The following is a 57671-nucleotide window of genomic DNA, read 5'->3' as shown; positions in this document are numbered from 1 at the left end:
TTCAAGTAGAATTGATGTTACATATGAGGGAGTCCCCGTATGGATTGAGAGCTGTGATGAGCAGAAGGGGAGTGCTCAAGTGTATGACGTATCCAACCCAGGAGAGAGCGTTCACGTGGATGTGGTGGCTTTAGAAGAGATGTAATAGAAAAGACGCTTCTAATTGTAGAAGCGTCTTTTTGTGTTATTCCATCATACTTGCAACTTTTTTAGAGCAGAGAAGAAGTACAATTCCTAAGACGATAACGATAATACCGATACTTACAAATACTTCAAGATAGCCTAATGATTGTGTAAAGGAAGCGAGTTTACCTGCTAACCAGTTAGCCATACCCGTACCAGCTAACCATACACCCATTAATAATGATGCTAATTTTACAGGAGCAATTGCACTTACCATTGATAGACCGATTGGTGATAAGAATAACTCACCAATTGTATGGAAGAGATAAGTGATAACGATGAATAATAAGTTTGCTTTTACAGTTATATCAGCTTCATTACTTCCAGTTTTTAGAACTGCTAATGTTAAAACAAGATAGCCTATACCTAATAAAATCATACCAAATGCCATTTTTGTTGGCACTTTTAAATCACCGCGTTTTGTTTTAGAAAGTTTTAACCATAACATAGATACGAATGGTGCAAGTAGTACGATAAATGCTGGGTTAACTGATTGGAACCAAGATGTTGGAACTTCCCAACCGAAAATTGTACGATCAACAAATTTATTTGTATAAAGTGTTAGAGAACTACCAGCTTGTTCAAATCCTGCCCAGAAGAATACTACGAAACAAGTTAAAATTACAATTGCCCAAGTGCGATTTTTCTCTTGTTTTGTTAAAGGTTTCTTTTCGATTGCAGGTTGATTTTTTGATTTTTTACCGACAACTGTCGTTCCTGCTTTACCAAGGTAGCGAGGAGCTAATAAGTTGAAAACAATTTGTCCAATAATCATACCGATACAAGCTGCTAAGAATCCGTATTTATATCCCATAACAATAACACCATCAGCGCTTGTTTTAAAGAAATCTTCTGCTAAAAATCCACAAATAAGTGGAGCGAAGAAAGCACCTACGTTAATACCCATATAGAAGATAGTAAATGCACTGTCACGACGTGAATCATTTTCGCCATACAATTCACCTAACAGTGTAGAAATATTTGGTTTGAAGAATCCATTACCAATAACTAATAGTATTAATCCAAGGAATAGCCCTGTTTTTGTATTCATTGAGAAGAGTACAAAGTTACCGATTGCCATAATAATTCCGCCGAGAGTAATGGCATGACGTCTTGTAATATAATGATCAGTTAGCCATCCGCCTATAATTGGCATGAAATATACTGCCGCTGTAAAAGTACCATATAATTGCACTGCGACTGCCTTATCAAATCCTAACCCGCCACTAACGGCAGCAGTTGTTAAATAAAGAACTAAAAGGCCACGCATTCCATAATAACTAAATCTTTCCCACATTTCTGTTAAGAACAACAAATATAATCCTGGTGGATGTTTTTTTGGTGATTGTTGTTCTCCAGCTTTGTCTAATTTTAAAGCTGTATCCATTTTTGTTTCCCCCTAATCCTGTATAACGGATATTTATGTAATTATTTTAATTCACAAAATATTTAGAAGTCAATAGAATTATATGGAAATAGCAAGAAAATTTCTGGAAAAATCTATTTTTCTTCAACCATTATTGTATTTTTCCCTGAAAACAAGATAATAAGCGTTTTCAAATGTAGTAATTGAATTCTAAAAGAAAGTAAAATAGTGATAAATCAGAAAATTTTGATTAGAATATTTATTCTGATATAGAGAAAATAAACTATATTTACTTTTATAATATAACATATCGGGAATAAAAATACAAAATGAAATAATGTGACACTTCAGTGAAATGAAAAAACCAGCTCCATAAAAGAGGGAGCTGGTTAGAATGAAATTATTTAACAAAGCGTTTTTCAATGTCGTCTAGCTGTATTCCAATAAAAATCATCAACTTTTTAATACCTTCTTTTGTCGTTCTTTCATTGCTATTTCACCTTCCATAGGCACTTAGAAGAAGGGGGAAATACAAATACTGTAAACGATTCCTTTTGCATGAGCTTTATCCCGCTATTTGTGGGAGTCGGGCTGTCCATAAACGCCTAACTGATTAAAGTTTTTCCTGTATTATGTCATGCCCTCCACGTTGAGGATATTTGTTCAATTGAGAGTGTGATAGTAAAGCCTTAAAGGTTAATTTATAATAGGAACAATTGAAAGTAATTCTCATTATCATTATCATTGACAATGAGAATTAAGTTGAAATACACTAAAAACGTATCGTTATATTGAAAGAAAAGTGCTACATATTATAAAAAATGAAGCAAAATGGATTGGTTTATTTTTTGAATCATTGCAGTTTTTATTTGTATTTTGTAAGTGTTATTTTCGTGTATATTAATATGAATTGAAAATAAGCTTTAGATGTATTTTTTTATTTTAATGAACAGATTATTATTCACAAGGTGCGTCTGCTAAGGCGTTAATTGTGGATGTAGATTGGGTACTTGCCGTATACATTCTTTACTCTACTCCAAATTCCAGCAGGGGTATTTACATCAACAATTGATGCACCTTATTTTATAAAAGTCGGAATTCATAAAGGGAGATGAATATGCAAAAAGCATTGGAGACGAAACGCCTGACGCTTTCTTATGGTGAAACAATTATTATTGATGAGCTGAATTTAGAAATTCCAAAAGGGGAAATTACAATCTTCATCGGTTCTAACGGTTGTGGGAAATCAACTTTATTACGTTCACTAGCTAGATTATTAAAGCCAACAACCGGTGACATTTTGTTAGATAATCAAGCGATTCAAAGTATGCAAACGAAGCAAATTGCTCGTCAAATGGCGATTTTACCGCAAGGGCCACAAGCACCGGAAGGACTTACAGTATTGCAACTTGTTAAGCAAGGTCGTTATCCATATCAAACATGGCTGAAGCAATGGTCAGAAAAAGATGAGGAAATGGTACAAAAAGCGCTTGCGGCAACGGGTATGACAGAATTTGCTGAGCGTGATGTTCATGCTCTTTCAGGTGGACAACGTCAACGTGCTTGGATTGCAATGACTCTTGCACAAGATACCGATATTATTTTACTGGATGAGCCAACTACATATTTAGATATGACTCACCAAATTGAAGTGTTAGATTTATTATTCGAATTAAATGAAACAGAGAAAAGAACGATTGTTATGGTATTGCACGATTTGAATTTGGCATGTCGTTATGCAGACAACATTGTAGCTATTCAAGATAAACAAATATATGCGCAAGGTAAACCAGAAGAAGTTGTTGATCAGAAGTTAGTTCGTGATGTATTCCGTATGGAGTGTCAAATAAGCGCTGATCCGTTATTTGGAACACCGCTTTGTATTCCACATGGAAGAGGAAGACGTATACGTAAAGAAGCTGTTCAGGCGATGAGATAACGAAAAAAAACGATGAGTAATTCATCGTTTTTTTTATTTTTTGCAAGAAAATAGTAGAAAGAGGGGAATACGTAAGCGACGTTCATATTCTTCTTCACTCTGAAAACAGTTTCGATTTGGTGAAGCTTCTTTTAAGTTTGTAATGGTAAATCCGGCTTGTTGTAATAATGTAAAATATTCTTCCGTTGTCCGATGATATTTAATAACTTCTTGATCAATCCACGGCTCAACTCGTTTTCCCGTTTTGAAATAATCATCGACGAACCAACTAGTTCTTTTACCACTTGTTTGTAAGCTTTCAAACGAAGAGGTAATAACGGGATGTTGAACGCTAAAGGTAAAGGTTCCGTTTGTTTTTAAAGTTTGAAACACATTTTGAAAAATGATATCAAGATGTTCAATATAATGTAAGGCGAGTCTAGATGTAACTAAATCAAAAGTAGAAGGAGGATAGGTATAGTCTTTGAGGTTTAGAAAATGAACAGATCCATTTTTATTTTCTAGGTGCTTACTAGCTTTTTCATACATGAGCTCGGAGCCTTCAATGCCAGTGTAAGAGTGGCATCCATTTTCTAATAATTCCTCGCCAAATTTAGCATCACCACAGCCTAAATCGAGAATTTGCTTTCCTTGCACATTACCAATGAGCTGAAAGAATGCTGGTTTTTCAAGTACTTCGTTTGGGCTATTTTCTCGATATCTTCGCTTCATATATTGTTCTAAAAACGATTCGTTATTATATACATCAGATTCAGTAAATGCCATTCTTAAAGCCCCCTAAATATTTTTTTTATTCTATCAAATATGAAAAGTAAATAATAGATTTCTTGTAATGAATCGTATATAATCTAGAATTGTAAGCGATTTCTTTAAACTATTTTTCTATAATAAATTCTGAAAACGTGTTAAGCTAGTAGAGGGATTATTAGAACTATTAAGACAATAATTCGCTTACATGAACGATGGGAGGCTTCACTATGTCTAGTAAAACACTTGCAAACTTTTTGGAAGAAAATTTAGAGGATTTAAAATCAAAGGGGCTTTATAACGTAATTGATCCGCTTGAAAGTCCAAATGGACCGATTATTACAATTGGCGGAAAAGAATATATTAACTTATCTTCAAACAACTATCTTGGATTAGCGACTGATAATCGCTTACAAGAAGCGGCAATTGGTGCAATTCACAAGTACGGCGTTGGAGCAGGAGCTGTTCGTACAATTAACGGTACTTTAGATTTGCATATTAAATTAGAAGAAACAATTGCAAAGTTTAAACATACAGAAGCAGCAATTGCTTATCAATCAGGATTTAACTGTAATATGGCAGCGATTTCAGCTGTTATGGATAAAAATGATGCGATTCTTTCAGATGAATTAAACCACGCATCTATTATTGATGGTAGTCGTCTATCAAGAGCGAAAATCATCGTTTATAAGCATTCTGATATGGAAGATTTACGTAAAAAAGCAATCGAGGCAAAAGAATCAGGTCTTTATAATAAATTAATGGTTATTACAGACGGTGTTTTCTCAATGGATGGAGATATTGCAAAATTACCAGAGATTGTTGAAATTGCAGAAGAGCTGGATTTAATGACATATGTAGATGATGCACACGGTTCAGGTGTACTTGGCAAAGGTGCAGGTACTGTAAAACATTTCGGCCTTTCAGATAAAGTTGATTTCCAAATTGGTACATTATCAAAAGCAATTGGGGTAATTGGTGGATATGTAGCTGGGAAACAAAACTTAATCGATTGGTTAAAAGTGCGTTCACGTCCATTCTTATTCTCAACAGCTTTAACACCAGCTGATGCAGCTGCTTGTATGAGATCAATTGAAATTTTAATGGAAAGCACAGAGTTACACGATCGTTTATGGGACAATGGTCGCTATTTAAAACAAGGGTTAAAAGAACTTGGCTTTAACATTGGAGAAAGTGAAACGCCAATTACACCTTGTATTATTGGTGATGAAGTATTAACACAAGAATTTAGTAAACGTCTAAATGAAGAAGGCGTATACGCAAAATCTATCGTGTTCCCAACTGTAGCAAAAGGAATGGGTCGCGTTCGTAATATGCCTACAGCAGCTCATACGAAAGAAATGTTAGATGAAGCAATTCGTAAGTATGAAAAAGTAGGGAAAGAAATGGGTATCATTTAATTAACGACATCTTTTGAAAAGCTTGCAAATGAGGAGTGGGGAAAATGAAAAAAATTCTAGTAACCGGTTCGTTAGGGCAAATTGGTTCTGAACTTGTAATGAAACTTCGTGATGTATACGGTGCATCAAACGTTATTGCAACAGATATTCGTGAAACAGATAGTGAAGTAGTAAAGTCTGGTCCATTTGAAACATTAGATGTAACGGATGGACAAAAACTACATGATATTGCGAAGCGTAATGAAGTGGATACAATTATTCATTTAGCAGCTTTACTTTCAGCAACTGCAGAAAAAAATCCGTTATTTGCTTGGAATTTAAATATGGGCGGACTTGTAAATGCATTAGAAGCAGCACGTGAATTAAACTGTAAGTTTTTCACGCCAAGTTCTATCGGTGCATTTGGTCCATCAACACCAAAAGATAATACACCGCAAGATACAATTCAACGTCCTACTACGATGTATGGGGTAAACAAAGTAGCAGGAGAATTACTATGTGATTATTATCATCAAAAGTTTGGCGTTGATACGCGCGGTGTACGTTTCCCAGGCTTAATTTCTTACGTAGCTCCTCCAGGAGGCGGAACAACTGACTATGCAGTTGAAATTTATTATGAGGCGATTAAAAAAGGCGCATACACCTCATACATTGCAGAAGGAACATACATGGATATGATGTATATGCCTGATGCTTTACAAGCGATCATCTCATTAATGGAAGCTGATCCAAGTAAACTCGTGCATAGAAATGCGTTTAACATTACAGCAATGAGCTTTGAGCCAGAGCAAATTGCAGCATCAATTCGTAAACACATCCCGGCGTTTACGATGGATTACGCTGTAGATCCAGCTCGTCAAACAATCGCTGATAGCTGGCCAAACTCTATTGATGCAACAGCAGCAATGAAAGAGTGGGGCTTTAAAGCAGAATACGATTTAGACAAAATGACAACTGACATGCTTGCTAAGTTAAAAAAAAAGCTTGCAGCTGAGTTAGTAATGAATTAATAGGAAGAGCCGATTCTTAGGAATTGGCTCTTTTATTTTGACTTTAAAGAATATACGAATAATTACAAATGTGATAAAATGAGTTAATTTGTGCATAAAGTGAAACTTTAATCAGTGGGGGTTTTGTTCATTCCCCACTGATTATTAGTTGAACCAATCGGGCGTTTACGGGCAGTTGATCTCCCACCTAACTTCTTTGCTCCCGCTGAATTTTGAGGTGGGAGTTTTACTGCCCGTTAATGCGGGATAAAGGGGAGAGATACAATGAAGAAATGGGAGTTAGCAAAGGAAATTTACAATACGTCGCGTTTAACGGGAACATTTAAGCTTCGCTCAGGACAAGTATCAAATCAATACTTTGATAAGTACTTATTCGAATCGAATCCAGTACTATTATTAGGAATTGTCAAACAACTGAAAGAGCTCATTCCTCCTGAAACAGAAGTGTTAGCAGGTTTAGAAATGGGAGGTGTTCCAGTAGCAACAGCATTATCTTTACAAACAGGGATTCCAGTTGTATTTGTAAGAAAAGAAGCGAAGAAGTACGGTACGTGTAAGTTAGCAGAAGGCGTTGATATTACTGGGAAAAATGTTTGTGTTGTTGAAGATGTTATCACGACAGGCGGTCAAATATTATTAAGTACGAAAGATTTGAGAGAATTAGGTGCGAAAGTCAATCATGTTTTAGGTGTAATTGAACGTACAAAAGAAGGCAGAGAAAACTTATTACAAGATGGATTACAATTACATTCTTTATTTACAATGGATGAGTTAATTGAAGGAGAAAAGCAACATGCAAAGAGTTGATGTTGTCTATGCACTAATATACGATAGCGAAAAAGATAAAATATTAATGGTACATAATGTAGAACAAAACGTTTGGTCACTACCGGGCGGGGCTGTTGAAAAAGGTGAAATATTAGAGGAAGCACTAGTAAGAGAAGTGAAAGAAGAGACAGGATTAACAGCTGAGCCGGGAGGACTTGTTGCGATCAATGAAAAATTCTTTGAAGAATCAGGGAATCATGCGCTATTTTTTACATTCCGAGCAAATGTAGTAACAGGTGAACTTGGTGCAGAAGATGAAGGAGAAATTTCCGCGACCGAGTGGGTAGATAGGAAAATCGCGAATGAGCGATTCCCATTCTATGACCGAGGATTCGAATCATTGTTAGAAGTAGCCATTCCATACAAGTTTCAACCAGAAACAAAATGAGTGAACGAAAAAACAGGAGCCACAAGGCCCCTGTTTTTTATTCAATCGTCTTCAGTAATAGTTTCTTCAACAATGGTTTAATCTTCAGGCGTAAATCTTCAGCGTGATTTGCAACTAAGAAGTGATGGTTATAAATGTTTTTCATTAGTTGATAAGTCGCTTCTTTCGCTTCGCCTTCTTCGATAAAGATGCCGATTACTTCCATACCACTTTTACGAGCAAGTTTGACTGCTTCGTGCGTATCTAAAATTCCGTCTTGTTGATAGTCTAGTGCAGAAGGTTCACCGTCTGTAAAGACAAGTAAGAATTTATGTTTTTCTGGTCTTTTCGCAAGCTTTTCGGAAACGATACGAATAATATACCCGTCGCGGTTATCTTCTTCTTCGCGAAGTTGCATAATTTCTGGACCGACGTTTGGTAACGTTGAGTTTTTATACGTAACAACTTCATGGATAACATTCGGTTTATCTTCAGGTTTAGCACTAGAAGCATCTTCCCAAAATCCGCTAATAGCGTGCGGGATTTTTAAAGATTTTAAAGCTTCATGGAATAGAACCACACTCTTCTTCGTTTCTTCCATTTTGTTATACATAGAACCAGAGCAGTCCACTAATAGTTGGAATGCAACGTCTAATTCTTGAGATTCTTGTCCTTTTTTATAAAACATACGCGGCTGCTTTTCAGTATAAATACGAAGGAATTTCTTACGAAGTCTTCCGTAATATTTATCACTGTTTGCATTCGTTTTATTTTCAATTGTTTTTTCGATAATTTTCTTTAATTCCTTTACATCTTTATTAACGACTGATTTGATAGCTTGGTAATCTTTTTTCTCATCAGGATTTGATTTGCGAGCTTCTTTAAATGTATGAGAAGCTCCCACATTATACTTGCCGTATGCACCGTCGTTTTGGCTAGAAGCATGAGACGCTCTTGCTTCCTCTGTATCAGCACCATCAAAGTTAGATTGTGTACTTTTTTGGGAAGTACCTTGTACAGAACCAAGTGCTTGGTCACCATCTTCTGATTCACGAGCAGTATCACCCATCATATTTGTTTTTGTTCCGCTTTCTAATTCAAAGCGTAAAAAGTTCTCGTTTTCATTGTTTTTATTTTCACGGTGCCATGTCGAGAAGCTTTCATCCATTTTGTTTTTGTTATCATCGTCATCTATGAGTTGCGTATCATCATTTGCTAATTTTTCAGCGCGACTGTCTTTCTCATCTGCAATAACAGATAAATAAAGCGGGGCATGTCCGAAATAATTATTAAGCATATCACTTTCAAGAAGTCCTTCTAAGCGATAGCGAATTTTCTCAACAATATACATAATATCTTCCGTATTACGAGCTTGGAATGTTTCATGCAAAATTGCTTCAATTTGCTCGAAATATTCATTATTAAACATTTCATATTTATCACTGGTTAATGAAAGATAGCATAGACAAAATAGACGGTCACCGTGATAGTTACGAACACGATTTATTTCATTTTGTGAGCCAAAGTAATTGCGATACATTTCTTTTCGGCGTTTAAAAATATGCTTTGTGCCAGGTCGTAAATTTTTGACGATTTCCTCAACACGTAAATCTTCTAATAGAACAAATAATTGTGTTAAAAACTTTTTTAGAGGCGATTCTTGTAATTCAATCGCATAAGAACGAATTAAAGTCATGTCCGAGTAATGTTTATTACCAAGTGCTTTTAAAAACACTTCGCTTTTTAATCCGATTACTGTATCCTCTTCTTTTCGATCATCCCAAAAGTGACTAATGACAACCTTTTTTTCAATTTCGTCGTAGTATGCTTTATAGCCATACTCAAGATAGGCATCGTCTTCTTTTAGAAGAGCATACATTAAGTTTTCCATTTGTAGAAACAGCGACGCATCAATTTTTTTGTCACTAAAAATTTGTCTCATGAATTATCCCTCAAAGAAATAACTTTCTGCTAATTCACGGACAGTCATTTGTTCTGTTTCATCGTTTAATTTTGCGATAATACTACGTTCAATTGCACGCATAACAGGAATATATACACCTAAATCACATGCATCGATAATGCCACGAATACTAGCCGCTTCTTCACTTACGCGTCCATCACGAGCTAAAGGCATAAGATCGCTTGCGAATGCAACGAACTTTTCAATTGTTGCAACATCATTTAATTTTGATTCAGATAGTAATAGCTCTTTTAATGTATCACCTTGAATGTAAGGAACTTCAATAATAACGAAACGGTTTTTTAACGCTTCGTTTAGTTCACTTGTCCCAACATAACCTTCGTTAATCGCAGCAATTACGCGATATTCGTCATCACCGTATACAACTTCTTGTGTAAATGGATTTGTAATCATTTTACGATAATCTAACGCACCATGAAGAAGTGGTAATGTTTCAGGTTTTGCCATATTGATTTCATCAATATATAAGAAGTGACCGTTCTTCATTGCCTTCATAAGAGGACCGTTAACGAATGTAACTTCAGATGCACCCTCTTTTGTTTGTAATGTGTTGTATCCTAAAATACCTTCTACATCTAAGTCGACAGAACAGTTAATGCTATGCATTGGTTTTTGGAATAAAGAAGAAAGAGTTTCCGCTAGTACTGTTTTACCACTACCAGTTGGCCCTTTTAATAGAATGTTTTTACCAAGTAAAAGTGCTGTAATGGCATCTTCAATGATGCTATTATCAGATGCTTTATATATTTTCTTTCCAATCAAATGTGCATTTTCGCCAGCTTCTTGTTTATTCTTTTCGTGAATGGCTGAGAGCTGTTGTTTTAAATCAGCATGTATATGAAATTGTTCTAACATGTATTTCCCACCTAACATTATTTTCATAAAGTAATACATCTTATGATAACTTGTTTTAATATGGTATGCAAAGAAAAGGAGAGAGGGGAAATGTAAAAGAAAAAGCAATCAATATTATATTGATTGCTTATAGCAAAGGAGAAATGAGTCGCATGAAAGACTCTAATATTCGTTTTTTGATACTTCTTTTTTGGAACGAGTTCCATTTAATTTCAGTGGAATGCTTAAAGTCTTCTTCAAAATCATGTTTAATATCATGAACGGTTTCTGATTCATAAAGTACACTAATAATTTCATAATTTAATTCAAAGCTACGTACATCCATATTTGCTGTTCCAATTGTTGCGATTTTATCATCAACGAGTACGATTTTCGCATGCATAAAACCATCTTTATAACTGTAAATGGAAGCACCAGCTTTTAAAAGTGGAGTAAAATAGGATTGAGATGCTTGATCACTAATAATACTATCACTTTTACCTGGATATAAAATACGTACATCTATGCCAGATATTGCACTTAAGCGTAATAATGTTAAAGTTTCTTGATCTGGAATAAAGTATGGTGTAGCGATCCAAATAGATTTTTTGGCAGAGCTCATAACAGCTAGTAACGTATTACGAATACTTTTATCATCTGAGCTTGGTCCACTTGCTACAATTTGAACAGCACCTTCTGCATTCGAAACCTCTTTACCAGGGAAGTATTGTACATTCATAAATTGATCCCAAGAGTAGTTACTTAAACCGCTAGAGGCATAGAGCCAATCTTCTAGAAAGATTGCTTGTAATTTATATAATGCTTTTCCTTCTATTTTTAAATGACTATCACGCCAAACGGGAAATTTCTTTGAACGGCCGAGATATTCGTCACCGACGTTGAGTCCTCCAGTAAACCCAATTTCTCCATCTACAATAACAATTTTACGATGGTTACGATAATTGACTGTTTCAAGTAACCAAGCTGAAAAAATAGGATCAAATTCCACAATTTCAATTCCAGCTTCTTTCATAGGCTGTAAAAATCGTCTTCTTAACGTGTTACTTCCGAGTCCATCATAAAGGAAGCGTACAATAACCCCCGATTTTGCCTTTTTTATTAAAGCATCCCGAACTTTTGTACCAATCTCATCGGCTTTATAAATATAGTATTGAATATGTATATGATGTTTTGCATGCTCGATAGCTTGCAGAATTTCTGAGAATGTTTGATCTCCGTTTGTTAAAAGTTTTGTAGTCGTTCTATCTGCGGCAGGACCGCCTCCAAATTTTTGTACTACTTCTGTTAAATGTATAGAACGCTCATGTAATGGAACTGTAAGAGACAGTTCTAGTCGTCTTCCTTCTAATATTTCACGGAATAATTTTCTTTGTTCTTCTGAACGATGAAGATGTTTTTTTCTTCTCCAACGGCTACGCCCGAAAATAGAGTATAAAAGCACACCTACAACAGGAAGAAGTGCTAATACTAAAAACCACGCTAAGGTGCTTTGGGGTGATCTATTTTCGATAAAAATAACGAATGAAATTCCTACGATTGTGATGGACCATAGAGCACCAACAAACGTATATAACGAAATAACCGATGTATTTAATAGGAAAAGAACGATAGATACGATTGTAAATATTAATAATAATTGAACGATAGGTTTCTTCATTTCTATAAAATTCCTCTAATCTTTCTTAAATATAGACTTCTTATATAAAAGGTGTAATCTGACATTCTTATTATAAAGTGTTTTGTTTTTTTTACAAAATATAGACATTTTCCCCATACTTTCCGCATTTGTCCTACATACAGTATATTATTACATTTTTATATAGAAAAGGGGATGAATAAAATGTACGGTCGTCCAGTTGGAGGCTTCGGACATGGCGGGTTTCATGGGAGTTTTGGACATTCTCCATTTTTTGGCGGAGGCTTCTTTCCTGGATTTGTAGCAGGGGCTTTACTTAGTCCTGCGTTTGGTTATGGTGGATACGATGCTCCTTATTATTCAGATTACCCATACTATGCAGATTATCAACAGAACCCTTATTATTCCACATATTAAAGAGAGATAGAACTAGATGTTAAAAGGAGAGGAAGAAAAATGAACTATATAGGAAATTACGGAGGATATTATCGGAATCATCATGGTGGACATAACCATCACGGAGGGCACAATCATCATGGTGGACACAATCATTATGATCATCATCACCATCACGGCGGCGGCTGGGGTGGAGGCTTATGGGGCGGAGGATTTTTCCCAGGGAGTTTTGCAGGAGGAGTATTAGGGGGACTTACAGCTGGGGCGCTAACAGGTGCAGCTAGTGGTGGGGGATATTATCCAGCACCATACCCAGTAACTTATCCAGCACCATATCCAGCACCATACCCAGGTTATCAGCAAATACCGTATCCATATTATTAAACTAAAAAAGAGGATATCCTCTTTTTTAGTTTAATAATTTATTTATAAAATATTTCCAAAATTAATGTGAAAAAATGTTAATATTTTGTTATTGTAATTCAATATGTTAAATGCAAATTTTGGTTTTACATTATTATTCGTGAATAGTTGCATTTTGTATATTAATCTCTATTTCATTATGTATCGGCAGTTAGATTTATATCTTAACATTTTATGAAATAAAAGAGGTTAGGTGTGAGGCTACATTAGTAGAGAGCGGAGGCTAATAGTGATGAAATCGTCACTTTACAAATTCAAAGAATGTAAGAGAATACTGTATAATAAGCTTAGATAAGCAGAGAGATGAGAAGCTTCTACTATAATTAAAACAGCACTATATTGCTTTTTTTTATAAATAATATTATGTTATTTTAATCGGCCTATTTAGAAAAAAATTGTGATCTATGTAAAGGCATATTGTTAGAAAATGAAATATCTCTATTTCTATGAAGAGAAACGAGTTGTGTTTTAGTCAGATAGGAAGCAAGGAGAGGTGCGCATGCTAGAACAAAGAGGTCATGCATTATATGACTCTTCATTGCAAGATTTAAAATTAGCATTAGATGAGTCTTCAATTGTTGCTATTACAGACCGAAATGGTCTTATTACATATGTGAATGATAAATTTTGTAAAATCTCAAAATATAAAAGAGAAGAGTTAATAGGGAAAGATCACCGTATTTTAAATTCCGGATATCATCCGAAAGCATTTTTTCAAATCCTATGGAAGCGTATTTTGAGTGGAAAAGTCTGGACGGGGGAAATTCGAAATCAAGCAAAAGATGGTACGTATTATTGGGTTAAAACAACAATTGTTCCATTTTTAAATGAAAAGGGAGAACCCTATCAATTTATTGCAATTCGAAATGATATAAGTAGTAGGAAAGAAGCAGAACAAAGATTACGATTAAGCGAAAGTCGTTATAGGGAACTTGCGTATCATGATGCTTTAACGAGTTTACCGAACCGATTACAGTTAATAACGACTGTAAACGAGATGATTGCAGGCAAAAAAGAATTTGGTATAATTTATTTTGATTTGGATCGTTTCAAATTAGTAAATGACACGTTAGGTCATATGATAGGAGATTTACTTTTAAGCGAAGTTGCTTCACGGTTGCATTACGTACTAGGAGATAAAGATGTTCTGGCTAGGCTTGGTGGAGATGAATTTGTGCTATTAACAAAAAAACATACACAAGATGGGATGAGGCAGTTAGCGACATCTGTGTTGTCATGCTTTCAAGCACCATTTATGCTTGAAGGTCATGAAGTATACATTTCAGCCAGTCTAGGACTTTGTTCCTATCCGCAAGATGGAACAGACGTTGAAACATTATTGAAAAATTCGGATTTAGCCATGTATAGTGCGAAAGAGCAAGGAAGAAATGCGGCGTGCTTCTTTACAGATGAATTACGTGCAAAAATAAATCGTAGAATGAAAATAGAGTTTGCTTTGCAAAAGGCAATCCGTGATGAAGAATTAGACGTGGCATTACAACCTATCATTGATTTGAAAACGAAGAAATATACGGGTATTGAGGCTTTAGTACGCTGTAAGACAGAAGAAGGTCCTATTTCACCAAGTGAATTTATACCTGTAGCTGAAGAGTGTGGACTTATTATAAAACTAGGAGACTGGGTACTAGAAAAGTCATGTCGACTGTTTAAAACATTACCAGAGTATCAAGAAGGGCTCAGATTATCTGTTAATTTATCAATACAGCAATTGATGCAAAAGCGTTTTATTTTATCTGTTCGCAGTATATTAAAGCGAACTGGATTTCCTCCGAATCGCTTAATATTAGAAATAACGGAAAGTATAGCTGTACGCCATTTTGATTATATTATTGCTACATTACAAGAATTAAGAAGTATGGGAGTTTTAATCGCTCTAGACGATTTTGGAACAGGCTATTCTTCATTATATTATTTAAAACAACTACCACTTGATATTGTAAAAATCGATCGTAATTTTATTCGGGAGTTTCATTATGATCATGCACAACCAGAGAGAACGATTGTGAAATCCGTTATTGAAATTGCTCATAGTTTAAATTTAGCAGTAGTTGCTGAAGGAGTAGAAACGGTAGAACAAGAAAGTTTATTGAAATCAATGGGTTGTGATTATGTACAGGGGTTTTATTATGCAAAACCTTTAACGGTAGGAGAGCTAAAAGAAAAGTTAATTATGGATTTTTAATAGAAAAGAGAAGCTAAAAGCTTCTCTTTTTTTACTAGTTTTTTTGTGAATCTTTCATTAAAATTGGATAAAGAATAAGACCTACTACAAACAAACCAATTCCTAAGAAGAACGTTTTTAAATCAGCAGTCCCCGTTTTAATCACCCAAATGGAATATAAAAATGCTAATGCAGTAATGATTCCATCTTTTACTCGAGATCCAGGCATTATGTCATACGTTTCTCCCGTAATAACTAATTTTAATTGGTACAAGGTAGAAACAAGGTACGGGATTAAATATGCTAATGTTGCTACAACAATAGCGAAATTATATGCTTCCGAAACAGTGCCAGAAATCGTCGAAAATAAGAAAATTTGTGTCATCACATTTGTAATAAATAATGATTTTGAAGGACTTCCTTTTTTATTCGTTTTTCCGAAAATCTTAGGGAAAAGTCCATTTTTTGCTGCTTGGTAAGGCACTTCTGAGCTAACAACGATCCATCCTACAGTAGAGCCGAATAAAGATACGAGCGCAAGTAGTGCCATTATATAAGCACCCTTAGTACCAATTGCTACATTTAATGCATCTACTAATGGTTTCTGAGACTCTTTTAGAGCATCTTGTGGAAGAGCACCCATTGTCAGTAGAGTAATTGCCATGTAAATAAGAAGAGCGATAATTAATCCGAAAATCGTAGCTTTCTTAACATCGCGCTGAGATTTTGCACGGTTAGAAAGCATAACTGCTGACTCAATGCCGATAAACGCCCAAAGCGTTGCAATAGCAGCTGAATTTATTTGGCCACCTAATGAAATAGATTGTCCAGCTTCATTCATAAATGTTTGACCGTCCCCAAAATTAGAGGCATTAAAAATAAATAATGTAATAACAATGAACATGGTAAATCCGATAATTTTTGCGATTGTTGCAAGAAGGTTCATATTTCCTGCTCTATCAATATTTTGAGAAAGAATATATTGAATGCCCCATAGCATCATACTACATACGATGAAGGTCAAAGCTTTTCCAAGTTCTAATGAAAATCCGTTTGTTGAAAAGAGAATTTGCTTACTTTGTAAAACTGGGAAGAATGTTGATAAATATCCAGCAAAGGAAATAATTACAGATGCTGTAGCAGCCCAGTTAGCAGCCCAGTATCCCCAAACCATACTATATCCTGCAACTTTACCTGCCTTTTGGGAGGTAAACATCGCTTGGGCGTAACTTTGTGGTCCTGCTTTTAATTCTGGTTTACGAATTGCTAAATTTCCAAATACGAGTGCAATCATAAATACACCAAGTCCTGTAATACTCCATGCAAGTGTAGATCCCATTGGACCTGATACGTGTGCTAAATTTGCTGGGAGCATAAATACGCCACCGCCAACCATATTCCCGATAACAAAAGCTGTTAAAATCCATAATCCCCATTTTTTTGTTTCCATTTTTGTTGACTCCTTTGTAGTAAGTTTTGCTTAAACATCATTTTTTACTAGCATTTTTGGCAATAAAAAAAGAGCCATGTAGATAAAAAATACCTACATGGCTCTTTGCCAAAGCGTAGGTACAACGGGAATAACCCTTGTACCTACGCGTAATTTTTCCGCTAGGTTTCAAGGGTTACGTATGATGATGATGTTTTTGTGCAAATGTAACTACAGTTGTATAAGTAAGCATAGTTCTTTGCTCCCTTTCTCCTCTGATTTTGAAGTTAGTATACTACATGTGTTTTTGAATGAAAAGAAAAATTTATAAAAATACGTTTTAGAGACTAAATATTTACCTATAGTTTTCTTGTACTGGAAAATAAGTGAGAGATTGGCAGAAGAGTATAGCGTGGTATAATACATATAGAACTAGAAGGTGACAAGGGGCTATTGTAGATGATGAGTAAGTATGAACAAATTTATACAGAAATCAGCAAGTCTATTGATAATAAACAATTGCAAGAAGGATGCAAAATTCCATCAGAAACGGAATTAATGAAGCAGTATGAGGCAAGCCGGGGTACTGTAAGAAAAGCTGTAGATTTATTGCAAGAGCGTGGATATGTTCAAAAAATACATGGAAAAGGTGTTTTTGTATTAAAGCGCAAAAACATTGAATTTAACTTTGGTGGTATTGTAAGTTTTCAAGAAGAAAATGAACGTTTAGGACGGTACTGTATTACAGAAGTCGTGGAAATAGAGAAAATGAAAGCGACGAAAGATGTAGCAAAGTTATTAAACGTGAAAGAAAAAACGGAAATAGATCATATTAAACGTGTACGAAATATTGATGGAGAAAAAGTAATTTTAGATATAAACCATTTTGTATCGGAATATATTCCAGGATTAACGAGAGAAATTGCAACTGCATCGATTTATAAATATATTGAGAAAGAATTAGGGCTACATATTAGCTATTCACAGCGGGTAATTGAAGTACAACCATGTACAGATGATGACCGAAAGTATTTGGATTTAAATGGAACAGACTATGTTGTCGTTGTAAAAAACTTTACTCATTTATACGATGGGAGTCAGTTCGAATATACGGAATCACGTCACCGTTTAGATATTTTTCACTTTTCGGATGTGGCGCGAAGAAAATAAAGAGATGGAGCGAAATAATCGTTCCATCTCTTTATTTATAAAAAAATCATCAACTTATATATACGAGTGTTGACTAACTTATATATACGAGTTAATATGTAAGTGTAAACGGTATCAAAAAAAGAAAAGAGGGACGGGAATATGGGGAAAGACTATCGTAAAACAGCAGAAGAGGTGTTGCAGTATATTGGTGGGAAAGACAATATTGAACAAGCTGCGCACTGTGTAACGAGGCTCCGTATCGCTTTAAAAGATGAAAGTAAAATAGATAATGATAAATTGCAGTCTGTTTCATTAGTAAAGGGAGCGTTTCATAACGCTGGGGTATTTCAAATTGTAATTGGTCCAGGTGATGTCGATCGAGTATACGCTGAATTGATAACGCTTGCAGGTATGGAAGAATCGACAGTAGCTGACGTAAAAGATTCTGGAAATCAAAAATTAAATCCAGTTCAAAAGTTCGTAAAAGTATTTTCTGATGTATTTATGCCAATTTTACCGGCGATTGTAACAGCCGGTTTACTAATGGGGATTAACAATTTATTAGGGGCAAAGGACTTATTTTTTGATGGTAAAAATTTATTAGATGTTTATCCGAACTTAGGCGGGCTTTGGGATTTAATTAATATGATGGCCAATACAGCGTTCGTATTCTTACCGGCACTTGTTGGTTGGTCAGCAACGAAGCGTTTTGGCGGTAGCCCAATACTAGGTATTGTTATGGGATTAATGCTCGTACATCCTGATTTATTAAATGCTTGGAATTACGGGAAAGCAGCAGCAGGATTAGACGGACAAAAAATTGAGTACTTCAATATTTTAGGATTATTCCAAATTGAAAAAGTTGGATATCAAGGTCAAATTTTACCGATTTTAGTAGCAGCATTCGTATTAAGTAAAGTTGAAATCTTCTTAAAGAAGCATGTACCGAATGCAATTCAATTATTAGTTGTGCCAATTACAACAATCGTTGTAACAGGTGTATTAGCATTAGGGATTATCGGTCCAGTTACACGTCATATTGGAGATTTATTAACAGCCGGATTAGTAGGAGTATATGAAACGGTACCAGTACTTGGGGCAATATTATTTGGAGCATTATATGCACCGCTTGTAATTACAGGAATGCATCATATGTTTATTGCGATTGATCTACAATTAATTGCACAACACGGCGGTACATTTATTTGGCCGATGATTGCTCTTTCTAACATTGCACAAGGTAGTGCGGCACTAGCGATGTTCTTTATTTCTAAAAATCAAAATGATAAAAGTATGGCATCGACATCAGCAATCTCAGCGTACTTCGGTATTACAGAGCCAGCGATGTTCGGTGTGAATTTACGAAATAAATTCCCGTTCTATGCAGCGATTATTGGATCTGCTATTGCGGCGATATTCATTACTTTAAATGGTGTATTAGCACCTGCTATTGGAATTGGCGGATTGCCAGCATTTATTTCTATCATTCCGAAATCGATTCCGATGTTTATTGTCGGGATGATTATCGCAGTCGTAATTCCATTTACGTTAACATGGTTATTTGCGAAACGAGTAAAGCAGAAGTAGGAGGAAGTTAAGCATGAAGGATTGGCATAAAAGTGTAGTCTATCAAATTTATCCGAAGAGCTTTAATAGTTACTACAATAAAGAAACCGGTGATATAAAAGGAGTTACAGAGAAGTTAGATTATTTAAAGGAACTCGGAGTGGATTATATTTGGTTAACGCCGATATACGAATCACCACAAAACGATAATGGTTATGATGTCAGTGATTATTATCGTATAGACCCGTCTTACGGAACGATGGAAGAGTTTGAAGAGCTTTTAGAAGAAGCGAAAGCACGTGATATTGAGATTATGCTCGATATTGTTGTAAACCATAGTTCGACGGAGCATAAGTGGTTTAAAGAAGCGAAAGAAGATAAAAATAGTCCGTATCGTAATTATTATATTTGGCGTGATGAAACGAATAATTGGCAGTCTAAATTTGGTGGATCTGCTTGGAAATATGATGAGAAGACAGGCCAATATTTTTTACATCTATTTGATGAGACACAAGCTGATTTAAACTGGGAAAATGAAAAGCTTCGTGAAGAAGTATATGATATGATGCGCTTTTGGCTTGATAAAGGGGTAAAAGGATTCCGCCTTGATGTTATTAACTTAATTTCAAAAGATCAAAGATTTTTAAGTGATGAGGGCACCACGGCTACAAGTGATGGGCGTAAATATTATACGGATGGTCCACGCGTCCATGAATATTTACAAGAAATGAACCGAAATGTTTTTGAAGGGAAAGATGTAATTACAGTTGGAGAAATGTCATCTACGACAATTGATAATTGTATTAAATATTCAAACCCAGAGCGTAATGAACTAAGTATGACGTTTAGTTTCCATCATTTAAAAGTAGATTATCCCAATGGTGATAAGTGGAAGAAAGCTGATTTTGATTTCATAAAATTAAAAGAAATTATGTCCGATTGGCAAAGTGAAATGCAAAAGGGCGGAGGATGGAATGCATTATTTTGGTGTAATCATGACCAACCCCGTATTGTTTCACGCTTTGGAGATGATGGGAAGTACCGAAATGAATCAGCTAAAATGTTAGCAACGGCTATGCATATGTTGCAAGGTACGCCTTATATTTATCAAGGTGAAGAAATTGGTATGACGAACCCTAACTTTAATTCTATTGAGCAATATCGTGATGTGGAATCGTTAAATATATATGATATAAAACAAGAGGAAGGACTATCAAAAGAAGAGATTATGGGGATTTTAAAACAGAAGTCTCGTGATAATTCCCGTACTCCGATGCAGTGGAATGAAGAGGTGAACAGTGGTTTTACAACAAATACACCTTGGATTTCTGTAGCTGAAAACTTTAAAGAAATAAACGTAGAGAAGGTATTAGAAGATAAAGAGTCTGTATTTTATCATTATAAAAAGCTAATTGAACTTAGAAAAAGATACGATGTAATTACAGAAGGAAAATATGATGTTTTAGATGGGAATCATCCTAAGGTTTGGGCATATACACGTACTGTAAATAATGAAGTATTACTTGTTATCAATAACTTCTATGGAGAAGAAATAACGTATTCTGCACCAGTGAATGTTCAATTGGATGGAATGAAACAAGAAGTAGTAGTATCAAATTATAAAGATCCAAGCAGAGATATTACAAATCTTAACTTAAGACCTTATGAATCAATTGTATATCTATATACAAAATAAAAAGGTTGTATGCCCGCGGGGCATACAACCTTTTATTTTAAGACACCGCTATATAAAATATTTACTTCTACTTCTGGTTTGAACTTCACTTTTGCATAATCTTTATTCCAATTTTTTTTCTTCCATAAATCAGGATGATAAGCGATAAGATGTCTGCCAATCCCTAAAGCATCACAATTTGCTTTTTGTAGTTTTTTCGTTATGCGTTTTGCTTCTTTTGTGAGCTGCTTAGATAATTCTTTGTTTAGTTTTTTTCTTTCTCCCATTTTATAAAGATTATCTCTCGGTGCTTCAAGAGCGATTACTTGTAGCTTTAGTTTTAGATGAGCGTAAACATTTCCTTTTTTGTCAATTGTTATATTCAAGTCTCTTTTTAGTTTCCGATTGCTCACTTCCATTGTTAAATAATCAGATGTCTTCTCTGATTCATCGCTAGTAAGTTTTTGGGTTATACGGGCACTTGTTCCCATTTTTCCGGTTAATAACACGAATAAAACAGATTGTTTCAAAGGTAAATGCCCAGTTAATTTATCGTTGTTAAATAAAGCTAACCCGTTTGTAATTACTTCTTTTCCTTTTATTTTTATAGAAGGGAGGGTAAAGTCTTTACCGGGATCTAACATTTTTGTAGCGGCTGTTTCTAAAGTTTCTTTTGGAAATACACTCATATCTTCTAAGCTTTTCACTTTTTTCTTTAGAAAATCTCCAATTAGTAAATTTCCTACTTTCTTTTTTTCGAGTATCTCGGATGTTTCACCATCTACTGCAATAAGTTTTACTAAAGCAGTTGGGTTTGTTGGATCCCGAAAGCTAACATCTAAATAGGGTAGTATACCTTTTTTTAGAATTTTGGTTCCTAGTAATTGAACACCATATTTGAAATAGCGAATATTCCCAGTTACATTTTTTTTTAGGGCATCGCTTGTATCCCTTATATTATGCCCGGTTGCTGAATGTATTTCATTCTCGAATGAAGATTGCTCTCCGCTTGAACTTTTTACGAGCTCGACTGTTTGCTGGAGTTTATTCTCTTCCGTAATATCAGATCCAATGCTATAAGCTAATCTGGCTTCTCTTAATGGTTCTTGATCCCAACAGCCAGAAAGGAATGAACTAGCACATAATATAAAAAGTAGTTTAACTCTTTTTTTGAACATACTGTTCTCCTTTCTTATTTCTTATTACTGAATAAAGTAGAAATAAAAGAGGGAGAACAACTATGAAAATATAGGTGAACTTATCAGTGAAAGTTGAAATTACTTTTAATTCTTCAGGTGTATCTATAAATAAGGCTACACTAAAAGCAATAATACCAACGATTGGAACAGCCTTTTTATGATTAGCGAGATTGAATATATTTCCGATTCCGATTGAAGCAGCGCAATAATAACTAGCAATAGAAGCCACAACTGTTATCATCCATATTGGTATGAATAGTAAATCAGTCCGGTCTATAATCCCGATATGCAAGGAGCGTAGTAAGTAAGCAACTGGCTCTGGAATAAGCTCAACTTGTTTTGGACTAAATACGATAAAGCAAATCCAAACAGTAAAGGCATAAAAAAGAGTTACAAATCCATTAGCGATAGAAATAGCCTTCAGTTTTGCCACAGAACTCCCGTTTACTTTTGGGAAAGCGATAAGAATAATTTCAAAACCATACATGGCTGTAATTGTTTCTTTTGATGCTTGAATAATATTCCACCATCCAGCCTCTGTAATGGGGAAAATATAAGAAAAATCAGCTCGTGTGAGCCCAAGTGCAATTAAAAGTGCCATTGGGATAATAAGAATAGAAGCCATGACATAAAATCGTACAATCACTTTAAACGTATTATAGGCTACGTAGCAACAAGCTATTGTAAATAGTATGAGAATTGCAGACCAAGGGGTGGCTTGTAAGACCCATACTTTAATGACGTTACATGCATTTAACATGACGGTCATACCGATAAGAGTAAAATAGAAAATATAAAAAAAACCTAATAACTTTCCAAGTTTATTACCAAATAGCATACAAACACTTTCGTACATATCTGCATCAGGAAATCGTTTTAAGAAAAGCCACATAAGTAATATAATAAGTTGAATCGCAAAACCAGCGATGAGAGCAGAAATCCATCCACCACCTTTCGCTATTGGGTGAAGACGGTTTGGTAGAGAAAGTATACCAACCCCGATTTGGCATTGAATAACGAAAAAGGTAAATTGAACAAGTGAAATTTTACTTTGCGTGTTTGTCACCGTTCTCATCCTCTCTCGTTACATGTTGTCGTTGCATTTTTTTCGGCTTTGGATCATGAGGTCGTTCCCAAAACGACCAAATTGGAAGTCGTACAAAAGAATCTTTCATATCTTTTATCCGCATCGGGGCAATAGGAGAAAGATATGGTGTATGAAATGAATGTAGCTGGCATAAATGAACGAAAGTTATAATTAGACCAAATGATATTCCTACGTACCCGAATATAGCAGCAAGGATCATTAACGGAAAACGAAGGATCCGAACTGCTGAACTCATATCGTTTGATGGAACGAGAAAAGATGAGATTGCAGTTAAAGCTACAACGATAATCATTGTGTAAGAAACGAGTCCGGCTTTTACAATTGCATCACCAATTACTAAACCACCTACAATACCGATTGTTTGTCCAACGCGGCTTGGGAGACGAATACCAGCTTCTCGTAATAGTTCGAAAATCAATTCCATTAAGAGAGCCTCAAAAATGGGAGGGAGCGGTACTTTTTCTAATGAAGCTTTAATTGTATAAACGAGTTCGAGTGGCAACACATCAGGGTGAAAAGCAACTGTTGCGATATATATAGCTGGCAAAAGAAAGGCAATTAAAAAGCTGACTAAGCGAATCATTCGGACGAAAGAACTGACAATCCAGCGGTTATTATAATCATCTGGTGATTGATAGAAAGCGAATAACGTAACAGGAACAATAAGAGCTGTTGGATCTCCGTCAGATAAAATAGCAACTCGTCCCTCCATTAAATTAGCAACAGTTCTATCTGGACGCTCTGTATTTAATTGTTGTGGAAATGGTGAGAAAGACGTGTCTTCTATAAATTCTTGTATGTAACCTGGTGGCATAAGTGCGTCTGTCTTAATCATTTCTAATCTTCTTTTCACTTCTATGACGAGGTCATCATTAGCTATATTTTGAATATAAGTAATTGCCACTTTCGTGTGCATTTCTTCACCGAGTGTAAAATACTTAACGACTAAATTTGGACTTTTAATGAGTTTCCGTATGGAAGTTAAATTAGTAGCTAAATCTTCTACAAAACCAGAATGCGGTCCACGTACAACACCTTCATTGTCAGGTTCTGCTATATCCCTTTTTAAAGATAAAGCTGTTTCGAAAATACAAAAACTGTCGACTTGTTCATGAAAATATAATGATTTTCCTTGTAATAAAAGTTGCACACCATAATTTAAATTTGTTTCTTTTTTCATATTCAATGTAGAAAAAGCTTTTTCTAAAGACAAATCAGATCGAGTTAATAATGGTTCAAGAGCTAATTGATGAATTAAATTTGGGTCTGCTAAAGATTCGATATATAAGATTGTTCCTTTTCCATTTTGAAAAGGAACATCTAATTTTTTTATATCATCAGAATGGCAGAGCTTATTTTCAATGTAATTAACATTTTCCGAAAGTGATGGAAACATATGCTTCGTTTTATTTTTTTGTTGGTTATTGCTTTGCTCTGTCATAAGGCCCACCCTTTTAGAATTGAATTATCACTGTTAATTTTTGCTTTTTATGAAAAAATTATGCTTGTATTCTTTTTAAGAAAGTAGCTTGAAAGTTACGTTACGTCATCTTTTATAATAAAGAAAGTGAGAAGTAGGGGATGGAAAGAAAGCGTATATTAGATTAGCGATATTAATATATATCTTTTGTACTATAGAGGATAAGCCTAGCGGTATGCATAATTACATCGTTTGGTGAATAGGAAATTTATGAGAATCGATTTATACTAGTATTGTGTCTTGCCTTTTTAGGTGTAGTACACAGCCGGTGATTGGCTAGTGGAGATTTTTCCATTTTGCCAGTGCCGGTTTTTTGTTGGATAATAGAGAAAATATATAAGAAGGAAGGGATCGTTTTGAAAGATGTAGATTCTATTTCTATGAGAGAAAAAGTTGCTAGCTTTTATCTTTATTTCATTTCTTTTTTTGGTTTAATTACTATAGCTATCTCTTTACTTGAAATTAAAATCCCTTCTCATCTAACAATACTAGTATTGTTAGTACTGTTTATGGGGATCACAGAGTATTTTCCTGTACGATTTTGGAGGGGAGTAAGTTCACTTAGCTTTCCGATTATTTATTCCATGCTTTTGTTGTTTGGGACACATATAACCGCGCTCGCTCTTGTATTTGTTACTTTAATTATTCATTTGCTTCGGCGTTCTCCAATGGAAAGGATGCTTTTTAATAGTACACAGCATGCTCTTAGCCTTGTGTTAGCAGAATGGTTTTCTAGCAAATGTATGGTGTGGTTTTCCAGTGTAATAAATATGGAAGTTTTATATGAGAACTTATTATTTTTACTATTGTTTAGTATATTTTTCTGTTTTTTCAACAATCTCTTTTATGATTTACTAATGGTACTTCTTCCTCAGACATATTCGATACATCGATGGAATCAAAAAAATATATCAGTCTTTTTTTGTGAAAGTTTTTGTCTATTCTATGCTGTTCTTATACACATATTAGATAGCCAATATTCTTTAGAGCTAAAAGGAATTATTGTTTTGTTCTTTTTCTTCCCACTTGTGGCAATCTCTATCATTAGTTCATTTTCTGCACGAATACGGATGGAAAAAGAAAGATTGTACGAATTTTTTCTTATTACGACAGAAATAAGCCGTGGATTATCTGGAGGGAATCTTCAGCACATAAAAAAATCCCTTAAAGGATTTCTAGGGATACAAGCATATGTATTATGGACAAAAGACGAGGGAGAATGGAATATCCAGTTGAGGGATGGAAAATTGAAGAATGATATAACTGATTATTCCGACGGAAAAGGAGAGTTCTGTGAAATAACTGAAAATACTGTTTTTAACAATTGGAAGGTTGGTACAGCACCAGGAGATGGGGTATTTGAGGATGTTATACGTTCTTTAGTCTATTTCCCTCTTATTGTAAATAATGAGTTGATCGGGATGTTTGTTGCAGGTAAAAGTAGAGGTGCTGGTTTTTTCCCGGAAGATGTGCAGTTGTTAGCGACATTTTCCAACCAATTAGCTAACATAGTTAAAACAAGAATACTTATTTCTGAACAAGAAAAAAGGATGATTTTAGAAGAAAGAAATCGAATTGCACGCGAGATTCATGATGGTATTGCACAAGCTTTGGCTGGGGTGATATTTCAACTAGAGTCCGCTCAAAAAAAATACCATGATAAACCTATTGATATGCAGCAATTAGTTGAGAAAAGTATAAAGGATTTAAGGGAAAGCTTAGGAGAAGTTCGCTATTCTATTTACGCTTTAAAGCCGTATCCCACACAACAATTAGGGCTTAAACAGGCGATAGCAAGTAAAATAAAATCTTTAAAACAAGAATATGAACTAGACATTACATATCATGAAAGAGGTCATTCACGTGCGCTCAGCTTTTCAAAAGAAAGAGTTATTTTTGATACATTACAAGAGAGTTTACAAAACATTGTTAAACATGCACAAGCAGAAGAAATTGATGTTTTGCTAAGTTATCAAAGTGAGCACGTGCTTTTAAAGGTTAAGGATAATGGAGTTGGTTTTTCACTATTTGAGTCTATGGTTAAAACGAAGCATGATCCACATTATGGTATATTACATATGAATGAACAAGCTGAACAACTAGGGGCTACTTTACAGATTGATAGTTCTGTAGGTAAAGGGACAGAAATTACACTGTTAATTCCAGATTCACAAACAAGGGGTGCGTAAAATGATTAAAATATTAGTAGTGGATGATCATGCTTTTTTACGAGACGCAATTCGGAGCATACTAGAGGTTGAATCTGATATGAAAGTGGTTGGAGAGGCGAGCTCTGGGGACGAGGTATTGGGAAAAGTAGAGGAATGTAGACCAGACTGTATTTTGATGGATATTAATCTTCCGGGGAAAAATGGAATTGAAGCTACGGGATTAGTGAAAAAAAAATATCCTAATTGCCGAGTACTTGTTTTTACAATGTATGAGCATGATGAGTATTTAATGGATGCGCTTCAGTCTGGCGCTGATGGTTATTTATTGAAGGATTCATCATCGGAGCAGGTAGTGGCAGCAATTCGAATGTTATATCAAGGCGACTCAGTTATTCATCCGCGTATGACGAAAAAATTAATTACATATCATCAACAACAACTGAAATTAGAACCAAATGAAAATGAACTGACAGAGCGTGAAAAGGAAATTCTCTTTGAATTGGTTAAAGGGCTGAGTAATAAAGAAATTGCTGAAGTTCTATATATTAGTGACAAGACGGTTAAAATTCACATCAATAAAATTTTTAAAAAACTCAATGTGAAAAGTCGTTCACAAGCAGTGATTTATGCTGTTAGAAATCACTTGGTTCCATTGGATTAAATAAAAAGATGTCTAAAAGAACTATCATGTTTCTTTATTTTATATTACAAAAATAAAGAAGCGGATAGTTCTTTTGTACTATTTAGGCATAGAGTCATTAGAAAAAAATTACTCCTTTTGTTCAATATTCAGAAAAATCAAAATGTGAAATAATAAAAATAGAATTATTGCTTAACGCTACTAATAATTCATGTTGTAAATCATTGTAGTTGGAAACAATTTATGGGGGCTTTTATAGAAAGAAGATTAGAAGTGTGGGGATGGCGGTAGTAGTGTTGGAGATTCTCGATTATTTTAAATAGATTCAAGGTTGATAGAATTGCCAATGCTAAATAGGAGCTCAGGGGATTTATTTTAGAAAAAATAATTTTAATAATAAGGAGATGCGCTATGAAGAAGGGGAAATTCGGAAAAATACTTATCGGAACGCTAACTGTTGGTATGTTAATGTCTCAAGGAATTCCATATAACGTATTGGCAGAAGAGGTAAATACAACTACTTTAACTGGGATTGATGATGCAAACGCTATATTGAAAGGTCTTACAAAGGAACAACGTAATGCCTTAAAAACGTTAGATACAAAACCAGGTTTTGTTATTTCACCAGGCATCAATACAGCAAGTCCTGATAATGTGAATGTGATTGTAGAGTTTAAGCAAGCACCTAGCAAAATCGAGATGTTAAAACAAGCAGCTAAGGGGAAAAAAATAGCTCTTTCAACTGCGGAACAAAAGGTAGAAGCATCTCATAAAGAATTTAAATCAGAGTTTGAACAGCTTCAAAAGAATAAAGATAAAGGGACGAATTTTAAATCTGCCAAAATAACAAGAGAATATAAAAATGCTTTTAATGGTGTAGCAATTTCGTTACCTGCGAATATGATTGAAGACTTAGTTCGCACTGGTATTGTTAAGCGCGTATGGGAAGATAGTGAGGTCAAAATTGATTTACCGAAAGAAACAGCTAAAACGGCTGTCGAACCAAAAATGGCTGATAGTGTACCACAAATTGGTGTGGACAAGCTGCATGCTGAAAAAATAACAGGTAAAGGAATTAAGGTGGGGGTACTGGACACAGGTATTGATTATAACCACCCTGATTTGAAAGATGCATATAAAGGATATCGTGCAGAGCAGGGGGAAGATCCAAGCAAAATAGATCCGAACTCAATAAAAGGATGGGATTTTGTTAATAATGATGCTGATCCAATGGAGACAACGTATAAGGATTGGCAAAATTCTGGAGGATATCCTGAAATTTATGATGGAAGTGCATATTATACATCCCATGGCACTCATGTAGCTGGGACAATTGCTGCAGACAAAAAGAATAATGTGGATTATGCGGTTAAGGGAGTCGCTCCAGATGTAGATTTATATTCATATCGTGTATTAGGACCATATGGAAGTGGTCAAACAAGCGGTATTCTTGCTGCGATTGATAAAGCAGTGAAAGACGATATGGATGTTATCAATTTATCATTAGGTGCGTCTATTAATGATCCTTTATATCCAACTTCTGTGGCAGTGAACAATGCCATGTTAGCTGGTGTTGTTACAGTAGTAGCGGCAGGTAATAGTGGTCCTGGAGAGGGTACTATTGGATCACCTAGTGCGGCGGCACTTCCAATTACAGTTGGAGCAAGTGACGCTGCGATGTCTATCCCGACATTTTCTGCCGATGCAGGTGATTTACATGTGGATAAGATGATGCTACTTGGAAAGAGCTTTACTGATAAGCTTGAAGACTTAAAAGGTCAATCCTTATCGGTTGTATATGCAGGACTTGGGAAATCAGATGATTTTAAGGGGAAAGACGTAAAAGGAAAATTAGCGCTCATCCAACGCGGTGAGATTACATTTGATGAAAAGATTAAGAATGCGAAAGAAGCAGGTGCAAAGGCCGTAATTGTATATAACAATGTTGATGGTGAAATCACAAGTTATCTTGGAGAAAGTACGTCATCTATTCCATCGTTCCGCTTAGCGAAAGTAGATGGTGAGAAATTACAAGTAAAAGCTGCACAAGGAGATGTGTCTTTAGCGTTTGGAGAAATTAGTAATATAAAAACAGAGGGAGATCATTTAGCCGATTTTAGCTCTCGTGGTCCTGCAACTAAAACAGATGATATTAAGCCGGATATTGTAGCGCCAGGTGTGTCTATTTTCTCTACTGTTCCTGAATATATTAACGATCCAAAGGATGGAGAAAATTATCCGGTAGCGTATGGACGTATGTCAGGTACATCTATGGCAACTCCTCATACAGCGGGAGTGGCAGCACTCATTTTGCAAGAACATCCAAACTATAGTCCGTTTGAAGTAAAAGAAGCGCTTATGAATACTGCAGTTGACTTAAAAGAAGAGCGCTCTGTATTTGAGGTGGGATCAGGCCGAATTGATGCGTATCGTGCAGTTCATGCAGACGCATCTATCGAGGTTATCGATAAAACATCAAACGTTGTAAATGATGAAGAAGTAGAAATCGAAGAAAAAACAGGTTCAATTGCATTCGGGTATAAAAACCAATTAGGAAATGGACCTATTAAAGATAATCGAAAAGTTCTAATTAAAAACAACAGTAAAACAGACGGAAAAGAGTTCAAATTAGAAGTAGAATTTTCACCAATGAGTGTAGGTGTGCAGGATGCAGCGAAGAATGGTGTGAAGCTGAACGTACAAGATTCTATTAAAGTGGCTCCTGGTACATCAGAGGAAATTAGTCCTGAAATTATCATTCCAGAAAATGCGGAATTCGGTAGGTATGAGGGGTATATTCATGTTTCAAATAAAGACAATGAAAAAGAAGTATATCAAGTGCCATTTGCAGTTAAATTCACAGAAAAAGGGATTGAGTCTGTAGATTTGCTGAGAGACGCAATGGCAACAGATGCATCAAAATTCCATCCATTTATGGAAAGACCAAGTTCGCCGTTGGCATTTAAATTGAATAGCCCCCTTGAAACTATTGATGCGGTTGTGAAGGATCGAAAAACAGGAAAGGCATTAGGAATCGTCGGTACACTGAATGCAAGCAGTCTAACACCGAATGTTGAATATATGATGTTTTCTGGTATGGGAGGATATGTATTTCCGTTCACAGGAGATCCTGCTCATCCAATTGGGGATAAACCTGTTATGTTACCTGATGGAGATTACGAATTGAACTTCGTTGGATATGATAAAGAAGGGAAATCTTATACAAAAGGTGATAGCATTATCATTGATAATGTAATACCTGAAATGAAATTTAAGGATGTACAACCTGGTATTCATGAAGTAAATGATTCCATGTTCAAAGAAGAAGACGGACAGCGGGCATTATGGGTGCATGGTAATATTTATGATTCTACAGTGGATGCATTAAAGTCCAAAGGCCTGCAGTATGACCAAAAAGCTAATCAAATTGTATATTATCAGAACTCGGCCTTTCCATCAGGTTGGCTGAATACAATTCAAGCAAACGGTGATTTTAAATTTGGAGTACTTCCAGAGGAAATAAATGAGCCGTTAAATTTAAAATTATTTGGATATGACCTCGCAACTGCAGGGAATATGGCAACTGGATTTAAAGATTACGTCTTTGTAAAAGAAGGGACAGAATACGCTGTTCCAAACTATGACAAAGATAAAATAAAATTAGGAGAAAAAATTACGTTAACTTTAAATCTCAATAATGTAAAACAGCTTATGTCAGGTACATTTGAAATTCCTTATAACAAGCAGCTATTTAAATTTACAGATGTGAAACCAAATTCAGCGCTTATGGAATATGCAAAACAACATGGATTAAACTTGAAATTAGAAGATCCGGCTATAAATACAGAAGGAACTTGGGAAAACAAGGTGAAAGTTGGCGCATCACTGGAAGGAAAAGAATTTAAAGGATTAGATGGAGATACACCATTTTTAGATGTTACATTCGAAATGACGAGCGATGAATATTTTAATGATTTAACTGCATTTGGAGCAGATAAGTTCTCTTATACAAAAGCTGGTGCATCAGAAGGTACTGAGATTCCTGTGTTTAAAGATAAATCTTTTGCTATTGTTTCGAAACATTCAACGGTTACAGGGTATATTGGACCAGAAGCATTCTTGAATGAAGAGGGGTATTTAGGTAAGAATGATTACACAAAACTAGGAGCAAAAGTGTACGCAGTTGACAAGGATGGAAAGAAATATACAGGAACGGTTAATGATAATGGGCAATTTGAAATTCATAGTGTTCCTGTAAGCGATAAAGAATATGATATTTTCGTAGAAATGCCAGGTCATTTAAATAGTAAGTTCACAACAAAAATAGGGAAAATGCAGGATGGAGAATTAGTGGGACAAAACTTTAGAGCTGATATGGACGACAACCTTGCAGGTGATGTAAACGGCGATAAAATGGTAGATATTCAAGATGCTAGAATAGCAGCTCTGTCATATGAAAAAGGAAAAGTGGCTGTTAAAGATGGTGACGTGAATCAAGACGGTGTTGTGAACGAAACTGATATTCGTTTTATTGAGAAGAACTTCTTGAAAAAGGGTCCAGATGCTAAAGAGAATCAAAAACCAAAAGAAAATGTGGGTCCAGTGACGTTAGATAAAATCTTGCGTTCCATTGGATTAGAACCAAAAAAATAAGTGGGCACAATTCTAGAGTAAATTAAGCGATAAAACAATGCTTATAGAATTAAATAGGATTTTACTAACAATGGACCGGTAATGATTCACTGTAACATTACCGGTTATTCTTAAAGTGATAGTTATTTGTATACATGAAGTAAATAGTTTAACGTTGATTAGGTTTCGTTATGAGGTAAATTATTCACTTAATTATTATTGTTTGTGGGATGGAAATAAGATTTGTAGTTTGAGCTCTAAAAATAGGGGGGACTTGTGAAATGAGTATTAAGAAAAAACTTGGTATGGGTGTTGTAACTGCAGCTCTTGGTCTATCTTTAATTGGCGGGGGAACATATGCGTATTTTAGTGATAAGGAAGTATCACAAAATACGTTTGCAGCCGGCACTTTAGATTTGAGCGTTAATCCTGAAGTTGTTATTAATGTCGACAATATTAAACCGGGTGATGAAATGGAGCGCGGTTTTCAATTAGTTAACAAAGGAACCTTAGCAATAGGAGACGTGAAACTTCTTACAGATTACAGTGTAATCGACGCTAAAGGAGATAATGGAAATGCTGATTTTGGTGATCACATCCGTGTTGATTTCTTGTGGAATTTGGATAAAAATGAGGTCCCAATATGGTCTACTACATTATCAGAATTAAAGGTAGCTACGCAAAATGGAAGTATTCCTGATCTTGTGCAAAAAGGTGTTGTAGACCGAGAAGGAAATGGACTTGCTCCTGGTGATGATGATACTTTCTATGTAATGTTCACATTTGTGGATAACGGGGAAGAGCAAAATGTATTTCAAGGGGATGCATTGAAGTTAAATTGGACATTCAATTCAATGCAGACAAAGGGTGAAGATAGGTAAATATAAAGATAAATGTTATATATAAGAATGAATTGATGAAGAACTGAGAAATAGTATTTTTAATAGTTTAAAGGTTGATTTAGTGAATCAACCTTTTTTGTTTTTAGATTTTTTTATGTGTAGGGATTGAATTTTTTATAGTATTCATAGCAGTACTTCTCACATATATAGCGAATTAAATAGAGGATATATAGGAGGGATGGAAACATATGCTTTTTGCTATCATCTTGTTGTGAATTTTCATCTCCTTTACATTGAAATTGTTTCTGTTAATTTTGTTTTTTTGTGAGAAAATTACGCTTGAATTATTTGGGAAAAAGTAGCTTGAAAGTTACGTTACGTCATCTTTTATACTAAAGAAAATAGGATATAGGGGGATGGTGTAGATGACTTTAAAATGTATGTGGGGATGGAAAGAAATTTTATATTTATTTGTTTTCGTATTTCTGATTGTACCAGTAATGATTGAATCTCTTTTTTATGATTATGCTTTAAAAATAATAGGGAACTCATTATATGCTGGAGTATTAATGGGACTTATAATGGCAGTGATATTTACGTTTGTAGTTTACCTTTTTTGCATAAAAAGATATAAACTGTCGTGGAAAGATGTTGGAATTCGGAAGCTTTCATGGAAAGATTTATTGTGGACATTTGTAGCGGTTATTTCTTTGATTGTAGTTAGTATTGGTGTATTAATGATAATGGAGAAACTGGGGATTTCTTTTGAAAATAGTAAAACGGAGACGATCCAAAATGATAAATCAATATATTCGTTTTGTATCGCGGTAATTGGAGCGGCGGTTATATCACCAATCTATGAAGAGATTTTATATAGAGGTGTTTTTTATACGTTTTTTCGTGATAGATATGGTATATGGGGCGGTATACTTATAAGTTCAATAATATTTACTGTTGTTCATATCCCAACATATAACACATTACCGGTGAATTTTTTAAGCGGAGTAGTATTCGCATGGTTATATGAGAAAACAAATTCTATTTTATCAGCTATGGTTGCTCACGCGTTATTCAATTTCATAGCAGTACTTCTCACATTTATGTCGAATTAAGAAGATATATAGGAGGGATACATATGGAAATAGCTGTAGAACGAGTTTTTACAAAAGAGATTTTAACAAGAGCAGCAAAGGTATTTAATGTGACAGTGGAAGAAAAACCACTTGGTGATTTTGAAAATTATATTTTTCATGCGAAGGATAAAAATGCTGAAAATTACGTCTTGCGTTTAACACATTCTTCCCATCGTTCTAAAAAAGAGGTAGAGGCCGAACTAGATTTTTTACGGTATGTTGCGGAGCATGGAGCGAAAGCTGCTGGTCCTTATGACTCAATATCTCAAAATCTTGTAGAAGAAATCGGAGCGGAGGATGGTACTTCTTTTTATGCTTCATTATTTGCATATGCGAAAGGTGAGCAAGTAAAAGGAGAAGAATCGCCTTATTGGGGAGATGCTTACTTTGAAGCGTGGGGAAAAGCGATTGGACAACTGCATCGCCTTACAATGGATTACCCTAAAACAGACTACCGTGATACGTGGGAAGAGGACGAGAGTGGGATTGTTAATGAAATAGAAGATGAGAAAGTGAAAGAGATTGCGGCAGTATTAATGGATGAAATAAAGGCTCTTCCAATTGAAAGAGAAACATTTGGTCTTATGCATGGTGATATTCATCCAGGTAACTTTCATTATGATGGAAAAGAGTTAACAATCTTTGATTTTGATGATGCAGCGTATAATTACTTTATACATGATTTAGCAATGGTTCTCTATTACTCTGTTCTATTTACACCGTGGACTACAGAAGAGAAGACAGAATTTGCTTGTAAACAGTTACAAGTGTTGCGAAAAGGTTATGAATATGAGCACAGACTGGCGGATAGTTGGTACGAATCATTACCGTTATTTTTACGTCTACGTGATATTGGTTTATACGGTACACTTCAAAAGAAGTTTAAAGGGAAAGATATGCCAGATCATTTTCTAGAATTAGCAGAACAACTCTATGAAAGAATTATAAAGAAGGTAGCAATTGTGAATATATAATACATCCATATTGAGACAAAGTATACAAAATAAATGTATGCTTTGTTTTTTTATACAAAAATATGTTTGTTTTATTAAAATAATATTGTCATAAATTCGGTATACATTTATAATTTTTATATATTCTGAAAATTCTTTATAAATGGAGGTAGAAGAGTATTGGAAGCTATCGTAAGTTGGATAAATAATATTGTTTGGAGTCCCGCACTTGTCTATTTATGTTTAGGAGTAGGCTTATATTTTTCCATTCGAACGAGGTTTTTACAAGTAAGACATGTAGGAGAAATGGTGAAGCTTACATTTAAGGGAGAAAAATCTGATGCGGGTGTTTCTTCATTCCAAGCGTTAGCACTTTCGTTATCTGGGCGCGTTGGAACGGGAAATATTGCCGGTGTTGCAACGGCTGTTGCCTTTGGTGGTCCAGGGGCTGTATTTTGGATGTGGGCGGTAGCCTTTCTAGGAGCTGGTTCTGCATATGTAGAATCGACGCTTGCACAAATATATAAGACGAAGCATCAAGGGCAATTCCGCGGTGGTCCGGCTTATTACATTGAAAAAGGACTAGGTGTTAAATGGTACGCATTAGTGTTCGTCGCAGCAACGATTCTTGCGACGGGGATGCTGCTTCCAGGTGTTCAGGCGAATAGTATTGCTGTAAGTTTAGAAACAGCTTTTGGCATTAATACTTCTGTATCAGGAGCGGTATTAGTAGCGGCATTAGCACTTATTATTTTTGGCGGAGTTAAGCGAATTGTTAACGTAGCGCAAGTTGTAGTACCGTTTATGGCGCTTGGTTATATTTTAGTAGCTTGTGTAATTGTAGGTATGAATATTGAAAAATTACCAGATGCTTTTATGTTAATTTTAAAAAGTGCATTTGCATTAGAAGCTGCTTTTGGCGGGATTATCGGTTTAGCAATTTCTTGGGGTGTAAAACGTGGTATTTATTCAAATGAAGCAGGGCAAGGAACTGGGGCCCATGCAGCAGCAGCTGCTGAAGTATCGCATCCAGCTAAACAAGGGTTAGTACAAGCCTTTTCCGTTTACATTGATACATTATTTGTTTGTTCAGCAACAGCATTTATGATGATTATTACAGGCATGTATAACGTATTTGATGCAAACGGAAAAAACTTTATCGTCAATAAATTAAATGGTGCACAGCCAGGTCCTGGTTATACACAGGCAGCAGTAGAGTCTGTTTTCCCTGGATTTGGAAACGGTTTCGTAGCAATCTCTCTACTATTCTTCGCATTTACAACAATTATGGCTTATTACTACATTGCAGAAACGAATATAGCTTACTTAAACCGTGATAAAGACCGTCCTTGGATGTCTATCGTACTAAAGTTTGTGTTCTTAGGAGCTGTATTCTACGGTTGTGTAAAAACAGCCGCGACAGCATGGGCTTTAGGAGATATTGGTGTAGGAATTATGGCATGGGTTAACATTATTGCGATTCTATTATTACAAAAACCGGCATTGATCGCATTAAAGGATTATGAAAAGCAGAAAAAAGAAGGAAAAGATCCAGTATTCGATCCGCAGTCGTTAGGAATTAAAAATGCAGATTTCTGGGAGCATGAATACGGGAAAGATAAAAAAGAAGAAGTATCTTAATAGAATAGGAATGAAAGAGCAAAGGGAAATCCCTTTGCTCTTTTTTATGGACAAAATGCAGATGAAAGTTATTTTTTAAGCTATTTTTGAATATAAAAAGAGTGTACATGCTTTGTTAGGGGAAGGAGGGAGTAAGTTGATTGAGTTTCGTAATGTGAATAAATATTACGGTGACTTTCAAGTTTTGAAAAATATTAATGTACAAGTGAAAAAAGGTGAAGTGGTAGTAGTTGTTGGCCCTTCGGGGTCAGGGAAAAGCACGTTGCTGCGGTGTATAAATCAATTGGAGGCAATTACCGATGGAGAATTGATTGTACAAAATAAGGAAGTACACAATGTGAAAACAAATATGAATGAATTGCGCCGAAATATTGGGATGGTCTTTCAACACTTTTATTTATACCCGCATAAAACAGTTCTTCAAAATATTACACTAGCACCGATTAAAGTAAATAAAGTTTCAAAAGAAGAAGCGGAGAAAACAGCGATGTTTTATTTAGAGAAAGTAGGAATTCCGGAGAAGGCAGGTGTATATCCGCATCAATTATCTGGTGGACAACAGCAAAGGGTGGCGATTGCTAGAGGGCTCGCGATGCAACCGGAGATTATGCTATTTGATGAGCCTACGTCTGCTCTTGATCCAGAGATGATTGGTGAAGTGCTTGATGTTATGAAAGCGCTGGCTAAAGAAGGCATGACGATGGTTGTCGTCACACACGAGATGGGATTTGCACGTGAGGTAGCAGATAGGATTTTATTTATGGATGATGGTCAAATTATCGAAGATACAACACCAGTACAATTCTTTGCAAATCCTGAACAAGAAAGAGCTCGTCTATTTTTAAGCCGAGTGTTAAATCATTAAAGGAGGAATTTCATGCTTAAAATGAAAAAGCTGTTTACCCTAATCATATTCTCATGTTTATTTGTGTTTATTGTTGCTGGATGCGGGGGTAAAAAAGACGAGGCGAAAGAAACAAATACGAAACAAGGCGGAGTTGTTGAGCAAATTAAGAAGCGCGGGAAATTAGTAGTTGGGGTGAAGAATGATACGAATTTATTTGGATTGAAAAATCCTTCAACAGGGCAGGTAGAAGGGTTCGATATTGATATCGCGAAGGCGCTTGCGAAAAAAATTCTTGGCGATGAAAAGAAGCTAGAGCTGAAAGAAGTAACGTCTAAAACACGTATTCCAATGCTGAAAAATGGTGATATTGATGCCATTATTGCGACAATGACAATTACGGAAGAGCGTAAAAAAGAAGTGGATTTTTCAGATGTATATTTTAAAGCGGGGCAATCGTTACTTGTGAAAAAAGGAAGCAATATTAAAAGTATTGATGATGTGAAACAAGGCGTTAAAGTATTGGCTGTAAAAGGCTCAACGTCTACAAATAACATCCGTCAAAAATCACCAGAAGCAACAGTATTAGAGTTTGAGAATTATAGTGAGGCATTTACAGCGTTAAAAGCTGGTAAAGGCGATGTTTTAACGACAGATAATGCGATTCTTTATGGAATGGCAAAACAAGATTCTAATTATGAAGTTGTAGGGAAAATTTTCACGGATGAACCGTATGGAATTGCAGTGCAAAAAGGTGCAGACGATTTAACGAAAGAGATTAATAGTTTATTAAAAGATATGAAAGCGAATGGGGAATACGATAAATTGTACGGAAAATGGATCGGTCAAAAGCAAGAAAAATAAAGTGAAACTTTAATCAGTGGGGAAGGGTTATCTCCTAATGATAATTAGCCTATACCAATTGGAATAAATAGTAAGAGTGAGAGGATGAGGGATGCTCATCCTCTTCTTATAAAGAAAGAGGGGAGAATATGTGCCTGACTTTTCTATTTTGACGAATAATATTGATATGTATTTAGAAGGATTTAAATATACGGTAATGTCTAGTGTAGTTGCGCTAATAGGAAGTTTTGTTTTAGGAATTATTATGGCAGTGATGCGCATTGCACCTATTCGTATTTTGAATTGGATTGGCTCTACCTATGTAGAGTTTGTTAGAAATATTCCACTCGTATTAATTGCATTCATTTTCTATTTTGCTTTGCCTGTAATAGGAATTACTTTCAACGGTTTTGTAGCAGGGACAGTTGCGCTTACAGTTTATACAGCGGCTTTTATTGCGGAAGTAATTCGTGCTGGTATTTTATCAGTCGCGAAAGGTCAAATGGAAGCAGCGCGTTCTTCAGGATTAACTTATACGCAAGCGATGTATCATGTCGTTTTACCTCAAGCGATGAAAATCGTCATTCCTCCTCTAGGAAATCAATTTCTCAATTTAGTAAAAAACTCTTCAATACTCGGAATTATTGCTGGAGCGGATTTAATGTATCAAGGAGACTTAATTTCGACGAAGACATTCGTTACGTTTGATGTATATATATTTGTTGGGATGTTTTATTTAGTACTAACAATTCCGCTAAGTATGCTAGTGCGTTATTTGGAAAGACGTTTGGCAAAGGAGGGGGTGTAAATGGATTTTCAAGGTGCTATTACAGGAGATCATATACTCTTTTTATTAAAAGGATTGCTTGTAACGTTAGAAGTCGCTCTTGTAGCGATTGTACTTAGTTTTATTATCGGTAGTGTAATAGGAACTTTGCGCTATACAAAAATACCCGTCATCTCACCAATACTAGGCTTTATCGTTGAAGTTATTCGAAACTTACCACTTCTTTTAATTATATTTTTTACGTATTTTGCACTTCCAGAGGCAGGTTTGAAATTAGAAATTATAACGGCCGCAATTGTTGCTTTAACGATATTTGAAGCAGCGATGATATCTGAAATTGTTCGAAGCGGTCTATTATCTATCGAAAGAGGACAAATTGAAGCGGCGCGCTCGTCAGGATTAACATATGTCCAAACGCTTTGGCACATTATTTTACCACAAGCACTTAGAAGAATGGTTCCTCCGCTTGTTAGTCAATTTATTTCATTGTTAAAGGATACGTCATTAGCAGTTGTTATATCATTGCCGGAGCTTATGCATAATGCTCAAATTATTAGCGGACAGAACGTAAATTATATGATTCCAACATTTATACTAGCAGCTTGTATGTATTTCATCGTAAACTATAGTTTATCAATTTTATCGAGAAGATTAGAACTTCGTTAACTCTTACAATAATACGTAAGAGTTTTTCCTTATTAACCCTTATTTCCCTTATATTAGTATATAAACCTCGTAATAATTAAATTTTTATAATGTTTTATCAGAAAAGTTTTAATTTTATATAGAAATTGTAACCGCTTTCGTGTATATTTTTATTATCAGAAAATTTTAACAAGATATAGGGGTACTTGTAGGGGAGGATTAAGATGCAGCAAACAACGAATGATAAATTACATCGTACGATGAAGAGTAGACATTTATTTATGATAGCACTAGGTGGTGTAATCGGGACAGGTTTCTTCCTAGGTTCAGGATACACTATTAATCAGGCTGGACCAGGGGGAGCCATCCTTTCATATTTAGTGGGCGGATTTATTATGTATTTAACAATGCTTTGTCTTGGAGAGCTAACGGTAGCAATGCCAGTTTCAGGATCTTTCCAAAAGTATGCGACGAAGTTTATTGGACCAGGAACTGGATTTATGATCGGGTGGCTATACTGGATTGGATGGGCAGTAACAGTAGGATTAGAATTAACATCGATCGGTTTAATGATGAAAAGATGGTTTCCGAATGTGGATGTTTGGGTATGGTGTCTCGTATTCGGGGTTATTTTATATGCTTCAAATGCAATATCAGCGAAGAGTTATGCTGAATTAGAGTTTTGGTTCTCTAGTATTAAAGTAGTTACAATTATTGCATTCATTCTACTTGGTGGTAGCGCATTACTAGGATTTTTACCATACGACGGAAAAGAAGCAGCGCCTCTTTTCTCTAACTTTGTAAGTGATGGTGGGCTATTCCCAAATGGACTAGCTGCAGTGCTTCTTACGATGATTACAGTTAACTTTTCCTTCCAAGGAACAGAGTTAATCGGGATTGCAGCAGGAGAGAGTCAGAATCCTGAAAAAACAATTCCACGCGCAATTCGTAATACAGTATGGCGCATTATGTTATTCTTCATTTTAACAATGACAATTTTAGTAGGGTTAATTTCTTGGAAAGAAGCAGGGATAATTGAAAGTCCATTCGTAGTTGTATTTGATAAAATCGGTATTCCATATGCAGCTGATATTATGAACTTCGTTATTATTACAGCTCTTCTATCTGTAGCGAACTCAGGGTTATATGCAGCAACGCGTATACTATGGTCACTTGCAAATGAAGGAATGGCACCAACTTCTTTCAAGAAGGTAAATAAACGTGGTATTCCAATTACAGCGCTAGTCGTAACGATTGCTGTTGCGGCGTTATCTTTATTAACAAGTTTCCTTGCAGAAGATACAGTATATATGTACTTATTATCTATAGCTGGTTTATCTGCTGTTTCAAGTTGGATCATTATTGCTTTATCACAACTTCGCTTTAGAAGTCAGTATTTAAAAGGCGGAGGAAAATTAGAGGACTTAAAGTATAGAACACCACTATATCCGCTTGTTCCAATTTTAGCTTTAATTACAAATAGCGTCGTTGTTATTAGTTTAGCGTTTATTCCAGAACAACGAATGGCGTTATATTGTGGTATTCCATTTATCATTTTCTGCTACATATATTATTATATGAGTAAGAAACGGAAGAAACCGATGAAAGTGGAGATGGAAGCAAAGTATGAAAATAAAAATTAAGCATGATGATATAGAGGCAGATTTATCGTATGGTTCATTGGTGATAGGAAAAGAAAACGGGTATTCACCGTTACAATTACTCATTTCTTCTATCGCAGGATGTAGTGCAATTGTCTTCCGAACAATTTTAGAAAAGAAACGTATTACATACGATACGTTTACAATTGAAACCGAAATTGGGAGAAGTGAAGCTTTATCAAAACCAGTTGAAAGTGTTCATTTGCACTATAAAATTAAAGCGCAAAACATTACAGAAGAGCAATTAGACAAGGCGCTGCAACTTGCGGTGAAAAACTGTACGATCGTTCAATCTGTAAAAGATAGTATAAAAGTTACAGAAACAATTGAATTAATGAAGTGAAACATAAAAACGTGAGAATAGGGCGCTCACGTTTTTATGTTTTTAACAGAGGTGGACGAATTAGATGATTGTGTAGCAAAAGCGATTATGGATGCTTCTAAGCTTATTTCAAAGGCTATTAAGTCATTATATAGACCAGACGGAGTTACAATTTGTCAAAATGGTGGAATCTTTAACGAATTAACTCATTATCACATGCATATTGTACCGAGATATAAAGAGCGTTCGTTTGCTGAGTTTTATCCGGTACAATAGGGAGAGAAGCAGAATCCAAAGACATTGTTAAAAGAAGTGATAGAGCAAATACTGCATACTGAAAAGGCGTAAGAGGAGTTTTCTTACGCTTTTTAGTCTCCATACATATTTAAAATGTCTTTCGCACGTGCACATAAACCATCTATTAATTCTTTCGGTTCTAAAACTTGTGCATCTTTTCCAAGACGATAAAATAGAGGCGTAATAAAATTAATTTCTCCATTATCAATTGTTGAATTTATATATCCTGCCCCGTCTTCATTTACTACAACGAATTCCTCAAGGTAAGGAACGCTTTTACATTGGCGCACGCCTTCTGTCGTTAATAAAACATGTAACTGAGTAGGAATGTTTATTACGTTAGAGCTAGAGGCAAACCATTCTTCTAAATTTATGAATGTATCTTCATTTTCTTCCGTTAATAGTATAGAAAGAATACGATCGACGCGATACAGTAATACCTTTTTTCTACTAAAGTCATAGGATGGCAAATACCATAAACCATCGTGGGCATATACACCGATAGGATGAACATGTTTTGTTTTTATTCCAGATTTAGATTCGTATTGAAAGTGTAAATTTTTATTTTCAATAGCTGCAGTTAACACTTCTTTTAAAAGTGGTGTATCAATTGTTCTCTTCGGATTCCAAAAAGCGATATAAGAACGTATTTTATCAACTTTAGCTTTCGCATCATTTTGAAGAGAGCTATATAATTTATGTGTAACGGAATTGATTTCCGTATTAAAAGGCAAGTTACGATAATAGCTTAAAGATTGAAAAGCAAAAAAGATGGAGACAGCTTCTTCTTCAGTAAATAAAATAGGTGGAATTACTTTATTGGTTAATACTTTATAGCCGCCGTTGCGACCTTGTTCAGCATAAATGGGCAACCCCATATCACTTAAATCTAAAATGTATCTATGGACCGTACGAACGGATATATTGAATTCATCTGATATTTCCTGGGCTGTAAATGTTTTTTTCGCAGAAACAAATATAAGAATATCTAATAAACGTTTTGCTTTTGACAAGGATATCACCTTTTTCTTTTTTAAACATGACACGAATTGTCATGTTTTACGGTTAGTATAGTGCGTATAAGATGATTTTATCAATAGAAGCTGTAAGGAGGAAAAGATATGTCACGTGAAATTGTTTTATTTATTGCAGCGAGCTTAGATGGATTTATCGCGAAAGAAGACGATGATTTAGAGTGGTTAATGGAAACAGAAGGAGAAGGCGACAACGGTTATACAGAGATGTATGAATCAATTGATACGATAATCATGGGAAAGAGAACATACGATTATGTGATAGAGCATATGGAACCATTCCCGTACCTAGATAAAAAATGTTATGTTTTTTCTAATTCTGAAAAAGGTTCAAATGAACATGTAGAGTTTGTAAATGGAGATGTAGTGGAGTTTATAAAAAAGTTAAAAGAGCAGGAAGGATCTAAAATATGGATGGTCGGTGGAGGGAGTCTACTGAGAGAATTTTTTAGGAATAATCTAATTGATGAATATGTTGTTACGATTACACCTCACATATTAGGTTCTGGTATGCCGTTATTTAAAGAAAAGAATCCGGAAATTAATTTAACTTTAACGGATACAAAACGTTTTGGGCAATTTGTAAATCTGTATTATAAGGTAAAATGATAAAGAAACACGACTATTGATGATAGTCGTGTTTTACTACATAGTTGGTAATGAGATTACAAAACAAGACCCGTGATCAACCTCACTCGTTACAGTAATATTCCCGCCGTGTAGTTCTACAATTTCTTTTACGATGGAGAGCCCTAAACCAGTGCCTCCTGTAGCACGTGATCTTGCTTTATCAACGCGATAAAAACGGTCGAAAATATGAGGGAGGTCTTCAGGGGGAATACCTTCGCCTTCGTCCTCAATGCTAATGGAAATACGTTTATGGTCTTCTGTAACAGAAATATTGATATGAGAATGTTCTTTTGAATGTCTATAAGCGTTGTTTAACACGTTAATCATAACTTGCTCAAAGCGTTGCTCGTCCAGCTTTACTAGGAGTGAGGATGGACATGTGAAGACCACATTAATTTGTTTTTCGCCATACATAACATTTGTTTTTTCAGTAATTCGAGTGAGGAAGGTGTGTAAATACACTTCTGTTACTTCAATAGAAAAGTTATGCTTTTCCATTTGAGCGAGTGAAAATAAATCTTGAACTAAGTTTGTAATATAATCAGACTCGTCTTTTATAATAGATAAGTAGCGTAAACGTTGCTCAGGATTTGTACTGTCTTTTAACGCAATATCAGCATAACCTCTTACGTACGTTAATGGTGTTCGTAATTCGTGAGCAACACTTGCTAGAAATTCACTTCGCTCTGTTTTCATATAATGTAAATCATTTGCGAGAGTTTGAATAGATGATGCTAGTTCACCAATTTCGTCATTTCGAGTAGTTGTTAATGAAACGGATAAATCGCCCTTACTCATTTTTTCAGTCGCTTGTTTCATGTGTAACAATGGTTTTGTTAACAAACGTGATAATAGAAAGATGGTGATGGCTGTTAATAGAAAAGTAATGACTCCAGCGATAATAAATTGTTTCGTCACCCCGTTAACCATTTCTTCGATCGATTCCGTCCCGAGAAACATATATACATAGCCTTCTATGTTGCCATCTACTACAATGGGACTCACTGTACATATATAATTAGATGTTTTCCAATGATTCTCTATAATTGCTCCATCATGATCTGTTCGTGTTTGCATTCCTTCAATATGTTTTTTTATAGTAGTATTTATTTCATTGGATTTAGCTAGTACATCCTTATTTGCATTTGTAATAACAACAGTGGTCTCGGCTTCGGATTCCATTAGTGCAACATGGGAGATTGTTTGCCTATCAAAATACTTTTCAAGGACATCTCGGTGACTATTTCCGCGCTTTAATAAAGCTGTCATTTCTTCATTTACTCTATTGTTTACAAGGCTATAATAGAGCAAGACAAATAGAACACTTTCGATTAAAAGTGTAACAATTAGAAAATAAAATCCGAGTTGAATAGAAATTCGCTTCATCGTTTTGCTCCTTAATATAGGGTATCAATCCATCGATAACCTACTCCGTAAACAGTTTTTAAATGGTGATCAATAGGAAAATTTACTTTTCGTAATTTATCACGCAAATTACGAATATGTGAATCGACTGTTCTATCTTCTGTATTTGTATTTAATCCCCAAATTCGTTCAATGAGCTGATCACGGCTTAATACGTAGTTCACATGACGTAAAAATAATCCGAGTAAAGAGAATTCGATTGGAGTAAGAAGAAGTTCTTCATTATAGACAGAAATGAAATGCTTGGCCTCATCCCATAAAATGCCGTGATATTGGATTTGCGTACGTTGATTGGTTCGGCGTAAAACAGCTTCAATTCTTGCGAAGAGCTCCTCTTCGTGGAATGGTTTCGTCACGTAATCATCTGCTCCAAGTTTTAACCCTTGAATGACATCTACCGTTTGATCACGAGCAGTTACCATAATGATAGGAACGTTACTAAATGATCGAATTCTTTTGCACGTTTCCCACCCATCCATCTTTGGCATCATAATATCGAGTAAAATAAATTTGAAATTTCGATTTTCTATATGTGAAATAGCTTCTTCTCCGGACACTGCACATACGCAGTTGTATCCGATTGGAGTAAGATAAAGTGTTAATAATTCAAGCATTCTCGGTTCATCATCTACAAGTAGTATATCGATCATAGAGTACCTCCGCATTTGTAGTTATTACTTAAATTGTAAGTCAAAATCATGAAGAAATGGTGCAGATTATAATGCATCTGCATAATTTCTTCAGAATTGCTTGTTATCGTAAAGTTGAAATTCCATTTTAGGTAATAAGATTAGTTCGAAAACAATTACGGGGGCGATATAGTGAAAAAGATGACCCGAATTTTTGGGATAACAATAATTGCAGCAGTCGGTCTTGCGGCGTGTGGACAAACGAATACAGATCATAAAAATCATGAATCTACAGAAGAGAAGAAAACAGAGCAAAAGGAAATGAAAATGAATCCGGAGGTAACTGCGCCGAAAGAAATGAATGCCGGGGCATCGAATGATTTATTAACGACAAGTTTAAAAAATGTAACGAGATTAAATACAAATGATCCTCTGCAAATGGCAGTGTTAACTTCGCAAACAATATGGCCAGCAACTCATAAAGAAAATCAGCCGGGTGCTGTTATTTTAGTACCAGTGAACGAGTGGCAATTAGGTATTGCAAGTGCAGATCTTATTCATCATCCGAATAACGGACCGATTTTATTTATAGAAAAAGAAAAGGTACCCGAAATGACGTTAAAAGAAATCAAACGATTAAATCCGCTCGGAACGAAAGATGGAACGCAAATTATGGTGATGGGGGATGTAGAGGCATCTAGCCTAGAGCAATTAAAAGAATATAAAGTAAAGCAAATAAAAGAAACGGATCCAGCTACATTTGCTAAAGATGTTGATAAAGAATATGCCGATATAACAGGAGATTATCCAAATAGTGTTATTATCGGTTCATCTGAAGAAGAAGGACGTTTATATACAACACCAGCTGTAAATTGGATTTCTCATATGCCAGAGCCACTTTTATATACAGAAAAAGATAAGGTGCCAGAAGCGACAATAGAGGCATTAAAGATGAGAAAAGATAAAGCGAATATATATGTGTTAGGACCAGAAAAAATCATTTCAAAAGAAGTAGAAAAAGAGTTAAGTAAATATGGAAAAGTAACACGTATTAATGGGGAGACTCCAACAGAAAATTCGGTTGCATTTGCGAAATTTAAAGATGAAAAAACGAAATTTGGCTGGGGGTTCACAAAACCTGGTCACGGTTTGTCGTTTGTTTCGAGTAAAACACCAGACTTAGCAATTGCGGGAGCACCGTTTTCACATATGGGTAAACATGCCCCTGTTGTATTGTTAGAGGAAGGGAAAGCTTCACAACCCATTTATGATTTTCTTGCTAGCATTCAGCCGAAGTTTAAAGATGATCCAACAATCGGTCCATACAATCATGGATTCTTATTAGGGAATACTGAAAATATTTCGTTTGAAACGCAAGGTGTATTAGATGAGAGATTAGAGATTGTTCAGGAAAAAGGCAAGGGGCATGGTGGACATTAAATGGGGAAAGACGCTGCTGCTGGTAGCGTCTTTTTTTAGGAAACTTTTACATAGCACAAGATCTTCTACTCGTTATATAATAGCTTTCGTGCAGTCGGCTCTGATTTTCTTATGGAGAAAATCAAAGAATTAAAGAGTAGAGGAGTGTTACTTTGTTTCAAACTATAAAAAAAGAATGGTTCTCAAATGTGAGAGGAGACGTGCTATCGGGGATTGTTGTTGCTTTAGCATTAATTCCTGAAGCGATAGCTTTTTCTGTTATTGCAGGTGTAGATCCGACGGTTGGGTTATACGCCGCTTTTTGTATTGCGGTTACAATTTCGTTTGTCGGCGGAAGACCTGGGATGATTTCAGCTGCAACAGGTGCAATGGCATTATTAATGGTGACGCTTGTGAAAGATCACGGTTTACAATATTTATTTGCTGCGACAATAGTAACAGGTATTGTCCAAGTTATTTTTGGTGTGTTCAAACTGAGCTCATTTATGAAGTTTGTCCCTAAATCAGTTATGAGTGGTTTTTTAAATTCACTTGGAATTTTAGTTTTTACAGCGCAATTGCCGCATTTTAAACATGCAACTTGGCAAATGTATGTACTTGTCGCATTAGGACTTGCAATTATATATTTATTTCCACGTATTACGACGGCTGTACCGTCTACACTTATTTCAATTATTATTGTGACAAGCATTGCACTTATGAGCGGATTACAGTTGAAAACAGTAGGGGATATGGGAAGTTTACCGAAAGAATTACCGTTCTTTAGTATTCCTGATGTGCCGTTTACACTTGAGACATTAGGTATTATTTTACCGTACTCAGTTATGCTTGCAATTATCGGTTTACTAGAGTCATTATTAACAGCTTCGGTTTTAGACGATATGACACATACTGAAAGTAATAAACATAAGGAAGCACGTGGTCAAGGTATTGCAAATATCGTCGCTGGTTTCTTCGGAGGAATGGCAGGATGTGCAATGATTGGGCAATCTGTTATTAACATTAAATCAGGTGGTCGCGGACGATTATCAACGTTTGTAGCCGGTGGGTTTTTAATCGTATTACTATTCGTGCTAGGTGATTACGTTGTTCATATTCCGATGGCTGCTTTAGTGGCTGTTATGATTATGGTTTCAATTGGGACGTTTGATTGGAACTCTGTAAAAACGCTTCATAAAGTACCGAAAGGAAACGCATTTGTTATGATCGTAACAGTTGTGATTGTCCTAATTACACATAATTTAGGATTAGGTGTAATTATCGGAACGATAATTAGCGCGGTTTTATTTGCATTCAATATGGCAAAGATTCACGTGAAACATTTGTATATTGAAAATAAGAAAATATACGAAATTCACGGCCAACTATTCTTCGCATCTACGGCAGATTTTATAAATGCTTTTTCATATAATGAAGTTGCGAAGGAAATTGAGCTGAACTTTACTCACGCACACGTATGGGATGATTCAGCAGTAGCAGCAATTGATAAAGTTATCATGAAGTATGAACAGAACGGTGTGAAAGTAAGGATCACAGGGTTAAATGAACGAAGCTCGAAGCTCGTTGCGAATTTAGCTACTTATAATAAGAGAATTGCTAGTTAGAAGCCTCCTTTTTAGGGGGCTTTATTATATAATACGAGTAGGATAACGAAAAGGGGATTCAGCATATGTACAAACAAATTTTATTAGCATGTGACGGTTCTGAACATGCACTTCGGGCAGCCGAGCATGCAACATATATTGCGAAATTTAACGAAGAAACACATGTTGAAGTTGTGTACGTAGTAGATAATAGAACGGCAAAGTCAGATATTATACAAGGACAAACGGATTTAGAAACGATATCAGCTAGTCGAAAAGATAAATTAAAAGAGATTGAGGGTTTATTAAAGAAAGAGAACATTTCCTACAAAATTACGATTCTACATGGCGATCCAGGAGATACGATTGTTCAATATGTAAATACAGGAGATATAGATCTTATTATTGCTGGGAGTAGAGGGCTAAATACACTGCAAGAGATGGTGCTTGGTAGCGTAAGTCATAAAATAGCAAAGCGTGTGAAATGTCCGGTGATGATTATAAAATAAATTGATTGAAATATTTTTAAGTGTAAGCAAGACCTTGATATGATTCGAGGTCTTTTTTTGATGTATTAAGGGGTAGAGTGTGGACATACTAGATATATAAGTTTTAAAAAATGTTAACTTACAAATTTGTAAGTTAGTTGTCAGCGAAATCGATGTTATGAAATTTTTTCCATTGATAAAATAAGAATATCAAAGGGGATATAGGGAGGATGGAAGGTATGAAATCATTTCAAAATTTGTCTTATAGCCAAGGAGTAAGTTTAATTTGTTTAGGTGGATTTGCTGGATCTGTTATGTTAGCTGTTTTAATAAAGATGTTTCAGTAAATGTTTTAATCGTATGAATAGAAGGGAATTGATTAATATAAATAGCAAGAGAAGAACGATAAATAAAAAGTAGCTCTTAGCATGTAAGTAAATGCTGAGAGCTATTTTTATGTTTATTTTTCTACACATTATATTTTGTTTAAACTTCTTTTGATTTAGCAGATCCTGTATTTAAAGTAAGAGCAAGGAAGAACATTGCAAGCACACAAGAAGCAAGGAGCAAAATGAATCCGCCGTCCCATCCGAATCCATCTACAATAAAGCCCATAGCTGCGCTAGCAAAAGTAGCTCCGCCTAGGTAACCGAAGAATCCAGTTAAGCCTGCTGCAGTTCCAGCAGCTTTTTTAGGTGCTAAGTCAAGAGCGTGTAGCCCAATCAACATAACAGGTCCATAAATTAAAAATCCAATGGAAACAAGTGCGATACTATCAATCATTGGATGACCAGCAGGATTTAGCCAGTAAACGAGAACGGCGATGAATACACCAACCATAAATAAAATACCAGCAGGTGCACGGCGTCCTTTAAATAGTTTATCGCTCATCCAACCGCAAAGAAGGGTACCGGGAATACCAGCCCACTCATATAAGGCATAAGCTGTACGAGAGCTACTGTGAGTAAAGCTTTTTTCTTCTACTAAGTAAGTAGGAGCCCAGTCTACAACGCCGTAACGCACGAAATAGACGAATACGTTCGCGATAGCGATGTACCATAAAAATTTATTGTTTAATACGTATGTAAATAAAATTTCCTTTACCGAGAGTTCGCGTTCACGATCCGCTACTTTTTCTTCTGATGGATATTCGCCAGTATGTTCTTCGATAGATGGTAATCCGCAAGATTGAGGCGTATCACGCATCGTAATTAATACATAAATCCCAACTAAAATCGAGAGAATACCTGGGAAGTAAAATATACTTTTCCAGTCATTTGCAAAGAAATATAAGCCTAATGTAACGAGAGAAGGCATAAGCGCGCCGCCGACGTTATGAGCGACGTTCCAAATAGACATTTTTGTACCACGTTCACTTACAGAGAACCAGTGAACCATCGTACGTCCACAAGGAGGCCACCCCATACCTTGTACCCATCCATTTAAAAACTGAAGTACAAACATGAGTATAATGCTCGTTGTAATGAAAGAAAATGAACCGAAAATAATATTAATGATACCTGATAAAAATAGCCCAGCTGCTAAAAAGTAGCGAGGATTACAACGATCGGATACGATACCCATGAGAAATTTACTTAATCCATAAGCGATAGATACCGCTGAAAGGATAACACCAAGTTCCGCTTTACTAAAGCCTTGTTCGATTAAGTATGGCATTGCGAGTGAAAAGTTTTTTCGAACAAAGTAGTAACCCGCATAACCGATGAAGATACCTAAGAATACTTGTAAACGTAATTTACGGTATTCGCTATCAGTGCGATCAGCTGGTAAGCGTTCCGCGTGGGGCGCAGGTTTAAATAATTGTGTGAAAAACATAAAATGAAAATCCTCTCCTAATTAATTCAAAGCCTTTTAAGACAGAGAGAATACAAAAAGGCTATGAAATATAAAAAAGTTCCCTTTTTTATGATTCATAGCCGTATACTCCGATTCTCCGTGACTGTCAATATTGACTTCGACGGAAATTATACAACTTTGTGACAAAAATGTAAACGTTTTTATAAAGAAAGTTGTTGACGTATTTTGTTTGCGGGATTAATATTTAAATACGTTAAATATTTTATTGCTTAAATAAGAGGTGGATAACATGCCAAATGATATGACTCATATTGATAAGATTCAAGCTCTTACATTTGCTATAGGAAAGAAAATGCAAACAGAGCTATTAGAACAAATGCAAGCATCAGGACTTACACCACCGCAGTTTTATATTTTAAAGATTTTAGATCATTATGGAGCCTCAAGAGCGACACGATTAGCGGAGAAAATGTACGTGAAACCGAGCGCGATTACAGTAATGATTGATCGTTTAATTGATCATGGGTTAGTAGAGCGCTATCACGACGATAAGGACCGCCGCGTTGTTGTCATTGAGCTAACTAAAAAGGGGAAATCTACAGTAGAAGAAGCGATGGCGGCTCGTAATGAGCATATTGCAAAATACTTCTCACACTTAGAATTACAAGAGAGGGAAGATTTGTTACGCCTCTTTGAAAAGCTAGAAACAATTATTTGCGGGACACCAGAGAAAAAAGAGAAAAACTAAGAGGAATTGAGGAGATTACATGGAGCAACAAGAAAATCAGAATAGAAAGTTGTTGTTAATCGGTTTAGTAATCGCGATGCTATTTGCTGCATTGGACGGAACAATCGTTGGTACAGCAATGCCGCGTATCGTCGGTGAACTAGGTGGATTAAGTTTAATGACATGGTTAACAACAGCTTACATGTTAACATCAACAACGGTTGTACCGATTGCAGGTAAATTAGCGGATTTACTTGGGCGTCGTAACGTATATATAGCAGGATTAATTATCTTTATGGTGGGTTCAGCGTTATGTGGTATGGCAAACGGTATGACAGAATTAATTATTTTCCGTGGTATTCAAGGTCTTGGTGGCGGTATTATGATGCCAATGGCTATGATTATTATCGGAGATATGTTCACGGGAAAAGAACGTGCTAAATGGCAAGGTATTTTTGGAGCTCTATATGGTCTTGCCTCTGTAATTGGACCACAAGTTGGTGGTTGGATTGTAGACGCAGTGGACTGGAGATGGGTATTCTATATTAACTTACCAGTTGGTATTTTAGCGACAATCTTTATTGCAATGGGATTAAAAGCACATAAACAAACAGGACCAATTAAAATTGATATCGCTGGAATCTTCACGATGATTCTCGGTGTTGTAAGTTTATTACTTGCGTTAACGTTTGGCGGGAAAGATTATGCATGGGGTTCTTGGCAAATTATCGGGTTATTTGCATTAGCTGCCATTGGTATTGTTAGCTTTGTTATCGTTGAAACGAAGGCTGAAGAACCAATTTTACCGATGCACTTCTTTAAAAACCGCACATTTACACTACTGAATGCGATCGGTTTCTTTATGAGTATCGGAATGTTTGGAGCAATTATGTTCGTACCGTTCTTTATGCAAGGAATTGTAGGCGTAAGTGCTGCTGAATCAGGAACGATTATGACACCGATGATGATCACAATGATCGTAATGAGTATTATCGGTGGTCAGCTTGTATTAAAAATTGGTGTGAAACCACAAATTATTACAGGGATGCTTATTATGGCTAGTGGTTTCTGGTTATTAACAACGATGGATATGCACACAACTAAGCTTACCGCTACTTCTTATATGATGGTTATCGGTTTAGGAATGGGTCTTGTTATGCCGATATTAACATTAGCATTACAAGAAAGCTTCCCGAAAAAAGATCTTGGTGTTGTAACATCATCAAGTCAATTCTTCCGTCAAATCGGTGGAACATTCGGTATTACAATTTTAGGATCAATTATGAATAACACTTCAGGTACAACGTTAACAAATAAATTAGTACCTGTATTAGATACGTTCCCGAAAGAAGCGGGACAAATGGTAACAAAATTGAAAGATATGATTCATACAGATCCACAAAGTTTATATTCTATGTTATTTAGTCCAGAGGCTTTAAAACAAATGCCAGAAGCATTTTCTAATAGCATCGTACCGGTTTTGAAAAGTTCTTTAGTGGACTCACTTCATACTGTATTCTTAACAGGATTGGTATTTATCGTAGTAGGTGCTATCTTTACGATTTTCTTACAGAAGATTAAACTGTCTGATCGTAAAAAAGCTGTTGAAGAGCCTGCTGTAGAAGAGAACGAACGAACTGCATCATCTTCGTAATGAAAAGCATCGCCTTATGGCGGTGCTTTTTTTGAGTATAACCTTAAAAGCTTTTTAGTGAGAAATGATTGACGTATTTTTATAAATGCGTTATATTATTTTGTGTAAACGGTTACATGAAATGAGGAGAAAAGAGAATGAGTACGATTAAAGACGTTGCAAAATTAGCAGGGGTATCTGTTGCGACCGTTTCCAGAGTGTTAAATAAAAATGGATATGTTCATGAGGATACATTAAAGAAAGTAGAGCGAGCAATTGAAATGCTAGATTATAAGCCTAGTACAGTAGCACGTTCTTTATACAATAAAAAATCTCGTTTAATTGGTTTAGTTGTTCCAAATATCGTGAATCCATTCTTTCCAGAAGTTGCACGTGCCGTAGAAGATGTAGCATATAAGCAAGGTTACACAGTTGTCCTTTGTAACTCTGATGAAAATTTAGAAAAAGAGAAACAATACATTGATGTGCTTAGACAAAATAATGTGGATGGGTTTATTGTGGCAACGAATCCACAAAATAGTGTTAATTACATGAATTTGTCTATTCCAGTTGTTGCGATTGACCGTATGTTTAATGAGCGTATTCCTACTGTATATGCAGATAACTATGCAGGGAGTCAGGCGGCGACAAAGTTATTAATAGACAAAGGGTGTAAACATATTGCACATATTCGCGGACCGCGTGATGTGAGCACAGCTAATGAACGTTTTGAAGGTTTTGTAGACGTTATTACGCAAAATAATCTTTCTTATATGATTGCAGAGAGTACATTCGATCCAGCTAATAGTGAACAGGTCGCGGTGGAATTATTGAAAGAATATCCGCATATTGATGGGATTGTTGCTGGGAATGATTTAATTGCAATCGGTATTGTAAAGGCTGCACTTCAAAAGGGGATTTCTATTCCAGACGATTTACAAATTATCGGATTCGATGGAATTTCTTTAACAGAAATGATGTATCCATCTATTACAACTGTTGCACAGCCAATTTATGTAATGGGGAAAGTTGCAACAGAATTGTTGTTAGAGCAGATGGAAGGAAATCCATTAGAAGAGAAACACTATCGTTTACCGATTGAAATTATAGAACGAAATACAACGAAGTAAGGAGATGCGACAGATGCCAAATATTGCAGTAGTAGGTAGTATTTCAATGGATTTAGTGGCTGTTTCAAAAATACGGCCGAAAGCAGGAGAAACGGTAATTGGTGAAGCGTTTCATACGATCCCAGGTGGAAAAGGGGCCAACCAAGCAGTTGCTGCAGCTAGATTAGGAGCAAATGTAGCGATGGTTGGTGCAGTAGGAAATGATGATTACGGAACAGTAGTTAGAAAAAATTTAGAGAACGAACGCGTTTTTATCGACTATGTGGTACCGGTTACAGATAGAACGACAGGAATCGCTCATATCGTTTTAGCAGAAGAGGATAACAGTATTGTTGTCGTACAAGGAGCAAATGCTCTTGTAAGTGAGTCGATTGTAGATTGTTCAAAAGATCTTCTTGTAAAAGCTGATATGGTTGTTCTTCAACTAGAGATTCCGCTTGAAACAGTAAAATATGTATTGACTATTTGTGGAGAACACAAAATCCCAGTTATGTTGAATCCAGCTCCGGCACAAATTTTATCAGAAGACATTTTAGAAAAAGTGACGTATATTACGCCAAATGAACATGAGTGTCGTATTGTATTAGATGATTTTACATCACCTATTGAAGAGTTACTGGCTAAATACCCAAATAAACTATTGATGACAGAAGGGTCTAACGGTGTTCGATTCCATAATGGAGCGGAAGTTGTGCAAGTTCCAAGTATTGCTGTAGATGTAGTAGATACGACTGGAGCTGGTGATACATTTAACGGCGCGTTAGCAGTTGCACTTTCTGAAGGAGAAACACTTCAAAAGGCAATTCGTTTTGCAAATATTGCTGGTGGTCTTTCTGTAACAAAACTTGGGGCACAGGGCGGTATGCCAACGAGAGAGAGAGTACGTGAAGTGCAGGTGATTGTCGGATGAAAAAGCACGGTGTATTAAATAGTGAAATTGCAGCGGTCCTTGCTTCACTTGGACATACAGATACGATTGTAATTGCTGATTGCGGGTTACCTATTCCTGATGGAGTAAAACGAATTGATTTAGCAGTTGAAATTGGAAAGCCTAGCTTTTTAGACGTATTACAAGTGGTTGCTGATGATATGGCAATTGAAAAAGTGACGTTAGCGGAAGAAGTCATTATGAATAATGCAGAGGTAAATAAAGAGATTGAAATGCGATTAATAGAGCCAGCATTTGAATATGTGTCTCATAAGGAATTTAAAGAGCATACAAAGAGAGCGAAGGCGATTATTCGTACAGGAGAGGCAACGCCTTATGCGAATGTTATTTTACATGCAGGCGTGATTTTTTAATAAAGGGATGTGATGAGAATGCATATTGAAATGAAAAATATTTCAAAAGCGTTCAATGGTAATCCTGTTTTAAAAAACGCACGGTTTACGATTGAAACAGGAGAAGTCCATGCATTGATGGGAGAAAATGGAGCGGGGAAATCGACGCTCATGAAGATTTTGACAGGTGTATATAAAAAAGATGGTGGAACAGTCACAATTGATGGACAAGAACGAACTTTTAAAAATGCGAAAGAAGCGGAAGAGTACGGTATTGCATTTATCCATCAAGAGTTGAACATATTACCAAATTTAACGGTAGCTGAAAATATGTTTCTTGGAAAAGAGTTAATGTATGGGAAAACGGGCATTTTACGAACGCGTCAAATGAATGCGATTGCCCAGCAGCAATTAGCAGATCTTGGTCTACATGTGAGAGGCGCTATGCTAGCAGGTGAATTATCAGTTGGACAACAGCAAATTATTGAAATTGCTAAAGCATTAATGACAAATGCGAGCGTTATTATTATGGATGAACCTACAGCGGCATTAACAGATCGCGAAATTGAAACACTGTTTATTGTTATTAATAAATTGCGTAAAGAGGGCGTTTCATTCGTTTATATTTCACACCGGATGGAAGAAATTTTTTCAATATGTGATGCCATTACGATTTTGCGTGATGGAGAATATGTAGGGAAAAGATTAATTCCAGAAACGTCATTTGATGAAGTAGTTAGCATGATGGTGGGCCGCAGTATTGGTGAACGTTATCCAGAACGAAATAGTCAAATTGGCGAAGTGATTTTTGAAATGCGTAACGGAACGAAAAAGGGGAAATTTGAAAATGTTTCGTTTCAAGTTAGAAAAGGTGAGATCCTTGGTGTTGCGGGCTTGATGGGAGCTGGCCGCACGGATATTATGAAAGCAATATTTGGATATGAACCGCTTGATTCAGGACAAATATTTATGAATGGACAAGAAGTGAAAATTGATAGTCCAATTGATGCGATTAGACAACGAATTGCCTTTATTACAGAGGATAGAAAATCTGAAGGGCTTGTATTAGATTTTTCGATTCGTGAAAATTTAGCTTTACCAAATTTAGAAAGTCTTTCAAAGGGAAGCGTTGTTAATAAAGGTTTAGAACAGCAATTTACAGAGGATATGATGAAGCTTCTTAACGTGAAAGCAGCAAACGGAGAGCAAGCAGTAAAATCTCTTTCTGGTGGAAATCAGCAAAAGATTGTAATTGCAAAATGGCTAGGTATTCATCCGCAGTTACTCATCTTAGACGAGCCAACGAGAGGTGTAGATGTTGGGGCTAAAAAAGAAATTTACTCTATTATGAATAAGCTTACCGAGCAAGGAGATGCCGTTATTATGGTATCGTCTGAGCTTCCAGAAGTTTTAGGAATGAGTGATCGTGTTCTCGTTATTCATGAAGGGAAAATCGGCGGTATCTTAGAGAAGGAACAGGCATCTCAAGAGTCTAT

At 35.7% G+C, this 57671-nt stretch carries 49 protein-coding genes and 1 pseudogene (2 of these 50 cut by a window edge); 37 read left to right on the top strand and 13 right to left on the bottom strand.

Translation table 11 applies throughout. The annotated features are described in order from the left end of the window. On the top strand, nucleotides 1-145 hold the 3' portion of the coding sequence (locus tag FT637_RS18500; RefSeq protein ID WP_193647550.1) for an acid-soluble spore protein H. 35 nt of this gene lie to the left of the window's left edge; 145 of the gene's 180 nt are visible here — the last part of the coding sequence; its start codon lies beyond the left edge, outside the window; its stop codon occupies nucleotides 143-145. A gap of 39 nt (nucleotides 146-184) precedes the next feature. Here the strand turns inward: FT637_RS18500 and FT637_RS18495 are convergent, their stop codons facing one another. After that, complete coding sequence (locus FT637_RS18495) at nucleotides 185-1570, bottom strand: peptide MFS transporter (RefSeq protein WP_193647549.1); 1386 nt, start codon at nucleotides 1568-1570, stop codon at nucleotides 185-187. Nucleotides 1571-2666: 1096 nt separating this feature from the next. Here FT637_RS18495 and FT637_RS18490 point away from each other — a divergent pair. Beyond that, a complete protein-coding gene (locus FT637_RS18490; RefSeq protein ID WP_193647548.1) occupies nucleotides 2667-3488 on the top strand; it encodes an ABC transporter ATP-binding protein in 822 nt (273 codons plus the stop codon). Between the two features lie 33 nt (nucleotides 3489-3521). On the opposite strand, the gene FT637_RS18485 is transcribed toward FT637_RS18490, so the two are convergent. Beyond that, entirely contained in the window at nucleotides 3522-4253 is a 732-nt protein-coding gene (locus FT637_RS18485; RefSeq protein WP_193647547.1) for a class I SAM-dependent methyltransferase, read from the bottom strand. A gap of 212 nt (nucleotides 4254-4465) precedes the next feature. Here FT637_RS18485 and FT637_RS18480 point away from each other — a divergent pair, with 212 nt between their 5' ends. The 4 genes from FT637_RS18480 (at nucleotide 4466) to FT637_RS18465 (ending at nucleotide 7882) form a co-directional block, all read left to right on the top strand. Then, the gene (locus FT637_RS18480; RefSeq protein WP_193647546.1) at nucleotides 4466-5656 is read left to right on the top strand and encodes a glycine C-acetyltransferase; all 1191 of its coding nucleotides are present in this window, start codon (nucleotides 4466-4468) and stop codon (nucleotides 5654-5656) included. Between the two features lie 44 nt (nucleotides 5657-5700). Continuing rightward, nucleotides 5701-6666 (top strand): L-threonine 3-dehydrogenase, encoded by a 966-nt coding sequence (locus FT637_RS18475; protein WP_193647545.1) that lies wholly within the window; start codon nucleotides 5701-5703, stop codon nucleotides 6664-6666. A gap of 264 nt (nucleotides 6667-6930) precedes the next feature. Then, a complete protein-coding gene (gene pyrE, locus FT637_RS18470; protein ID WP_193647544.1) occupies nucleotides 6931-7473 on the top strand; it encodes an orotate phosphoribosyltransferase in 543 nt (180 codons plus the stop codon). After that, nucleotides 7460-7882, top strand: coding sequence for an NUDIX hydrolase (locus FT637_RS18465; RefSeq protein WP_193647543.1), 423 nt, complete (start codon nucleotides 7460-7462; stop codon nucleotides 7880-7882). The genes pyrE and FT637_RS18465 overlap by 14 nt, the downstream gene beginning before the upstream one ends. 37 nt (nucleotides 7883-7919) lie before the next feature. Here the strand turns inward: FT637_RS18465 and FT637_RS18460 are convergent, their stop codons facing one another. The 3 genes from FT637_RS18460 to FT637_RS18450 all read right to left on the bottom strand — a co-directional run bounded on the left by FT637_RS18460 (nucleotide 7920) and on the right by FT637_RS18450 (nucleotide 12357). Further along, a complete protein-coding gene (locus FT637_RS18460; RefSeq protein WP_193647542.1) occupies nucleotides 7920-9803 on the bottom strand; it encodes a vWA domain-containing protein in 1884 nt (627 codons plus the stop codon). Between the two features lie 3 nt (nucleotides 9804-9806). Beyond that, a complete protein-coding gene (locus tag FT637_RS18455) occupies nucleotides 9807-10700 on the bottom strand; it encodes an ATP-binding protein (RefSeq protein ID WP_193647541.1) in 894 nt (297 codons plus the stop codon). Between the two features lie 127 nt (nucleotides 10701-10827). Next, a complete protein-coding gene (locus tag FT637_RS18450; RefSeq protein ID WP_193647540.1) occupies nucleotides 10828-12357 on the bottom strand; it encodes a cardiolipin synthase in 1530 nt (509 codons plus the stop codon). A 183-nt stretch (nucleotides 12358-12540) separates the two neighbouring features. Between FT637_RS18450 and FT637_RS18445 the strand changes: the two genes are divergently transcribed. The 3 genes from FT637_RS18445 (at nucleotide 12541) to FT637_RS18435 (ending at nucleotide 15358) form a co-directional block, all read left to right on the top strand. Continuing rightward, entirely contained in the window at nucleotides 12541-12753 is a 213-nt protein-coding gene (locus FT637_RS18445; protein WP_193647539.1) for a hypothetical protein, read from the top strand. Between the two features lie 39 nt (nucleotides 12754-12792). Next, on the top strand, nucleotides 12793-13116 hold the full coding sequence (locus FT637_RS18440) for a hypothetical protein (protein WP_193647538.1): 324 nt from the start codon (nucleotides 12793-12795) through the stop codon (nucleotides 13114-13116). A 538-nt stretch (nucleotides 13117-13654) separates the two neighbouring features. Next, complete coding sequence (locus FT637_RS18435) at nucleotides 13655-15358, top strand: putative bifunctional diguanylate cyclase/phosphodiesterase (protein ID WP_193647537.1); 1704 nt, start codon at nucleotides 13655-13657, stop codon at nucleotides 15356-15358. Between the two features lie 34 nt (nucleotides 15359-15392). On the opposite strand, the gene FT637_RS18430 is transcribed toward FT637_RS18435, so the two are convergent. After that, a complete protein-coding gene (locus FT637_RS18430; RefSeq protein WP_193647536.1) occupies nucleotides 15393-16787 on the bottom strand; it encodes an amino acid permease in 1395 nt (464 codons plus the stop codon). A 438-nt stretch (nucleotides 16788-17225) separates the two neighbouring features. On the opposite strand from FT637_RS18430, the gene treR reads away from it, so the two are divergent. The 3 genes from treR to treC all read left to right on the top strand — a co-directional run bounded on the left by treR (nucleotide 17226) and on the right by treC (nucleotide 21180). Next, nucleotides 17226-17936 (top strand): trehalose operon repressor, encoded by a 711-nt coding sequence (gene treR / locus FT637_RS18425; protein WP_105586122.1) that lies wholly within the window; start codon nucleotides 17226-17228, stop codon nucleotides 17934-17936. A 141-nt stretch (nucleotides 17937-18077) separates the two neighbouring features. Continuing rightward, complete coding sequence (treP, locus tag FT637_RS18420; protein WP_193647535.1) at nucleotides 18078-19505, top strand: PTS system trehalose-specific EIIBC component; 1428 nt, start codon at nucleotides 18078-18080, stop codon at nucleotides 19503-19505. 13 nt (nucleotides 19506-19518) lie between these two features. Beyond that, nucleotides 19519-21180, top strand: a complete 1662-nt coding sequence (treC, locus tag FT637_RS18415) for an alpha,alpha-phosphotrehalase (RefSeq protein ID WP_193647534.1) — start codon at nucleotides 19519-19521, stop codon at nucleotides 21178-21180. A gap of 32 nt (nucleotides 21181-21212) precedes the next feature. Here the strand turns inward: treC and gerKC are convergent, their stop codons facing one another. The 3 genes from gerKC to gerKA are packed head-to-tail and all read right to left on the bottom strand — an operon-like array spanning nucleotide 21213 to nucleotide 24907. Beyond that, nucleotides 21213-22337, bottom strand: coding sequence for a spore germination protein GerKC (gerKC, locus tag FT637_RS18410; RefSeq protein ID WP_193647533.1), 1125 nt, complete (start codon nucleotides 22335-22337; stop codon nucleotides 21213-21215). Next, nucleotides 22318-23424, bottom strand: a complete 1107-nt coding sequence (locus FT637_RS18405) for a GerAB/ArcD/ProY family transporter (protein WP_193647532.1) — start codon at nucleotides 23422-23424, stop codon at nucleotides 22318-22320. Before FT637_RS18405 ends, gerKC begins: the two co-directional genes overlap by 20 nt. Next, nucleotides 23405-24907 (bottom strand): spore germination protein GerKA, encoded by a 1503-nt coding sequence (gene gerKA / locus FT637_RS18400; RefSeq protein ID WP_193647531.1) that lies wholly within the window; start codon nucleotides 24905-24907, stop codon nucleotides 23405-23407. The genes FT637_RS18405 and gerKA overlap by 20 nt, the downstream gene beginning before the upstream one ends. 395 nt (nucleotides 24908-25302) lie before the next feature. Here gerKA and FT637_RS18395 point away from each other — a divergent pair, with 395 nt between their 5' ends. From FT637_RS18395 to FT637_RS18330, 14 genes and pseudogenes are all read left to right on the top strand, one after another. After that, entirely contained in the window at nucleotides 25303-27135 is a 1833-nt protein-coding gene (locus FT637_RS18395) for a GAF domain-containing sensor histidine kinase (protein ID WP_193647530.1), read from the top strand. 1 nt (nucleotide 27136) lies between these two features. Further along, the gene (locus tag FT637_RS18390; RefSeq protein WP_193647529.1) at nucleotides 27137-27778 is read left to right on the top strand and encodes a response regulator; all 642 of its coding nucleotides are present in this window, start codon (nucleotides 27137-27139) and stop codon (nucleotides 27776-27778) included. Between the two features lie 390 nt (nucleotides 27779-28168). Next, nucleotides 28169-32410, top strand: coding sequence for a S8 family serine peptidase (locus FT637_RS18385; RefSeq protein ID WP_193647528.1), 4242 nt, complete (start codon nucleotides 28169-28171; stop codon nucleotides 32408-32410). Nucleotides 32411-32670: 260 nt separating this feature from the next. Further along, nucleotides 32671-33270 carry a TasA family protein gene (locus tag FT637_RS18380; protein ID WP_002169164.1) on the top strand — a complete coding sequence of 200 codons (600 nt, stop codon included), beginning with the start codon at nucleotides 32671-32673 and terminating at the stop codon, nucleotides 33268-33270. Nucleotides 33271-33656: 386 nt separating this feature from the next. Beyond that, complete coding sequence (locus FT637_RS18375; RefSeq protein WP_193647527.1) at nucleotides 33657-34343, top strand: CPBP family intramembrane glutamic endopeptidase; 687 nt, start codon at nucleotides 33657-33659, stop codon at nucleotides 34341-34343. Nucleotides 34344-34366: 23 nt separating this feature from the next. Continuing rightward, nucleotides 34367-35338, top strand: coding sequence for a phosphotransferase enzyme family protein (locus FT637_RS18370; RefSeq protein ID WP_193647526.1), 972 nt, complete (start codon nucleotides 34367-34369; stop codon nucleotides 35336-35338). Between the two features lie 159 nt (nucleotides 35339-35497). Then, a complete protein-coding gene (locus FT637_RS18365; RefSeq protein ID WP_193647525.1) occupies nucleotides 35498-36958 on the top strand; it encodes an alanine/glycine:cation symporter family protein in 1461 nt (486 codons plus the stop codon). A gap of 82 nt (nucleotides 36959-37040) precedes the next feature. Continuing rightward, nucleotides 37041-37823 carry an amino acid ABC transporter ATP-binding protein gene (locus FT637_RS18360; RefSeq protein WP_319805954.1) on the top strand — a complete coding sequence of 261 codons (783 nt, stop codon included), beginning with the start codon at nucleotides 37041-37043 and terminating at the stop codon, nucleotides 37821-37823. A gap of 12 nt (nucleotides 37824-37835) precedes the next feature. Continuing rightward, the gene (gene glnH, locus FT637_RS18355) at nucleotides 37836-38666 is read left to right on the top strand and encodes a glutamine ABC transporter substrate-binding protein GlnH (RefSeq protein ID WP_193647523.1); all 831 of its coding nucleotides are present in this window, start codon (nucleotides 37836-37838) and stop codon (nucleotides 38664-38666) included. Nucleotides 38667-38796: 130 nt separating this feature from the next. Beyond that, complete coding sequence (locus FT637_RS18350) at nucleotides 38797-39453, top strand: amino acid ABC transporter permease (protein ID WP_193647522.1); 657 nt, start codon at nucleotides 38797-38799, stop codon at nucleotides 39451-39453. After that, on the top strand, nucleotides 39454-40098 hold the full coding sequence (locus FT637_RS18345) for an amino acid ABC transporter permease (protein WP_193647521.1): 645 nt from the start codon (nucleotides 39454-39456) through the stop codon (nucleotides 40096-40098). A 203-nt stretch (nucleotides 40099-40301) separates the two neighbouring features. Beyond that, nucleotides 40302-41720: an amino acid permease gene (locus FT637_RS18340; RefSeq protein ID WP_193647520.1), complete on the top strand. Its 1419-nt coding sequence runs from the start codon at nucleotides 40302-40304 to the stop codon at nucleotides 41718-41720. Beyond that, entirely contained in the window at nucleotides 41704-42081 is a 378-nt protein-coding gene (locus FT637_RS18335; protein WP_193647519.1) for an OsmC family protein, read from the top strand. Before FT637_RS18340 ends, FT637_RS18335 begins: the two co-directional genes overlap by 17 nt. Nucleotides 42082-42123: 42 nt before the next feature. Then, a pseudogene (locus FT637_RS18330) lies at nucleotides 42124-42408 on the top strand (HIT family protein); the annotation flags it as partial. Nucleotides 42409-42428: 20 nt separating this feature from the next. Here the strand turns inward: FT637_RS18330 and FT637_RS18325 are convergent. After that, entirely contained in the window at nucleotides 42429-43370 is a 942-nt protein-coding gene (locus FT637_RS18325; protein ID WP_193647518.1) for a helix-turn-helix transcriptional regulator, read from the bottom strand. Nucleotides 43371-43478: 108 nt separating this feature from the next. Here FT637_RS18325 and FT637_RS18320 point away from each other — a divergent pair, with 108 nt between their 5' ends. After that, nucleotides 43479-44000 carry a dihydrofolate reductase family protein gene (locus FT637_RS18320; RefSeq protein WP_193647517.1) on the top strand — a complete coding sequence of 174 codons (522 nt, stop codon included), beginning with the start codon at nucleotides 43479-43481 and terminating at the stop codon, nucleotides 43998-44000. Nucleotides 44001-44036: 36 nt separating this feature from the next. On the opposite strand, the gene FT637_RS18315 is transcribed toward FT637_RS18320, so the two are convergent. Both FT637_RS18315 and FT637_RS18310 read right to left on the bottom strand, forming a co-directional pair. After that, complete coding sequence (locus FT637_RS18315; protein WP_193647516.1) at nucleotides 44037-45407, bottom strand: ATP-binding protein; 1371 nt, start codon at nucleotides 45405-45407, stop codon at nucleotides 44037-44039. 11 nt (nucleotides 45408-45418) lie between these two features. After that, complete coding sequence (locus tag FT637_RS18310; RefSeq protein WP_193647515.1) at nucleotides 45419-46096, bottom strand: response regulator transcription factor; 678 nt, start codon at nucleotides 46094-46096, stop codon at nucleotides 45419-45421. Nucleotides 46097-46267: 171 nt separating this feature from the next. Here FT637_RS18310 and FT637_RS18305 point away from each other — a divergent pair, with 171 nt between their 5' ends. The 4 genes from FT637_RS18305 to FT637_RS18290 all read left to right on the top strand — a co-directional run bounded on the left by FT637_RS18305 (nucleotide 46268) and on the right by FT637_RS18290 (nucleotide 49933). Continuing rightward, entirely contained in the window at nucleotides 46268-47515 is a 1248-nt protein-coding gene (locus FT637_RS18305; RefSeq protein ID WP_193647514.1) for a cell wall-binding repeat-containing protein, read from the top strand. Nucleotides 47516-47667: 152 nt separating this feature from the next. Continuing rightward, nucleotides 47668-49119: a SulP family inorganic anion transporter gene (locus tag FT637_RS18300; RefSeq protein WP_193647513.1), complete on the top strand. Its 1452-nt coding sequence runs from the start codon at nucleotides 47668-47670 to the stop codon at nucleotides 49117-49119. A 65-nt stretch (nucleotides 49120-49184) separates the two neighbouring features. Continuing rightward, nucleotides 49185-49607 (top strand): universal stress protein, encoded by a 423-nt coding sequence (locus tag FT637_RS18295; RefSeq protein WP_002010593.1) that lies wholly within the window; start codon nucleotides 49185-49187, stop codon nucleotides 49605-49607. 218 nt (nucleotides 49608-49825) lie between these two features. Continuing rightward, nucleotides 49826-49933: a DUF4027 family protein gene (locus FT637_RS18290; protein WP_131231982.1), complete on the top strand. Its 108-nt coding sequence runs from the start codon at nucleotides 49826-49828 to the stop codon at nucleotides 49931-49933. Nucleotides 49934-50072: 139 nt separating this feature from the next. Here FT637_RS18290 and glpT read toward each other — a convergent pair whose 3' ends face one another. Continuing rightward, a complete protein-coding gene (glpT, locus tag FT637_RS18285; protein WP_193647512.1) occupies nucleotides 50073-51422 on the bottom strand; it encodes a glycerol-3-phosphate transporter in 1350 nt (449 codons plus the stop codon). A 271-nt stretch (nucleotides 51423-51693) separates the two neighbouring features. On the opposite strand from glpT, the gene FT637_RS18280 reads away from it, so the two are divergent. The 6 genes from FT637_RS18280 to rbsA form a co-directional block, all read left to right on the top strand. After that, nucleotides 51694-52152: a MarR family winged helix-turn-helix transcriptional regulator gene (locus FT637_RS18280; RefSeq protein ID WP_193647511.1), complete on the top strand. Its 459-nt coding sequence runs from the start codon at nucleotides 51694-51696 to the stop codon at nucleotides 52150-52152. 19 nt (nucleotides 52153-52171) lie between these two features. After that, a complete protein-coding gene (locus FT637_RS18275) occupies nucleotides 52172-53785 on the top strand; it encodes an MDR family MFS transporter (protein WP_193647510.1) in 1614 nt (537 codons plus the stop codon). 137 nt (nucleotides 53786-53922) lie between these two features. Then, on the top strand, nucleotides 53923-54894 hold the full coding sequence (rbsR, locus tag FT637_RS18270; protein ID WP_193647509.1) for a ribose operon transcriptional repressor RbsR: 972 nt from the start codon (nucleotides 53923-53925) through the stop codon (nucleotides 54892-54894). 13 nt (nucleotides 54895-54907) lie between these two features. Beyond that, nucleotides 54908-55804: a ribokinase gene (rbsK, locus tag FT637_RS18265; protein WP_193647508.1), complete on the top strand. Its 897-nt coding sequence runs from the start codon at nucleotides 54908-54910 to the stop codon at nucleotides 55802-55804. Further along, nucleotides 55801-56196 carry a D-ribose pyranase gene (gene rbsD, locus FT637_RS18260; RefSeq protein ID WP_002090928.1) on the top strand — a complete coding sequence of 132 codons (396 nt, stop codon included), beginning with the start codon at nucleotides 55801-55803 and terminating at the stop codon, nucleotides 56194-56196. The genes rbsK and rbsD overlap by 4 nt, the downstream gene beginning before the upstream one ends. Before the next feature lie 18 nt (nucleotides 56197-56214). Next, nucleotides 56215-57671, top strand: the 5' portion of a protein-coding gene (gene rbsA / locus FT637_RS18255) for a ribose ABC transporter ATP-binding protein RbsA (RefSeq protein WP_193647507.1). Its footprint extends 28 nt past the window's final position; only the first 1457 of its 1485 coding nucleotides appear in the window; it begins with the start codon at nucleotides 56215-56217; its stop codon lies off the right edge, out of view.

Origin of the sequence: Bacillus cereus (genome assembly GCF_015071065.1) — a bacterium.
GTDB lineage: Bacteria > Bacillota > Bacilli > Bacillales > Bacillaceae_G > Bacillus_A > Bacillus_A cereus_BA.
Note: the sequence above shows the minus strand (reverse complement) of the source record. Positions and strands in the feature narration are given on the sequence as shown.

Excerpts from the sequence above, each read along its gene's own strand:
- FT637_RS18340 (WP_193647520.1), top strand. The coding sequence starts at position 40,302 with ATGCAGCAAACAACGAATGATAAATTACATCGTACGATGAAGAGTAGA.
- FT637_RS18455 (WP_193647541.1), bottom strand. The coding sequence starts at position 10,700 with ATGTTAGAACAATTTCATATACATGCTGATTTAAAACAACAGCTCTCA.
- FT637_RS18345 (WP_193647521.1), top strand. The coding sequence starts at position 39,454 with ATGGATTTTCAAGGTGCTATTACAGGAGATCATATACTCTTTTTATTA.
- gerKC (WP_193647533.1), bottom strand. The coding sequence starts at position 22,337 with ATGTTCAAAAAAAGAGTTAAACTACTTTTTATATTATGTGCTAGTTCA.
- FT637_RS18385 (WP_193647528.1), top strand. The coding sequence starts at position 28,169 with ATGAAGAAGGGGAAATTCGGAAAAATACTTATCGGAACGCTAACTGTT.
- rbsD (WP_002090928.1), top strand. The coding sequence starts at position 55,801 with ATGAAAAAGCACGGTGTATTAAATAGTGAAATTGCAGCGGTCCTTGCT.
- treR (WP_105586122.1), top strand. The coding sequence starts at position 17,226 with ATGATGAGTAAGTATGAACAAATTTATACAGAAATCAGCAAGTCTATT.
- FT637_RS18465 (WP_193647543.1), top strand. The coding sequence starts at position 7,460 with ATGCAAAGAGTTGATGTTGTCTATGCACTAATATACGATAGCGAAAAA.
- FT637_RS18460 (WP_193647542.1), bottom strand. The coding sequence starts at position 9,803 with ATGAGACAAATTTTTAGTGACAAAAAAATTGATGCGTCGCTGTTTCTA.
- FT637_RS18295 (WP_002010593.1), top strand. The coding sequence starts at position 49,185 with ATGTACAAACAAATTTTATTAGCATGTGACGGTTCTGAACATGCACTT.
- pyrE (WP_193647544.1), top strand. The coding sequence starts at position 6,931 with ATGAAGAAATGGGAGTTAGCAAAGGAAATTTACAATACGTCGCGTTTA.
- FT637_RS18445 (WP_193647539.1), top strand. The coding sequence starts at position 12,541 with ATGTACGGTCGTCCAGTTGGAGGCTTCGGACATGGCGGGTTTCATGGG.
- gerKA (WP_193647531.1), bottom strand. The coding sequence starts at position 24,907 with ATGACAGAGCAAAGCAATAACCAACAAAAAAATAAAACGAAGCATATG.
- glnH (WP_193647523.1), top strand. The coding sequence starts at position 37,836 with ATGCTTAAAATGAAAAAGCTGTTTACCCTAATCATATTCTCATGTTTA.
- FT637_RS18370 (WP_193647526.1), top strand. The coding sequence starts at position 34,367 with ATGGAAATAGCTGTAGAACGAGTTTTTACAAAAGAGATTTTAACAAGA.
- rbsR (WP_193647509.1), top strand. The coding sequence starts at position 53,923 with ATGAGTACGATTAAAGACGTTGCAAAATTAGCAGGGGTATCTGTTGCG.
- FT637_RS18335 (WP_193647519.1), top strand. The coding sequence starts at position 41,704 with ATGAAAATAAAAATTAAGCATGATGATATAGAGGCAGATTTATCGTAT.
- FT637_RS18320 (WP_193647517.1), top strand. The coding sequence starts at position 43,479 with ATGTCACGTGAAATTGTTTTATTTATTGCAGCGAGCTTAGATGGATTT.
- FT637_RS18440 (WP_193647538.1), top strand. The coding sequence starts at position 12,793 with ATGAACTATATAGGAAATTACGGAGGATATTATCGGAATCATCATGGT.
- FT637_RS18430 (WP_193647536.1), bottom strand. The coding sequence starts at position 16,787 with ATGGAAACAAAAAAATGGGGATTATGGATTTTAACAGCTTTTGTTATC.
- FT637_RS18490 (WP_193647548.1), top strand. The coding sequence starts at position 2,667 with ATGCAAAAAGCATTGGAGACGAAACGCCTGACGCTTTCTTATGGTGAA.
- FT637_RS18435 (WP_193647537.1), top strand. The coding sequence starts at position 13,655 with ATGCTAGAACAAAGAGGTCATGCATTATATGACTCTTCATTGCAAGAT.
- FT637_RS18380 (WP_002169164.1), top strand. The coding sequence starts at position 32,671 with ATGAGTATTAAGAAAAAACTTGGTATGGGTGTTGTAACTGCAGCTCTT.
- treC (WP_193647534.1), top strand. The coding sequence starts at position 19,519 with ATGAAGGATTGGCATAAAAGTGTAGTCTATCAAATTTATCCGAAGAGC.
- FT637_RS18290 (WP_131231982.1), top strand. The coding sequence starts at position 49,826 with ATGAAATCATTTCAAAATTTGTCTTATAGCCAAGGAGTAAGTTTAATT.
- FT637_RS18280 (WP_193647511.1), top strand. The coding sequence starts at position 51,694 with ATGCCAAATGATATGACTCATATTGATAAGATTCAAGCTCTTACATTT.
- FT637_RS18475 (WP_193647545.1), top strand. The coding sequence starts at position 5,701 with ATGAAAAAAATTCTAGTAACCGGTTCGTTAGGGCAAATTGGTTCTGAA.
- FT637_RS18450 (WP_193647540.1), bottom strand. The coding sequence starts at position 12,357 with ATGAAGAAACCTATCGTTCAATTATTATTAATATTTACAATCGTATCT.
- FT637_RS18390 (WP_193647529.1), top strand. The coding sequence starts at position 27,137 with ATGATTAAAATATTAGTAGTGGATGATCATGCTTTTTTACGAGACGCA.
- FT637_RS18315 (WP_193647516.1), bottom strand. The coding sequence starts at position 45,407 with ATGAAGCGAATTTCTATTCAACTCGGATTTTATTTTCTAATTGTTACA.
- FT637_RS18495 (WP_193647549.1), bottom strand. The coding sequence starts at position 1,570 with ATGGATACAGCTTTAAAATTAGACAAAGCTGGAGAACAACAATCACCA.
- FT637_RS18480 (WP_193647546.1), top strand. The coding sequence starts at position 4,466 with ATGTCTAGTAAAACACTTGCAAACTTTTTGGAAGAAAATTTAGAGGAT.
- FT637_RS18275 (WP_193647510.1), top strand. The coding sequence starts at position 52,172 with ATGGAGCAACAAGAAAATCAGAATAGAAAGTTGTTGTTAATCGGTTTA.
- FT637_RS18375 (WP_193647527.1), top strand. The coding sequence starts at position 33,657 with ATGACTTTAAAATGTATGTGGGGATGGAAAGAAATTTTATATTTATTT.
- FT637_RS18310 (WP_193647515.1), bottom strand. The coding sequence starts at position 46,096 with ATGATCGATATACTACTTGTAGATGATGAACCGAGAATGCTTGAATTA.
- FT637_RS18485 (WP_193647547.1), bottom strand. The coding sequence starts at position 4,253 with ATGGCATTTACTGAATCTGATGTATATAATAACGAATCGTTTTTAGAA.
- glpT (WP_193647512.1), bottom strand. The coding sequence starts at position 51,422 with ATGTTTTTCACACAATTATTTAAACCTGCGCCCCACGCGGAACGCTTA.
- treP (WP_193647535.1), top strand. The coding sequence starts at position 18,078 with ATGGGGAAAGACTATCGTAAAACAGCAGAAGAGGTGTTGCAGTATATT.
- rbsK (WP_193647508.1), top strand. The coding sequence starts at position 54,908 with ATGCCAAATATTGCAGTAGTAGGTAGTATTTCAATGGATTTAGTGGCT.